Source organism: Pseudomonas sp. GW821-FHT09D08, assembly GCF_059416305.1.
Genome location: NZ_JBWKOX010000012.1, coordinates 1 through 57671, shown reverse-complemented (window position 1 = coordinate 57671; position 57671 = coordinate 1). Strand labels below are relative to the sequence as shown.

Sequence of the window (57671 nt, the reverse complement as noted above, 5' to 3'; positions counted from 1 at the left end):
GCTGTTCGGCGCTGGCCCATTCGGTGGCGTCGCTGAGGATCAGCACCAGCAATTCAGGCGTGCCGTGGGAATCGCTGATGACCAGGCTGCGAAGGCGGTGAACCCAGGTTTTTTCTTCATCGGCGGTGGGCATGACCTCCACTACCACATCACTGAATTCATCGCCTGCCGCCACGCGGGCGAGGGGGTAATTCTCCAGGGGCAAGGGATGATTATTGCGATAGCGCAGGCTAAACCGTTCGGCGTATTCCTGGGTATTGGCACCCAGTGCCGTGACGTCCTCCACACCGTGCATGGCCAGCGCGGCTTCATTGGCCCAGAGAATGGTCTGGTCGACTTCGGCCAGGATGATCCCGTCGGACAGCCCGGAGATGATCTGCTGCAGTTGGCGGCGATTGGTTTCTTTGGCGAGGACATCCTGGGTCATGGTTTCTCCGGGTTTTAGACGCATGAAAGTACGACAGCCCGGTGTCAGGATAGTGCAGGGTAATTGCGCGGCGTGGGGTGCGAATGCACCAGATGGCCTGGTGCCTTTGCGCGAGGATGAGCGGGTGTCTGGCTCGCCAGACTGAGACGGTCAATCACTGTAAAAGGATCGTGGTGGCCTGCACGGTGTACTGCTCAAGCGGGCGACGCGCTGAAACAATGGTTCGAGCGTGTGAAAGCCTCTGGTGAACCTGCGTTGAAGGCGGAGGATAGAGACGCGGTGGTCAACATCGTTGCCGCCCGTACCTGCAATAGCAAAGAGGAAGCGACCCACATCGTCGACAATTACGCCAGGCTTATAAGCAGGCCATCCAAAAGGTCGATGAGCTGAAGCAACAGTCCACCAGGCGCATGACCGAAAGCACGGTCGACAAAAGATCGGGGCACAAAAACTCACACTAGTGCGCTGGCATAAGGGTTTTGGACACCGTCATCATTACGTCACACAAGCCCGCTTGACGGTAGAGCGGGCTTTTTTATTGGTGTGTCTCGTGTGTACAAAAAACGCATTGCCATTTGGCGGTGTGTAATATACACACCTAAGGGTGAGGCAATGAGAAGTCGAGAGGTGATTGACCTGCTGGTTGCGGATGGTTGGTTTGAGGTGGCGGTGAAGGGCAGTCATCATCAGTTCAAGCACCCCGTGAAGCGGGGAAGAGTCACCGTCCCTCATCCCAAGTCAGAGATTGCCAAGGGCACTCTGCACAGTATTCTCAAATCAGCCGGTCTCAAATAATTGCCTGCTGGATGAATTGGGCGAGCTCCCACGGGCTCGTTCAGAGGAGGAACAATGAAATTCCCAGTGGTAGTACACAAAGATGCTGATTCGGATTACAGCGTGACCGTCCCTGATGTGCCGGGGTGTTTCTCGGCGGGCGGGTCTTTTTCCGAAGCGCTGGACAATGTACGTGAGGCATTGGCTCTCCACCTCGAAGGCCTGGTTGCCGATCAGGAACAGCTTCCTCAGGCGCTGGAGGTTGATGCCCATTTGGGTAATCCGGATTTTGCCGGTGGTGTCTGGGCGATAGTCGACTTTGACCTCACGCCTTATCTGGGGAAATCAGTGCGGTTCAATGCCTCTCTGCCGGAACACCTCTTGCAGCGGATTGACGAGCGTGTGCAAAAGGATCATCGCTATGCATCGCGGTCAGGTTTTTTGGCGACGGCAGCGCTGCGTGAGCTCTCTGCGTAAGTAAGCACAAGCGAGCACTCTGTATCGGCTTATGGCGTGTTCAAGTCGGGCCGACGCTATATCTACGGGATTTTTGTGGGGGGGGCAGTACTAAAGCAACGGGGCTGCTGCGCAGCCCAACGGAAGCAAGCTCCCTCGCTTGAGCGACGCAATCGCTTGGGATTCTCTCGGAAACGTCCTGCAAGTTAAAGGGAAATGTCAGGGCTGCGACTGTTCCTGCACTTGTCAAACCCCACCGATTCTGGGAAAACCCCAGCCTTTACACCTTCAACGAGAACCACCATGAGCCCCGACGAACTCCAGATCACCGACACTCGCCCAGGCACCGGTAAAGCCGTGGTCAAGGGCGCACTGATCACCACCCAGTACACCGGCACCCTGGAAGACGGTACGGTCTTCGATTCGTCCTGGGAGCGGGGCAAGCCGTTCCAGTGTGTGATCGGCACCGGGCGGGTGATCAAGGGCTGGGACCAGGGGTTGATGGGCATGCAGGTCGGCGGGGTGCGCAGGTTGTTTGTGCCGGCGCACCTGGCCTATGGCGAACGGTCGATGGGCGCGCATATCAAGCCCAACAGCAATCTGCGCTTTGAGATTGAGTTGTTGGAAGTGCTGACGCGGGACGATTAATTTCGCAAAAACCTGGCCCACCACCTCGTACGCAGCTGCCACCTCACATTCAAGCATCGGCGGCTTCAGGCTGGGGGTTCCTGAACCCTCCCTGAAGAATCTTCTTATTCACCATATGGAAACTTTCCTACGGTTTACTCTCCTTAAATCGGGGCGTAAGCTTCGCGCGTTTTCATCAATAGCGGAGACCCTCAGTGGGTACTTGTTCGAGTGACAGTTGTCGGCCGGTCTCGGTAACCGGCACATACTTGGCAAGATAACGCGCATTTTTTTCGATGCCGTTGTCTCGCCACCTAGCGAGAAGCGGCATCCCGACAGCGGCCAGTCCTGGCCCCTGTGCGATCCCTCTCATCGACGCTGACCAGCACCCGATTAGCCTCGGGATGCTACGGACGCGCCTGCCTTTTTCGGCGGGCGGGCTGGGCTGACTGTGCCTACGAAGCGGGCGCGGTGGGGCAGGCAGTACCTGCACGAAGGTTTTTTCCTCGCGCAGGAGTAACACACCATGAACCTCACTCTGTTGAAAGAGTTCTTCGCCGGCTTCCTGCGGACCCGGCATATCGCCCGGCATTTCCGTCGCCTGGCGATGCTCGAAACCGTCACCGATGCCAGCGTCAGCCGCGAAGTGCCGCCCACCCTGGCGCAAACCCTGGTGGTCGCGGCCAATAGCAGTGCCGTGCAATTGCTCGGTACGTTGGGCAGCCATACCGAGGGCTTGAGCAGCCTGGAAGCCGATGCCCTGCGCGTGCAATACGGCCTCAATGAAGTCGAGCACGAGCAGCCGCTGCCGTGGTGGGTGCACCTGTGGCATTGCTACAAGAACCCGTTCAACCTGCTGCTGACCTTGCTGGCGGTGATCTCCTGGCTGACCGAAGACATGAAGGCCGCCACGGTGATTTTCTCCATGGTGGTGCTCTCGACCCTGCTGCGCTTCTGGCAGGAGGCCAAGTCCAACAAGGCCGCCGATGCCTTGAAAGCCATGGTGAGCAACACCGCCACGGTGCTGCGCCGCGATGATCCCAAACGCGTCGAATTGCCCATCAAGCAGTTGGTGCCGGGCGACCTGATCGTGCTCTCTGCCGGGGACATGATCCCCGCCGACTGCCGCGTGCTCAGCGCCAAGGACCTGTTCGTCAGCCAGGCGGCGATGACCGGTGAATCGATGCCGGTGGAGAAGTTCGCCCAGCAGCACGACACCAACACCCGCAACCCGCTGGACCTGGAGAACATCCTGTTCATGGGCACCAATGTGGTGTCCGGCGCCGCGACGGCGGTGATTCTGACCACCGGCAACAGCACCTATTTCGGTGCGCTGGCCCAACGCGTGACGGCCACCGACCGTGCGACCACCTCGTTCCAGCACGGCGTCAACAAGGTCAGCTGGCTGTTGATCCGCTTTATGTTCGTGATGGCACCGCTGGTGTTGTTCATCAACGGTTTCACCAAGGGCGACTGGACCGAAGCGCTGCTGTTCGCGCTGTCGATCGCCGTGGGCCTGACCCCGGAAATGCTGCCGATGATTGTCACGTCCACCCTGGCCAAGGGCGCGGTGTTCCTGTCGCGCAAGAAGGTCATCGTCAAGCGCCTGGATGCGATCCAGAACTTTGGCGCGATGGATGTGCTGTGCACCGACAAGACCGGCACCCTGACCCAGGACCGGATTTTCCTGGCGCGTCATGTGGATGTGTGGGGCGAAGAGTCCGACGATGTGCTGGAGATGGCTTACCTCAACAGCTACTACCAGACCGGCCTGAAAAACCTGCTGGACGTGGCGGTGCTGGAGCATGTGGAGGTGCATCGCGAACTGAAGGTCGGCACCGCGTTCCAGAAGGTGGATGAAATCCCGTTCGACTTCAACCGCCGCCGCATGTCGGTGGTGGTGGCCGAGCAGGGCCGGCCGCATCTGCTGATCTGCAAAGGTGCGGTGGAGGAGATCCTCTCGGTGTGCAACAGCGTGCGTCATGGTGATGTCAACGAAGCGCTGACCGACGAGCTGCTGGCGCGCATTCGCCAGGTCACTGCCGCGTTCAACGAAGAAGGCCTGCGGGTGGTGGCCGTGGCTGCGCAACCGATGGCCCCGGGGCGCGACACTTACAGCCTGGCGGATGAAAACAACCTCACGCTGATCGGCTACGTCGCGTTCCTCGACCCGCCCAAGGAAAGCACTGCGCCCGCTCTCAAGGCGCTGAAAGCCCATGGTGTGGCGGTCAAAGTGCTGACCGGCGACAACGAGCTGGTCACCGCTAAAATCTGCCGTGAAGTGGGTCTGGAGCAACAGGGCCTTTTGATGGGCAACGACATCGAGGACATGACCGACGCCCAGTTGGCCAAGGCCGTGGAAACCACCAATGTGTTCGCCCGCCTGACGCCCAGCCACAAGGAACGCATCGTGCGCCTGCTCAAGGCCAACGGGCATGTGGTGGGCTTTATGGGGGACGGCATCAATGACGCGCCGGCGCTGCGGACGGCGGATATCGGGATTTCGGTGGACAGCGCGGTGGATATCGCCAAGGAAGCCGCCGACATCATCCTGCTGGAAAAGAGCCTGATGATCCTGGAGGAGGGCGTGCTGGAGGGCCGGCGCACCTTCGCCAATATGCTCAAGTACATCAAGATGACCGCCAGTTCCAACTTCGGCAACGTGTTCTCGGTGCTGGTGGCCAGTGCGTTTATCCCGTTCCTGCCGATGCTGCCGATGCACCTGCTGGTGCAAAACCTGCTGTATGACATCTCGCAGATCGCGATCCCGTTCGATCACGTCGACGAGGAAATGCTCGCCAAACCACAACGCTGGCAGCCAGGGGATGTGGGGCGCTTCATGCTGTTTTTCGGGCCGATCAGTTCGATTTTCGACATCACCACGTTCGCACTCATGTGGTATGTCTTCGATGCCAACACCCCTGACCACCAGACGCTGTTCCAGTCCGGCTGGTTCGTGGTGGGGCTGCTGACCCAGACGCTGATCGTGCACATGATCCGCACCCCGAAAATCCCGTTCCTGCAAAGCCGCGCGGCGATGCCGTTGATGGTGATGACCGCTGTGATCATGGCCGTGGGGATCTTCCTGCCGATGGGGCCGCTGGCGCATTACTTCAAATTGCAGGCGCTGCCGTCGCTGTACTTTGTGTTCCTGCCGGTGATCCTGCTGGCGTACATGGCGCTGACCCAGGCGGTGAAGGGCTACTACATCCGTAAGTTTGGCTGGCAATGAACAGGGACGGTTTCCCATGCAAGCAATCGACAACATCAACCTCAACTCCCTGATCGATACCCTGGTCAGCCTCACCGCTGCCTTTATCCTCGGTGGCCTGATCGGCTTCGAGCGCCAGTACCGCCAACGCACGGCGGGCCTGCGCACCAACGTACTGGTGGCGGTGGGCGCGGCGATTTTCGTTGACATGGCCAACCGCCTCGGCGGTGCGGAAGGCGCCGTGCGGGTGGTGGCGTATGTGGTATCGGGCATCGGCTTTCTGGGGGCCGGTGTGATCATGCGTGAAGAAGGCAATGTGCGCGGTCTCAACACCGCCGCCACGCTCTGGGCGTCGGCGGCGGTGGGGGCGTGCGCCGGTGCCGACCTGGTCCTCGAGGCGCTGTTGGGCACGCTGTTCGTGCTGGCGGCCAATACGCTGCTGCGGCCCATCGTCAATAACATCAACCGCCAACCGCTGGATGTGGTGTCGGCGGAGGTCACCAACATCCTCTATGTGATTGCCCGGCGTACCCAGCAAACCGCGGTATTGGCGTTGCTGGAAGCTGAACTGGCGCGCTGTAACTACCCGGCCAGCGATGTCGATGTACGACCGTTCGGCGCCGAGGAGGTTGAAATCGAAGCCACACTGGCGGTGACCTCGGTAGACGGTGACGAGTTGGACGCCCTGGTGGCGCGAATTTCCCGGTCGACCCTGGTGGTACAGGCGTTCTGGAGCCCCAGCACCACCGAGTAGCTTCTGGAGGACTCTGAGGAAAAGTCCTACATTTAGTCGAGATTATCCCTTCATTTGAAAAAGCACGCGGTTGCTAAGGTTGCGCGCTTGCGCCTGTTCAGGAATTAAGGCGTGGCTTCACATGTTTACTGTGTTTTTCAAAAGGAGGGGCCTGTACTGCCTGAGGTGTTTGACCGAGTAATCAGTGCCGCTTGTCGGAACTGTTACTTTTCACAGGTAGTGGGGTCTCGCGTGATATGTAAGCGTACTGATCTTCCCAGGGGAGTCTTATGAGCAACAAAGCTTTAATCGTGGATGATCACCCTTTTATACGCGCCACCGTGAAGTATCTGTTGAAGCAGGAAGGCTTCGATACCATCTACGAAGCGGGGAACGGCGCTGACGCCATGCAGATTGCTCGTGAAGAACGTCCGGACCTGGTCATTCTCGACCTGGCGATGCCCAAGCTCGGTGGGTTGGAGGTGATCAGCCGGATCAAGGCACTGGAGTTGCCCTGCAGGATCCTGGTGCTGACCTCGTATCTGGCGGTGTTTTTTTCCACTCGCTGCATGCGCGCCGGGGCGATGGGGTTTGTCGCCAAGACCGGTGAGCTGGATGAGCTGCAAAAGGCGATCAGGGCGATCAGGTCCGGCTACAGTTGCTTCCCCAGCCTGCCCACCAGTTCGGTGCGTCGCGACGACCTGCAATCGACCGAGCAGGAGTTGGTGGAGGCGCTATCCGATCGCGAATTGACCGTCCTGCAAAAGCTGGCGCTGGGCCTGGGCAACAAGGATATTGCCGACGACATGCTGTTGAGCCACAAGACTATCAGTACCTACAAGACGCGGCTCAAGGAGAAGTTGCGTATGTCGTCGGTGGTGCATCTGTCCAAGTTCGCCCAGCGCAATCATCTGATCTGAAATGGTCACCTCCCGGCGTGTGAAACGCGCGGCCATCCTGCTGATGGGGCTGTTGCCGTGGGCGGTGATGGCTCTGGAGGAACCGCACGATCTGAAACTTCTGGGCCACTCCACCCTTGAAAACTCTTCCCTGGTGTTGGACGAAGCCGACTGGCGCTGGTTGCGTGAGCGCCGCACACTCACGATGGGGGTGTCGGCGCCCGACTACGCGCCCTTTGACCTGAGTAACAACCAGGAGCTTGAAGGCATCACGGCCGATTTTGCGGCACTGGTTGCCCAGGCGCTGAATATCACCATCGACGTGAAGCGCTACGACACCCGCGATGAGGTGATCGACGCGCTCAAGACGGGCGCAGTGGATTTCGTGGGGTCGGCCAACGGGTTCGAGGCGGCCGACCCGGAGTTGGTGCTGTCCCGATCCTACGCCAACGACCAACCCGCATTGGTGACGCGTGCGGGAGAAAACCAGGCGCTGAAGGCTGACCTTTCAGGCAAGCGCCTGGCGATGCTCTACCACTATATGCAGCCTGAGGCCGTCCAGGCCTTTTACCCCGATGCGCAATTGCTCTTGTTTGCCTCGACCTTCGAAGCGCTTGGTGCCGTTGCGTTCGGCCAGGCGGATGTGTACCTGGGTGACGCCATCAGCACCCGCTATCTGATCAACAAGAACTACCTTAATAACGTGCGTATGGCGGATTTTTCCGCATTGGAGGTCAACCCTTTCGGGTTTGCATTCGCCAAGGACAATACCCGCCTGTTGGGCATCATCAACACCGCGCTGGCTGCCGTTACGGCCAGCGAGCATATGGAAATCCTGCGCCGTTGGAGTGCCGGTGGCAGCGGATTCCTGGAGGCGGAGCAACTGCGCTTGAGCGCAAGTGAACAGCGCTGGCTGGAGAAGCATCCGCGGGTGAAAGTGGCGGTGCTCGACAAGTTCGTGCCGTTGTCTTTTTTCAACGAACAAGCGCAATTCGAAGGGTTGAGCGCCGAGGTGCTGTCGCGCATCAGTTTGCGCACAGGTTTGAAGTTTGATGTGGAGCGGGGCAGTTCGCTGCCCCGGCAAATTGAACAGGCCAGTACCGGTCGCGTGGACATGCTGGCGGTCGTCACGCCGAGTGTCGAACGGTCTGAAAAGATCCGTTTTACCCGACCTTATCTGTCCAGTCCCTATGTCTTGGTGGTGCGCACCGACGACGAGCATCTGGTTACCCTGGAGGATATGACCGGCAAGCGCCTGGCGGTTCTTCGCGGCAACAGCCTGGCCGCGCAAATCAGCCGGGACTACCCAGGCATCGGGTTTGTCGACGTGGAGAACCCGGAGCAGGCCATGGAATTGGTGGTCAACGGCAGTGTCGATGCGACCGCGGTTTCACTGATGAGCGCGCGCTACATGATCGCCCGTAATTACCGCAAGCGGCTACGCATCACCAGCACTATCGGGAGCGAGCCTGCGCGCGTGACCTTTGGGGTCAACCGCAGCCAACTGGAGCTGTACTCGATCCTCGACAAGGCGTTGTTGAGCATTACGCCAGAAGAAATGGACGAGCTGACCAACCATTGGCGCAGCGAGATCATCATCGAAGACAACTACTGGACACGTCACCGCAACATCATCCTCCAGGGGTTTGGCTTGGCCGCACTGCTGCTGCTGGTCACCCTGGGATGGGTGTTCTACCTGCGCAGCCTGATTCGCAAGCGCGCCCAGGCCGAGCGTGCGTTGAGCGACCAGATGCGGTTCATGAGTGTGTTGATCGACGGCACGCCGCACCCGATCTATGTGCGCGATCGCCTGGGCCGCCTGATGGCCTGCAATAACGCCTACCTGGATGTGTTCGGCTTCAAGTTGGAAGACGTCATCGGTAAGACCGTGGTGGAAACCGACACGGGTAACGCGCCCCAGGCCCAGTCGTTCCATGCCGATTATTTGCGTTTGATGGAGTTGGGCGAGCCGCAGGTTCATGACCGTGTGCTCAAGGTGCCCGGCGGCGAGGTGTTGACCATCTACCAATGGATGCTCCCGTACCGTGACAGCAATGGCAGCGTCGTGGGCATGATCGCCGGCTGGGTGGATGTCAGCGAGCGCCAGCGCTTGCTGGGGCAGTTGCAGGTGGCCAAGGAGGAGGCCGACACCGCAAACCGTGCCAAGACCACTTTCCTGGCGACCATGAGCCATGAGATTCGCACGCCCATGAATGCGGTGATCGGCATGATCGAACTGGCTCTGAAGAACGCCGAGCAGGGCGTGGCTGACCGTGATGCGTTGGAGGTTGCGTCGGTGGCGTCCCGGAGCATGCTGGAGTTGATCGGCGATATTCTCGACATTGCGCGAATCGAATCCGGCCACCTGTCCCTGAGCCTGGAGCCGGCCAATCTGTACGAACTGCTGGCCTCAGTGGCGCGGGTGTTCGAGGGGCTGGCGCGGGACAAGGGCCTGGTGCTGCAGGTCGAGCTCGACCCGTTGATCGACCGGCCCGTGCTGGTTGACCCGCTGCGCTTCAAGCAGGTGGTGTCCAATGTCTTGGGTAACGCGATCAAGTTCACCGCCTTCGGCCAGGTGCGCCTGGGCGCCCAGGGTGCACCGGTGTTGGCCGACGACCAGTTGCACCTGCGGTTGTGGGTGGAGGACACGGGTATTGGCATCAGTGCCGAAGATCAGCAGCGTTTGTTCAACCCCTTTATCCAGGGCAGCAACAACGAACAGCCGGCGCGAAGCGGATCGGGCCTGGGGTTGGTGATCAGTCGTAACCTGTGCGAGATGATGGGCGGTCAATTGCACTTGAGCAGTGTGCTGGGCAAGGGCACGCGGGTGGATGTGACGTTGACGTTGGCGCTGACCTCGGCCGTGCCAGCCAATGTACCGGTCCCCCACGTTCCGCCAGTGCGCGGGTTGAATATCCTGGTGGTGGATGACTACCCGGCCAACCGCTTGCTGCTGGCTCGACAGCTGAGTTTCCTGGGGCATCGCATCACCTTGGCCGAGGACGGCGCCCAAGGGTTGTCACTGTGGCAGGCCGGACATTTTGACGGCGTGATCACCGATTGCAATATGCCCTTCAAGGACGGTTACGCATTGGCGCGTGATATTCGCGCACAGGAACGCCGGCGTGGGCTGGCGCCGTGCCTGATTCTCGGGTTCACCGCCAATGCCTTGTCGCAGGAAGCCGAACGCTGCCGGCAAGCAGGCATGGACGGTTGCCTGTTCAAGCCGACCGGGCTTGAGGACTTGCGCCTGGCCTTGGCATCACGGACCGCTGGCGTGCTAACGGATGAAGTGGAAGTGGCGTTTGATTTAAGTTCACTGATCATGCTGACGCAGGGTGATAAGGATGCTCTCAACGAGCTGCTGATGCCGTTGCTCAAGAGCCTCGAGGAAGACCGTGCGCTGTTGCCGTCCCTGAAATCGCCGGCTGATTTCGCCAAGCTCCATGACTTGGCTCACCGCGTTAAAGGGGGCGCGCGCATGGTCAAGGCTCAGGTGTTGATCACGTGCTGCGAGACATTGGAAAGCGTGTGTGAGCGGCACGACAGCGATGCATCGGACGCTGCGGTAGAAGCGGTAGCTTCGGCCATCGAACAGTTGCATCACAGCCTGGGCCGGTATGGCAATCAGGCTTGACTGCGGGAGCTGGCCATTCGGTTGATTTGGGAGAACTCCTACGCGAAGGGGGAACATGCCTGATTTTGTCTTCGGGATATGTCTGGAAAATGGGCCTCGCTCACTGACGAGCGCTGCCTGCCCAGGGGTTTGCCATGCCGAACAAAGCACTGACCATCCTGATTGCCGATGAACAGCACCTGCAACGGTTGTACATCGAAAAAATGCTCAATCAGTTGGGGTACCACCGGATCGTGCCGGTACAGACCTTCGAGGAAGTCCAGATACTCACGGCTATCCCGGCCGAACCTTTCGACGTGCTGATCATCAATGCGGGGCTGACGGCCCAGGCCTGTGGGCCGCAGCCCCAGGTGCGCCATGTATTGGTCTACGATCACCTGGATGTGGGCGCGCATCCCGGTGTAACGCCGGCGGTGCTGGTGCGGCTGCCCGGCGTGCCGGACAACGTCAATCTCGAACACTTCATGGACATCATCGACCCACCCGAGGCCACGGCCGGCCTGCGGGTATTACCATGGCTGCGCGAGTTATCCCGCACACCGGTGGCCGGGGCTTAGTCCCACTTCGGCGCGATGCCCTTGGGGCTGGTCAAGCGCTGGCCCCGTTCCAGCCCGGCAATGTGCGCCATGTCAGCAGCGCTCAAGGTCAGTTGCAGGGCCTTGAGGTTGCTTTGAAGGTTGGCACGCTTGGTTGAGGACGGGATGACCGCATAGCCCAATTGCATGGCCCAGGCCAAGGTCACTTGCGCCGGGGTGGCCTGATGGCGCTCGGCGATCTGCTGGATCACCGGATCCTTGAGTACTTCACCGTAGGCCAGGGTCATGTATGAGGTGATCTGGATACCGTTGGCGGTGGCGAAATCCACAACCTGCCGGTTTTGCAGATAAGGGTGCAATTCGATCTGGTTGGTGGCGATGTGCTCGGCACCCACGGCTGCGATGGCCTGCTTCATCAGGGCGATGGTGAAGTTGGAAACACCGATCTGGCGTGTCAGGCCCAGGCGTTTGGCTTCCAGCAACTGCTCCATGAATTCGGTGACGGGCACCTGGTCTTCCGGCGATGGCCAGTGGATCAGGGTCAGGTCCAGATAATCGGTCTCGAGCTTGCGCAGGCTTTCCTTGAGGCTTGGGATCAGTTGGCCTTCAGCAAGATTGGCAATCCAGATCTTGCTGGTGATAAACAGCTCGTCCCGCGGGATGCCGCTGGCGGCGATGGCCCGGCCAACGTCTGCTTCATTTTCGTAGATCTGTGCGGTGTCGATGACACGGTAGCCCAGTTCCAGGCCGGTGCTGACGGAATCGATCACCACCTGGCCTTGCAGGCGAAAGGTGCCGAGGCCGAAGGCAGGGACTTTTGGCGTGAGGGTAGACATCGGTAACTCCAATAGGGCCGTAGGCAATGGCGTTGAGTATCCCCTCGTCGTTGCTTCGGAAACACCGTCGACGCCGAAAAGGACTCTTGCCTGCACGTCACGAATGGCCTGTGGGCCGCAGGTTCTCATGAGGCGCTGTACCTGCGGCAGCAGCGCCTCGATCGATCAGCCTTAAGCGCGCAGGCGCTCGGCAGCCGCACGCAGCAACTGCTCGGTGGCGGCCCAGCCCAGGCAACCATCGGTCACCGACACCCCGTATTTCATCGACGGGCTCAAGGGTTGGCAGCCTTCGAACAAATGGCTTTCGAGCATCATGCCGATCAGCGAGGTATCGCCCTGCAAGCGCTGCTCCAGCACATCGTTGAACACGGCCGGTTGGCGCAGCGGGTCCTTGTTGCTGTTGGCATGGCTGCAGTCGACCATGATCCGCGGGGTGACCTTGGACTTGGCCAGGTCGTGTCTTACCCGCGCCACGCTCTGTACATCGTAGTTCGGCCCGTGATGCCCGCCGCGCAGCACCAGGTGGGTGTCGGGGTTGCCCGGGGTCTGGATGATCGCCGGATGGCCTTGGCTGTCGACGCCGAAGTGGCGGTGCGGGTGGGACGCCGAGCGCATGGCGTCACAGGCAATCGCGACGCCGCCATCGGTGCCGTTCTTGAAGCCCACGGGCATGCCCAGGCCGCTGGCCATCTCGCGATGGATCTGCGACTCGGTGGTACGCGCGCCAATCGCCACCCAACTGAGCAGGTCATCGAAGTAACCGGCGGCCATGGGTTGCAGCAACTCGGTGGCGACCGGCAGGCCCAGGCGCAGCATTTCGCGCATCAGCTCGCGGGACAGGGTCAGGCCGGCGGCCATGTCATCGCTGCCATCCAGGCGAGGGTCGTAGGCCAGGCCTTTCCAGCCGATCGTCGTGCGGGGTTTTTCGACGTAGGCGCGGATCACCAGCAGCATCTGGTCGCCGACGTCGAGGGCCAGTTTCTTCAGGTTGCGGGCGTATTCCATGGCCGATGCCGGGTCATGGATCGAGCACGGACCGACAATGACCAGCAAGCGTGAATCTTCGCCATTGAGGATAGCGCGCACGGCTTGGCGATGGGCGTGGATCTGTTCGTTGAGGAACGGGCTGAGGGGCAACTGGTGCTTGAGCTCAAGTGAGCTGGGCAGGCGCTGGGTCAGGGCTTCATTGGCACTGTTCAAGGCAGAGAGGGGCAGAGCGGCGACGGAGGAGTTCATATTCAAGGTTTCCTGGGCAAGCGGCGGGCTATTCCCACGCGCTCGGCCTACTGGGGTGTTCGACAATTCGCCGTATCGGCGATGTGTGTTGGTTTGCCACCGATAGGTGACCGATCGGAGGCGGCAGGCTGTCCCGAGCGGAGCTGGCTAAATCGCCAGGCAGTGCAGAGGTCGTAGCGGTAATAGGTGGCGTAGTTCATGTCGTGATTCCCTTAAGTGTTCTTGATCAAGTTGAAAGGTTTATGGAGGCCTGAAAAAACAAAACCCCCGGTCGGGGAGCCGACCGGGGGTTAGATTTCTCTGGTAGGCGACCCCTTGGTAAGTGGGCGCCGATTTCAGGTATCAGGCGCGCCAGTGGCTAAACCAATACCCAAAATAAAAGCTGACCAGTGCGCTCGAACCGTTCACGCGGGTAGCCGACACCGAGCGCTGGGCGCTGGCAGCAGGGCAAACCTGAGTGTGGGTGAGTTGCAACATGGTGTGTCTCCAAATCTATGGGGGGAGCTTACTCGAGGCACGCAGGCAGATTCAATCAGTAATTTCTATTGCGGTGGGGGACTTACGGCTATGGGGGGAGTGCCGATATGCTGTTTGCTCTTTGATACTGATTGCTTGGACGCGACCATGACTGCCTTCACCCTTGCTGTTGCTCAATCCATTTCCATCGCGGGCGATGTCCCGGCCAATATTGAACGGCACCTCGCATTTATGCGCACGGCGGCGGAACAGGGTGTGCAATTACTGGTGTTCCCCGAGTTGTCGTTGACGGGGTATGAGCCGTCGCTGGCCGCTGAATTGGCGATCGCACCAGAGGACAAGGTGCTGGCCCCCCTGCGCGAGATGGCGTGTGAGCTGCAACTGACGGCGGTGGTGGGAATGCCGATCCGACTGACGCCAGAGGCGGGCGTGCTGATCGGTGCGTTGGTGCTGGGAGCGGATGGCTCCCTGGCGGTCTACACCAAGCAGCATCTGCATGCCGGCGAAGAGGCTGTGTTTGTCCCAGGGCAGGGCGGTGCGGTCCTTGAGCGAGGGAATGAGCGGATTGCGCTGGCGGTGTGCGCAGATCTTTCCCAGGCCAGCCATCCCCGTGCCGCGGCGCGAGCGGGCGCCACGGTGTATGCCGCCGGGGTGTTGATCAGTGAGGGCGGCTACGCCACGGACAGTGCGCTGCTCCAAGGCTATGCCGCTGAACATGGCCTGCTGGTGTTGATGGCCAATCATGGCGGCCCGTCGGGTGGCTGGGCCTGCGCCGGTCGCAGTGCGATCTGGGCCGCCAATGGCCGTTTGCTTGCTGCTGTACCCGGCGTGGGGGATGCGTTGCTGATTGCCCGTCGCGATGGCGGGGGTTGGGTCAGCCACGTGATGGCTCTCTAATGGCTTTTCACCTGCGCGCTGCAACGGACCAGGACCTGCCCTTTGCGCGGAAGTTGACCCACGAGGCCATGGCCCGCTACTACCTGCAGTACGGGTTGTGGTGGTCCAACGACGGCTTTGATACGGCCTGGGCCGATCGGGAAAACTGGCTGATTTGCCGGGACGACAGGGTCTTGGGCTTTATCAGCCTGAGTCGCGACAGCCGGGCCCTCTATATTCGCGAGTTGCATCTGCTCGAGGCGTATCGCGGGTTGGGCGCGGGTGGCTGGGTGTTGGAGCAAATGGCGCTCAAGGCGCAAGCGTTGGGACTGCTGCGTTTGACCGTATTCAAGACCAACCCGGCCAGGGGGCTCTATCAGCGCATGGGGCTCAGCATCGTAGGTGAAGAGGACTGCTTCTGGCGTATGGAGCGTGTTTGTCGCTCAAGCTAAAGCGTGCAACCACTCCTTATAAGCGCATACTGGCCTCAGGCGCCGATTTCCTGATCGTTGTTCAGGTCTCCCGTCTCAGCAAGGATGATCCCTTCTTTCATGCCCAAAAGGACCGCTACCTTGTGGGCTTCCCCGCGCCGTCCCTTTTTGCGCCCAGCGAGCACTTGATAGGTGGTTGCCGGATCTACGCCATGTTCACGGGCGAACGCTTGAACTGACTTTCCTTGATGTTCCAGCCAGGCCTTGGCTTGTGCAGCGGTACGGATTCCGGGCATAGTTCAAAACCGTTCAAGTTTGTTTAATGAAGAGATGAATGTGTCACCTCTTGGGGTGTGCCAAATAGGATCATACATCCAAATGAGTGGAATCGGTTCGCGTTTACGGCAAGAAAGGGAGCGGCTTGGCCTGTCGCAAAAAATGTTTGGTGAAATCGGAGGCGTTGAAGCCAACGCACAAGGTAAATATGAAAGTGGAGGGCGTGCGCCTAAAGCGGATTACCTGTCTCGTGTCGCCGAAAGAGGCGTGGATGTGCTTTACGTGTTGACCGGCGCAGCCACGCCGATTCAATTGGAGAATCTGAGCCAGATTGAAGAGAAAGTCCTCGGGGATTATCGCGCAATGTTCAAGGAAGACCAGGCTGCGATCCGTCGCCTGACCTCGACGTTGGCCGAGCATTCGATTGCGATGAATGGAAAACCCAAGCCCCAGCCCCAGGATTCCTGACCCTTCGCCCAGCAAAATGAGCCATCCGCCGCCCGGCGGTTGGCTGTCGCTCAATCAATCTCTCTCTATATGACGCGTGCTATTAGGTCTGTGCCTTGGTTTTTTGCTAAGGTGTTCAGCAACCTATAAGACCATTTCGCGAGGTGTCTGCTTGATTAGGGTGCTAGTAGTCGATGACCATGATCTCGTTCGTACAGGCATTACACGAATGCTGGCTGACATCGATGGCCTGCAAGTAGTCGGTCAGGCCGAGTCAGGCGAGGAATCCCTGATCAAGGCCCGGGAGTTGAAACCCGATGTGGTGTTGATGGACGTCAAGATGCCTGGCATCGGCGGTCTTGGCGCGACGACCAAATTGCTGCGCAGCCATCCGGACATCAAGGTCGTGGTGGTGACTGTGTGCGAGGAAGACCCGTTTCCGACACGCCTGCTGCAGGCTGGCGCTGCCGGTTACCTCACCAAAGGTGCGGGCCTGGCGGAAATGGTCCAGGCCATTCGCCTGGTGTTTGCCGGCCAGCGCTATATCAGTCCGCAGATCGCCCAGCAATTGGCCATCAAGTCCTTCCAGCCCACCAGCGACTCGCCGTTTGATGCGCTGTCGGAGCGGGAAATCCAGATTGCCCTGATGATCGTCGGTTGCCAGAAGGTACAGACGATCTCCGACAAGCTGTGCCTGTCGCCCAAGACCGTCAACACCTACCGATATCGCATCTTCGAGAAGCTCGCCATCAGCAGTGATGTTGAATTGACCCTGCTCGCGGTGCGCCACGGCATGGTGGACGCCAGCGCCTGACATGACCACACCGTTTGATCCGAGTGCCTTTCTCTCAACCTGCAGTGGCCGCCCTGGCGTGTACCGCATGTTCGACAGCGAGGCGCGCCTGCTTTATGTCGGCAAAGCCAAAAACCTCAAGAGCCGTCTGGCGAGCTACTTTCGCAAGACCGGTCTCGCGCCGAAAACCGCCGCCCTGGTGGCCCGTATCGCCCAGGTCGAAACCACCATCACCGCCAACGAAACCGAAGCGCTGCTGCTTGAGCAGACGCTGATCAAGGAATGGCGGCCGCCCTACAACATTCTGCTGCGTGACGATAAATCCTATCCCTATGTGTTTTTATCCGACGGCAACTTCCCACGCCTGAGCATTCACCGTGGGGCGAAGAAAGCGAAGGGCAAGTACTTCGGGCCTTATCCCAGCGCCGGGGCCATTCGTGAAAGCCTGAGCCTGCTGCAAAAAACCTTTTTTGTGCGCCAGTGCGAAGACAGCTTCTATAAGAACCGCACCCGGCCCTGTCTCCAGTACCAGATCAAGCGCTGCAAGGCGCCCTGTGTGGGGTTGGTTGAGCCGGCCGAATACGCCGAGGATGTACGCCATTCGGTGATGTTCCTCGAAGGGCGCAGCAATGCCCTCACCGATGAGCTTTCCACCGCCATGGAGCAGGCGGCCAGCACCCTGGATTTCGAACGGGCCGCCGAGCTGCGCGACCAGATTTCGCTGCTGCGCCGTGTCCAGGACCAGCAAAGCATGGAAGGCGGCACCGGCGACGTCGACGTGATCGCGGCCTTCGTCAATCCGGGCGGTGCCTGTGTGCACCTGATCAGCGTGCGCGGTGGGCGAGTGCTGGGCAGCAAGAACTTCTTTCCGCAGACCGGTATTGACGAGGAGGTCGCTGAAGTCATGGCCGCTTTCCTGGGCCAATACTACGTGAGCAGCCCCGAGCGCGACCTGCCGTCGGAGTTGATCGTCAATGTGGTGCACGAAGACTTCCCCGCGTTGATCGAAGCCATCCACGAACTGCGCGGCCGCGAGCTGGACATCAGCCACCGCGTGCGTGGCACCCGCGCACGCTGGCAGCAACTGGCGGTGACCAACGCCGAGCAAGCCCTGAGCGCGCGCCTGGCCAACCGACAGCACGTCGCCGCACGCTTTGACGCCCTGGCTGAGGTCCTTAACCTGGAGGAGCCGCCCCAGCGCCTGGAGTGCTACGACATCAGCCACTCCAGTGGCGAGGCCACGGTGGCATCCTGCGTGGTGTTCGGGCCGGAAGGGCCGATCAAGTCCGATTACCGGCGCTACAACATCGAAGGCGTCACCGCCGGCGATGACTACGCCGCCATGCATCAGGCCCTCACGCGCCGCTTCAGTAAGTTGAAGGATGGCGAGGGCAAGTTGCCGGATATCCTCCTGGTCGACGGTGGCAAGGGCCAGCTGTCCATGGCCCGCGACGTGCTCAATGAGCTGGCGGTGCCTGACCTGATCCTGTTGGGCGTGGCCAAGGGCACGACGCGCAAGGCGGGTTTCGAGACGTTGTACTTGAATGATGCCGCCCATGAGTTCACTTTGAAGGGCGACTCACCCGCGTTGCATTTGATCCAGCAGATTCGCGACGAAGCCCACCGTTTTGCCATTACCGGCCACCGCGCCCGCCGTGGCAAAACCCGGCGAACCTCAACCCTGGAAGGGGTGGCAGGGGTAGGCCCGACGCGGCGTCGCGACTTGCTTAAACATTTTGGTGGCTTGCAGGAGCTGTCCCGTGCCAGCATTGACGAGATAGCCAAAGCACCCGGTATCAGTAAAAAGCTCGCTGAGCTGATTTATGCGAATCTGCATAGCGAATAGAATGCCTTTCCACCTCGTAGCCAGTTGTGCCGATGAATATCCCTAATCTGATCACCGTTCTACGCGTCCTGCTCATCCCTATTTTCATTTTGTTGTTCTATTTGCCGTACGAATGGAGTTATCTGGCTTCCAGTTCAGTGTTTGCCTTTGCCGCCGCCACCGACTGGCTCGACGGCTACCTGGCGCGCCGCCTGGAACAAAGCACGCCTTTCGGCGCGTTCCTCGACCCCGTGGCCGACAAGCTCATGGTGGCCGTCGCGTTGGTCCTGCTGGTGCAGGAACACGGCAACCTGTGGCTGACCCTGCCGGCAGCGGTCATCATCGGCCGCGAGATCGTCGTCTCGGCCCTGCGCGAATGGATGGCCGAAATCGGCGCCCGCGCCCACGTGGCCGTGTCCAACATGGGCAAATGGAAAACCGCCGCGCAAATGCTTGCGCTGGTTATCCTGCTGGCCAATCCGTCGGACTTCTCGTTCTGGGTCCTCACGGGTTATGCGTTGCTGCTGATCGCCGCGGGCCTGACCCTGTGGTCGATGCTCCAATATCTGCGCGCCGCCTGGCCGCATCTGCGCACCACCGTTGAAAAGAAATAAAACTTTTTTGAATCAAGGGGTTGACGGGTGCTGAGGATTCTATAGAATGCGCATCACCAAGCGGGAATAGCTCAGTTGGTAGAGCACGACCTTGCCAAGGTCGGGGTCGCGAGTTCGAGTCTCGTTTCCCGCTCCAAATATTGATCCACAGATGTCCATTGGGCGCTGGGATCCGCGAAATAGACGCTTAGGCGTCTTTTTGCGTTGCTGCGGAAAACTACTGAAAGCCGGGGGAGTCCAGGGTAATCCAGTACGAGCAAGTACAGGATTAAGTACAACATTACGACAGACTCGAATTCGTATTGTTGCTGGGTCCTTTCAGGTCTTCAGACGAGCATCAGGTGCTGACTCTCTTATAGGAGCTCACCATGCCTCTTTCGGAATTCACAATCCGGCATGCCCGGACTACCGGTAAAAACTATACTCTCGGCGATTTTGATGGCCTATCTCTTTGGGTGACCAAGTCGGGCAGTAAGCTTTGGCTGTTCCGTTATTACTGGAAGCGAAGTCAACAGCGCATGTCTTTCGGCGCTTACCCTGAAATCAGTCTTAAACAGGCACGTGCTCGGCGTGACGAAGCACGACGATTGTTGGCTGATAACATCAACCCCTGTGAGCACCGCAAGCAACAGCGCCATGAGGTTGAGATTGCCGTAAAGCAAACCTTTGAAGCGGTGTACAACGAGTGGGTCGACCTACGCCGGTTGAGCCTAAAGGAAGGACGTCAAAGCACGCTCTCACAAATCCTCAGAGTCTTTAAAAAAGACATCCTGCCCACCCTCGGCGAACGCCCCATCAAGGGCATTACCCGCCACGACCTGATGGGCGTCATCAGTGTCATCGAGCAGCGAAAAGCCTTCACCATGGCCGAAAAATGCCGCACCTGGTTCAACCAGTTGTTTCGCTATGCCTTGGTGAAAGTCGAAGGGCTCGAAGTCAATCCTGCCTCCGACCTTGATGTGGTGGCGCTGCCCAAGCCGCCGGTGGCGAACAACCCTTATTTGTTGATGGAGCAACTGCCGGAACTGCTTTCGAGAATTCGCAATTATGGTGGCCAGCTACAGACAAAGCTGGGGCTTCGTCTACTGCTGTTGACCGGTGTTCGGACGGGCGAGCTGCGTTACGCCACGCCTGATCAGTTCGATCTGGAAAAGCAGCTGTGGGTGATTCCACCTGAGGTGGTTAAGCAGCTCCAGGTGAAGATGCGCAAGCGCGATAAGGCCGGTGATGAGATGCCGCCGTACATCGTTCCGCTGTCGGTGCAGGCGCTGGGAATTGTGCGCTACCTGCTCGATCAGGTTGTGCCTGCGCAACGCTTTCTGTTCTCGCATCGTAGCAACCTGCAGCTACGTATCAGTGAGAACACGTTGAACAACGCACTGCATCGAATGGGCTTAGCTGATCAGCTCACTGGTCATGGCATGCGTGCAACGATTTCCACTGCATTGCATGAGATTGGTTACCCTAAAAACTGGATAGATGCGCAGCTCTCCCATGCTGATCCTGACCAGGTCAGTGCGACCTATAACCACGCTCGGTATGTCGAGCAGCGGCGGACCATGATGCAGGATTGGGCGAATCGGTTGGAGTTGTGGGCGCAGGATAAACACGATGCTGCGAGCTCACCGCTTACGATTCGACTAGAGGGGACGGCCTCATTGCCGGAGGCGGTGGGGGCAGCCAGTGGTTCGATGGTGTATGACGTGGGAGTTACGTCGGAAAGGGTTGAGGCGAGGCATATTGAGCAGGGAGTTGCTGAGTGCCTTCAGGTGCCTCAGATGAGCGTGGAGGCACCGGTGGTTTCGGATATACAGCGGGAGCGTCTGGCAATGCTTGCGGCGTACGAAGCACCAACTAATTTGACGGTACCGGAGTTTGCTCGCTTGGCGGGTATGTCAAGGGAACAGGTGAGTCGCGAGATCAAAGCGAGCCGGTTGTTGGCTATCAGTCTAGGGAATAGGGGGTTGCGGCTTCCGGATTGGCAGCTTGATCCGTTACGGCACAAGTTGGTGCTCACGCTATTAACGCGGTCTCCGGATGTGGATGCATGGAGGATATATCGGACGCTGTGTAAACCTCATGAGCGACTAAAAGGTTTTTCGCCAATCGATGGACTCACCATGGATAATTTCGAAATTACCGCGCGGATTGTCTGCAGGGCCCTGAACTCGATCTAATGTTCCATCTTCGAGTGCTGACGGGGCTTGCCACTGATTTGATTGCGTCCGGCGAGCTCCCGTTGTCACCCGAAGGCTCGTTGACGGGAAGGCGCAAAGCGGTCGAGGTACTGCCGAAGGTCAAAGTATCCGAAAAGAACCCGGATTAGATGGCGCCGATGAGTCCGCACAGTGCTGGGATAGAGGCCACCAGCCCTTCGCCGGCGCGACTCTATTCAAGCTCGGCGGCGTTCATCTTTGGATGCCTGACCGGCAGGTAGCAAGCCTTCCACCACACCACCGCGATCCCCAGGCCCACAAGGCTCATCACAATGAACACGTATTCCCAGCCGGAGCGGTAGCACAGCCAGTCCATCAAGGGGGGAAAGAGCGCCAGCGAAGTGCACTGCGCGCTGTTGAAAATCGCGCCGGCCATGCCCTGTTCAGAGGAGGGAAACCAGGACGCGATAACCCGCGTACAGCCCGGCCCCACGGGGGATTCGGTAATGCCGAGCAAAAAGCGCAGCGCCAGCAGCGGCACTACCATTCCGATAAAGTGCACCAGGCCCATGGCGATGGTGAACACCGACCAGATGGCGATGGCCGCCGCGAGGGTCTTTTTCGAGCCGAGCCGGTCGGTGAGCCAGCCGGACGGAAGCAGGAAGATCACATAGGCCCAACGGAAGACCGAGAACAGATAGCCCATTTTCACCGAGCTGATGCCCAACTCCTTGCTCATGTCCGAGCCTGCCACCGAAATAGCTGCACGGTCGGCGCTGCTCAAGGCAAGGACGATGGTGATCACGGCTAGGATCAGGAATCGATAGCGACTTCTTTTTGTGGCCGCTGTGGCTGCCTCCGGCTTGACCAAAGGCGCCTCAGGCGGCGTATGGACAGGCACGGAGTCTTCCAACGCATAGCGCTCGTTATTGTTAATGGGTGCCTTGTCTAATTATTGTTGTTGATTGCTGAGGCATTGGCGGACATGGGCCGCCAATGCCTTTTAGTTGCGTCGAGGGGGGCGGTCAGCGTGTCCCCGCCCTGATGGATCTGCCTTGATCCTAGAGAGATATTGAGGACCGCATACAGCGCTCGCGATCCTGGCGCGCCAATGTTTCACATGGTGGGAGTCAGTCATGAATGCAGCGCGCGCCATTGGCGCGAGGAATAAAACGATGGGTGTTTCGCAGGCGAGCGGGGCGCACCTGGAGAGGATGCGCAAACTCAGTTCTAGCGGTTATCGCAGGGGGAATAGGCGATGTAATTAAACAAATACGTTCCGCACCTGGGCCCGATAAAAATCAAACGCATCTATCGCGCCTTGGATCGCCTGCTGCTCCTGCTGCGCATCCAGTTCCTGGCTGTCGAGTAGGGCGATGAACTGGCGCCAGTGTAAGCCGCGACCGCCAGGGTGGGCGGCGAGGTGGCGGGCGCCGTGGTTTTCGCTCAAGCCCAGTTGCTGGGTTTCCTTGAACAGGAACGCCGCACCCAGGTTGGAGCCTTCGCTGCAATAAAGCCAGCCCAAGGCTTCGAACGGGCCGTTCACCGCAGCGGGTGCTGGGGCTGCGGGCAGGGGTTGGCCGAGGTCCGCCAGGTCGCTGCGCACGGCGTCGAAACGCGGCAGTTCGTTCAGGCCCGGCAGGCGACGGTTGAGTTCGGCATCTTTGTACAGGCCGTCGATTGCGCCGTGGAAGATGTGCTGCAGTTGCAGGAACTGGACGTAGCGGTCGTGGCTGTCAAACGGCTTGGCCTGCATCACCAGTTCGTTGATGTTGTCGTGGTCGCGGGTGGTGGCGGCCTTGATGCGTTTGGCACGCGAGACGTGGGCTTCGAGGGTCTGAGTGGTCATGTTGTCACCTGTTTGATCAAGAGGCCGGAATCATGGCTAACCGGCAACCCCATCGACAATCAGCCAACCATTAAGAACGCTTCATACAAAGCCCTAGAATGCCGATTCACGGATTAGCACCGCCATTACCCGGCGCCAGGCACCCATCACCAGGCTCTGCGATTGTCCCTCCAGCAGCATCGTTCCGCGCAGGCTCATACTCGGGGTGGGGCTGCCCGGATCAGGACGCAGCAGGGCGCGGTACAAGGCCTTTTCCGGCAGGGGGATGCGTTCGTGATCCAGGGTGGCGGCAATCGCGCCTTGATACACCGAGGCCAGTTCCGGGGTGGACGTGAGGCGGCGAACGGCGGTCTGGCCGAGGCTTTCAAGATTCATGTCCACAGGCGGATACGCCAGGTTTTCCGGGTAAAACCGCGCGCGGCTGCCGGGGCGTAGCCGCGCCAGATCCTGCTCCTCGACGAACGCCTCGACCCGGCCGCCTTGCGCCCCCACCAATGTGCCCAGCCACTCGCCGGCGGCCAGCCATTCACCGGGTTCCAGCGGCTCGGCGAGATCGGCCAGCACGCCGTCGAACGCCGCGTATACCGTGAGGTGGCTCATCTGTTGGCGCAGCAACTGTTGACGCTCGCGGGCGGCGGCCAACTCCTGGCGCACCACCAGCAAGTTGGCGGCAGTTTCGCGGTTGAGCACCTGGAAACTGTTTTGCCATTGCAGGGTCAGGATGCGCCGGTCGAGGCTTTGCAACTCCTGGCGCAAGTCCGGCGCTTCCAGGCGAAACAACGCCTGCCCAGCCTGCACCCGTTGCCCCGGCTGTACCTCAATGCCGGCCAACCGCGACGCCACCGGCACATACAGCCCGGCCTGCTGTTCGGCGCGCAGCAGGGCGGGGGCGTGCACGCGGCTGCTCCAGGGAATGCAGCCCAGCAGCAACGTGCCGCCCAGTACCAGCAAGGTGATTACGCCATGGCGGTTCATACGGTAGTCCTTACGGCGCGCATACCACTCGCGCAGTTCGTTGAAGATGGGTAGCAGCACGAAGTATAGAATCTCGACAATGAATAACAGGATGCCCAACAGCTTGAAGGCAAAGTGATAGACCAGCAGGGCGATGCCCAAAAACAGAAAGAACCGGTAGATCCAGGTGCCAATCGAATAGACCACCAGCGTGCGTTCCAGCCCTAGCTCGAAACGCTCCGGGCGCGGCTCGTTGAACGCGAACAACCACTCGCGCAGGCGCCAGCGTGTCAGGCGAAAGGCGCGCTGTTGCAGGTTGGGCACTCCCAACAGGTCCGACAGCAAAAAGTAGCCGTCAAAGCGCATGAACGGGCTGAGGTTGATCGCCAGCGTCAGCACCCAGGTAGTTGTCGCCAGCATGAACGCCGCGCTGCGCAACATGCCGTCGGGCAGGAAACTCCACAACAGGGTGGCCCAGGCCGCCAGGCTCAGCTCGGCGAGCATGCCGGCCGCACCGATGGCCAAGCGTTGCTGGTGACTGCGCAGGCGCCAGGCGCCCGAGGTGTCGGTATACAGCACCGGCCACATCACCAGCAGCGCCACGCCCATGGTTGCCACGCGACCGCCGAAGCGCTTGCAGGTATAGGCGTGCCCCAACTCGTGCAACACCTTGGTCAGCAGCAGGGTCAGGCCGGCGAGGGCGGCGCCTTCCAGGGTGAAAAAGTGCAGGAAGGTGTGGATGAAACTGTCCCACTGCCGCGCCACCAGCGCGAGCCCCAGCAGGCCGGCGCCCACGGTCAGGCGCAAAAACGTGCGGCTGTAGAACATCTGCACCCATGGCAGGCTGCGCGCCAGGAAGCGGTCCGGACGCACCAGCGGAATCCGCACGAACAGGTAGTTCTTCAGGAGCCAGCGGCCCCAGCCGGTTTTTTGTGATTGGGCAATGCGTGCAAGTCGAGCGTTGTCTTCATCGCCCGTGCTTTGCAGCAACTGGTTGTTGTGCAAAAAAGCCTTGAGCTGTTCAACGTCGTCCTTGCCCAGCGCCAAGGTGGTGGCAGCGTTGATTGACTGGGCAATGGCTTCGGGCTCGCCCAACCCCCAGCGCCCGAGTATCTCCACCTCGGGCCAGCCCAAACGGAAGAACTGGCCGCGGGTGGGGTCTTCCAGGGTCCACGACGGCGAACCGTCACGATGCTGCGGGCCCTCATGCAATAACAGCTCCTGGCGCAGCGGCGGCAGCTTCACAGGGCCAGCCAGATACGCGCGGTCGCCAGTGGGCGGCGCAGCAGAAAGTAGATCAGGCTGGTGCGCCCGGCATACACCTTGGCTGTGCCCTTGAGGCCGACGCGCAGGCGCGGGTCGGGGCTGTCGAATTCAGCTTTGAGACGGTAGGCCATGCCGCCGTCGGGCGTCGGGCTGGCGCGGTAAGACAAGCGCTGCAAGGTGGCCGGCAACGGCGCCGAGGGGGCGGTGTTAAGAAACAGCAAGGTCTCGGCGCCCAGTTGCAGCTCGATCGCATCACCCACCGGCAACAGGATTTCCAGCTGGGTCTGCTGCGGGTCGGCCACCAGCATGATGCGCTCGCCCAGCGACACCGGGCGCCCAACCCAATCACTGGGGTCATCAAACACGGCCACACCGGCGCGGGGCGCAGTGATCAGGGTGCGCTTGAGGTTTTCCTGCAAAAACGCCACCTCACTCAGTGCTTGTTCGCGCCGGCCCTGCAAGACGGCAAGGCTGGCCTTACTGCGCTCATCGCTTAGAGCCTGCTGCTGGGCCTGGCGGAACTCCGCATCGCTGATGGACAACGCCTGGCGCGACGACTCCAGTCGGCTTTGCAGCTCGCGGGCGTCCAGTTGTACCAGCGGCTGGCCGGCGCTTACGCTTTCGTTGGGCTGCACCAGTACCCGTTCCACCACCCCTTGCATCGGTGCGCGCAATACGCTGGGGTGCAGGGCGACGATTTCCGCCGGGGCCAACACCGATTGACGAATCGGGATCAGCAGCAACGCCAGCAACAGACCCACGCCGATCAGCAGTTGGCGCCGCTTGAACGCGGGCTTGATCAAACGGCCTGTCCCCGGATTGACCAGCGCCTGCCAAGCATGCCCGGCCGCATTCAGCCACAGCTCTAGCAGGTGCTGCTGGGCGCTGGTCAACGGCTGTTCGCGTGCCAGCAACAACGCACCCAACAGCTCACCCTTGGGATTTTTGATCGGCAGCCACAGCAACACCTGGGGCAAATGCTCGGCCCAGATCGCCCCATCGGCGGCCGTGAGCGCGTGGCGGTCGATAGGGTGTATCACCCCGGCGTCCTCGGCAGCCTGCCAGTGCTTGCACAGCTGCCCCAGCCAAGTCGGGAAAGGCGCATCCCGCTCCACCACCGCCAGCCCCGACAGTGCCTGCCAGCGTTGCTCGCCCGCGTGCCAGAGCAATGCCTGGCGATAGTCCAGCAACAGCCGCGTGTCGTTCACCAACTGAAAGCCCAAGGCTTGCAGGCCCGTGGCGGAGCGCAGGCGTTGTTCCAGTTGCAGCAGGTCGGCCAGTACGTTGTTGGGGCTCATGATTGGGGGGCGAGCAGGGCATTGCCGCTCATGCCGGGAAGCAGTTGCGGGTCGTTGCTGGTGATGCGCCCGAACACTTTGATCGACTGGCTGATGGGGTCGATCACCGAGCCTAGGCGCGTGACTTCGACCGGGTACTCCTGGGCGGTTTCATCCAGGCGTACCTTGAAGGTGTGCCCTGGCTTGAGCCACACCATCCAGTGCGACGGCACGATCAACTCCACCTCGAACGAGCTGTCATCATAGATCGCCAGCAGCTCCTTGCCCTCGGCCACGTACTCGCCGGGTTGTGCCTTGCGTTCGGCCACCCGTCCGGAAAACGGCGCGTTGATCGCGCAGCGCTGCACCATCACCTGGCCCACGCCACTTTGCGCGCGGGCCATGTTGGCGTCGGCCTGGGCCTGGGACAGGTCAGACACGCTGATCGACTGCAATTTGTCCAGGCGCCGCGCCACGTCCAGCTTCTTGCTGGCGGCGGCTTCGGCGGCGATGGAGTGGTTCAGCTGGGCGCGATGCACCGCGCAGTCGAAGGTCACCAAGCGCTGGCCCTTCTTGAAGCTGGCGCCTTCCTTGACGTCCAGTTCCAACACCTTGCCCGCCAGTTCGCTGGACAACACCGTGCGCCGGCTGGCGCTGAGCTGCACGCGCAGTTGCGGTTGGGTGTCGGGCTGGGCAGTGGGCGGTTGCAACGGCGCTGGCTCCTGCGCCGCGACCGCCATGGCGGTGAATAACAGGCACAGGGGCAACGTGATACGGCGAAGGCTAAGCATGGGGGAGTGGGTCTCGGTCAATCGGGTAAGCCCCGGCCGCTGTGCAGTGGCCGGGGTGGCAGTCAACGCTTCTGGGTCACGGGAACCACCGGCGCACCTTGCAGGGAGCCGAGGCTGTTCCACATGTCCAGGGTCTGGAGCGGGGCGCTCACTGGGCGCGGCGCTGTAGGGGCGGCTGTCGCGATGGCCGCGCGGCTCTGGTTGATTCCCGGCAGGTGCGGTACGGGCGTCTTGCCTTGGGCCAGGGCGAGGCTGTTGTCCGCAATCGCCTGGCTCAGGGCCGCCACGCTGTTGTCGGCCAAGCGTGCCGGCAGCGGGTCGAGGCCGGCCGCCTGGTACACCGCACCGTAGGCGCTTTGCAATTGGGCGTAGCTGCGGTCGCGGATGCGCGTGGCCAACACCGTCTCTGTACGGGTACGCACGCGTTCGACCAGGGTCTGGGCGTCGCTTTGTACGGCGTTTTCGGTCTGGTGCAGGATGCCGCGCTGAATGCGCTGCAATTCGTTGGAGCGATCAAACAGGGTGTTGGCCTGCTGGAACTGCTGCCACGCCACGTTCACCTGGGTCAGCACCGCCATGCGCAAGGCCTGGCGACGCACATCGGCCACTGCGCTGCGGGCTTCGCCGGCACGGGTGATGGCCGGGTAGGAGAGCACGCTCATCAGGTTCCAGCTCACCTGCACACCGGCGTCGGCCCAGCGATTGTTCACGGTGTAGCTGTTGCTGTCGTAGTTGCTGCCCACGAACAGCGATGCCCCCGGCAGCAGGCGCAGCAATGCCGAGCGGGTTTCCAGCACGGCGTTGCGCGCCAGGTAGCTTTCTTCGCGCACTTCCGGGCGCTTGACCATGGCCATGGCTTCAAGGTCATCCAGGCTGTAGGCCAGGGTCGGCTGGTTCATCTGCTGATCGTTGGGCAGTACCAGGCGGTAATCGGTGGCCGGCGGCAGGTTCATCAAAGCCGCCAGGCGCGATTTGGCGCTGGCCAGTTCGCCGTCGACGGCTTCCAGTTGGCGCACCATTTCCAGCAAACCCTTTTGGAACCGCAGTGCATCTAGTGGTGCCAGCAGGCGTTGTTGTTCGGTCTGGCGCGCATTGGTCAGGGCGCTGCGGGCATCCACCAGGGCCTGTTGCACTTCGGGCTTCAAGCGCTCGGCGGTGGCCGCTTCCCAATAGGCGCTGCGCACCTGGGCAATGATGTCGGCGACGATCCGCCGGCGGCGCTCTTCAGCGGCCAGGCCCTTGTTGGCCTGGGCCTTGGCACCGAAGTAGCCGAGGCCGAAGTCGAGCACGTTGAACGACATTTGCAGGTCGGCGCTGTGGGTGCTGCGGTCTTGGCTGGTGGACGGTTCCAGCGACTGGTTGCCGGTACGGATCGACTCGCTGGACGACGCGGAAATGTTGTCGCGTCCACGCCAGCCTGCACGGGCGGCGAGCTTGGGCAGCATGTCGAGGTTCTGCACATCCAGCAGGTTGTCTTCCAGCGCCCGCTCCATCAGGCCCAGGCGTTGTTGCAGGTTGTACTTCACGGCGCGGGCTATGGCTTCTTCAAGGCTGATTGGCCGGGTCACCGGTTCCTGGCCGTTGAACATTTTCGCGCGGTCGGCGCTGGCCTGGGCGATCTGCTGGTCCAGTGTCTCGGGTTCGGGTGTCACCGCACAGGCACTCAGCGCGAGTGCGGCCAGGCCGATAGCGAGACGTAACGGCAGGCGTTGGGCGAGCGGTTGCTGCTTGATCACATGTATTCCCCTGAAAAAGTGCGGTGCAGGCCGCCATCTTGGTGTGGCGTGAGGCAGCGGTGGCAAAGATAAGAACTATTCGCAACATCGGCCATGTCGGGTTCATTAAGAATGCTTAATGAACCCGCACGGATCAGGCCGCGTTTTTGTCGTCGCCGCCAAACAGCGCACGCAGCAACGCCTGGCTGCGTGCCAACAGGCCGCTTTGGCCGCTGGCTTGCAGGTGCGCACTCAGCGTGGCCTGGTGGGTGTCGGCCGCAGGTGCTGCCTCGGCGCTGGCGGGGGAGGCGTCTTCAACGTGCAACTCCACTGGAATCTGCACGCTGTTGCCCTGGTTGTCCCGGGTTTCCAGGTGCAGCTTCAAGCGCGGCAGGTCGGCCAGGTGGCGGCTTTCCACCTGGATGCGACCGGTGCGGCTGTCGAAGCGAATCCACGCCGGTAGTGGCTTGCCATCGGCCTGGCGCAAGGTCGCGCTGCTATGGCTGGCAATGCTGTCGGGCAGTTGGAAACGCGTGAGCAGGCTGCCGCGCTCCACCGGGCGCAGGGCGCCAAGCGGGCTGAGGGTAGGGGGCGTTTCCAATCCTGCCGGATCGTGGTCGTTGAGACCGCTGACGCTGCCCAGGCCCAGCCAGGTTGGCAGTGGCGCAGCCTCCAGAGGCAGGCTCGCAAACCCCGGTTGCACGCCACGGCCCACATCGGCTGCGGGTTGCCCGCGCATCGGCGCTGGGGCGATCCAGCCACCATGCTGGCCGGGAACGACCGGCGTCACCGTGTTCTGCGGCTCGGCATTCACCACCGGCGCCGTTGCCTGCTTGACCTCCAACACCAACGTGCGCGACACACTGGCGCCAGCCGGGTCGCTGGCCACCAGGGTCAGGGTCAGCGTACCTGTGGACGCCAGCGTGCCCGACAGCGTGCGGCTGGCCGGATCAAAGCGCAGGCCCTCGGGCAATCCATCCATGCGCAAGGTCAGTACATCGCCGTCCGGGTCGCTGAACAGGTCGGTGGGCAGCACCACTTGGTAGGGCTTGCCGGCCTCGGCACTCGGTGGCACATAGGCGTCGGGGCTGACTTGCGGTGGCAGGTTGGCGTCGGGGTTGAACACCTGCAACGTGACCTGTTGTGCCTGGCTGTTGTTCTCGCCGTCGTTGAGCACCACGCTCAGCACCAAGGCGCCGTTGGCGGTGGCGGTCGCGCTGTTGCTGTAAGTGATTTGATGCAAGATCGCCAGGGCCTGGGCGCTGCTCACGCCTGCGCTGAACGTAACGGTCAGGGTGCCGCCGTTATCGACAAAGCTCGCCAGCACGCTGCTGCCTTGCAGCAGCTGCCCATCTACCAGGCGCAGGCCATTGCCCTCGACAAAGCCGAAGTGATCATCGGCCACAGCGCCCCCGTTGCGGCTGACGCTGATGCTCGCGCCTTGGTAATTGTTCGCCGCGTCCAGTTCCGCATCCGACAGCACCAGGTGCTCGGTAAAGGTCACCGGCGCCGCGCCAATTTCGTAGGGCGTCGGCGCCATGGCTTCGGCATGCAGCACGGCGATGCCGCTGCCCAACACCACGACGCCGCCGTCTGCCGAGAGCCCGATTACCGAGGCGTTGACCAGTGCCGGCGCCTCACTGGCCGCCACGCTGTTGATCAACGTCAGGCCCTGATTAGCGGTGCTGTAGCGTTGCACGCTGCCGTCGGCGCCGGTGATGTAGAGCAGTTCGCCGTTGGCAGAAAGCTGGATATCGTTCACCGTGGCCAGGCCGTTGGCCAAAATACCCAGGTCGGTAAAGCTGCCGTCGGCCGGGTTGAAGCGCAGCATCTGGATCGAGTTGGCGCCAGCCACGTAGAGCAGTTGCCCATCGTTTGACACGGCCAGGTGCTTGGGGTTGGCCATGGACACGGTGTTGCCCGTGCTGTCGGCCTGGGTGTCGCGCACGTAACCGGCCACGCTCAGGTTGCCATCGGCATCGCGCTTGTAAGCGATCAGCGTATTGGCAAAGTCGCTTGCGCTCGGGTCGGTGACCACGAACACATAGTCACCTGCCGTCACTAGTGCCACCGGCTGATGCTGATAAGGCGCCGACCAGGCATCGTTGCCCAGGTTGTTCAGGTAGCTCAATTGGCCGTTGCTGCGGCTGAAGATCGTCACGCCGCTGTCGGTCAACAGGTATAGGTTTTTGCCGTCCGCCGACTCCTGCACGCTGATGGGGTTGAACAGTGAATAGTTGTTGCTGTCGTCGCTGCTCAGGCTTTGCTTGAGGCTCAGTTCGCCGCTGGTGGTGTCGCGTTGCAACACCACCAAGGTGTCGCCGCCCAGCGCATATACTTGGCTGCCATCGGCCGACACCAGCAGTTGCTGCACCGACTCCAGGCCGCTGTTGGTCAGGGTTTTCACATAGCTCACGCTGCCGGTGGCCGGGTCGCGGGCGAGCAGGGCGATGGCGCCGCTGCCGTCGCTCACGTACACACTGCGCCCGTCCGGCGACAGGCTCACTTCGGTCAGGTTGCCAAGGCCCGGTATTTGGCTCAGGTTCTGCACAATCGCCAGGTCGCCCTGGGACAGCAGCGGGTCTTTGCCCACCACCGGCACATCGTTGATCGCGGTGATGTTAAGCGTCAGCGCCAGCACGCTGGAACTGAGGCTGCGGTCGCTCAGCGTCACGCTCAGGCTGACGCTGGCTGCGGGTGTGTGGCTGTCGCTGGCATAGGTGATCTGGCGCAGGGCGTTCTGCACATCGGCGGTGGTGGGAATCGTGCCGGCGTCGTCATTGAAGCGAATGCTCAATACGCCATTGGCAGTGCTCAGCTCGCCGATGGTCACGCCGTCCTTTTGCAGCGCGGTGCCGCTGAGGGTCAGGCCGTTGCCAGCACTGAAACCGAGCTTGTCCAGGCTGGTGGCGCTGCCGAGGGTCACACTGAGGGTGGCGCCGTTGTAGTTACCCAGGCCGTTGTTGAAACGGTCCATCTGGGTGTCGTGCACCACGGCGTTGGGCGCGATGGCCACTGCATCGCCGCGTTCGGTGTAGGTAACGCTGCCGCTGTTGTCCAGGCTTGGTGCCGTGTTGGTTTCGGTGGGGCCAGCCAGGCTCACCTTGACGCTCTCGGCCAGGGTGGTGCGGGTTTCGCCGGCGCTGTTGCTGTACTCGTTGATGCTCAGGCCGATGGTGCGGGTGCCGCCCAGGTCGGTACCGCTGTTGTTGAAGCCAATGCTGTCGATCAGCGCGGCGGTGTCGCTGGCCGAGCGCATCAGGTACAGGGTCACCGTGGTGACATTGCCGCTGATGCTGATGCTGTAGGACAGCCCGCTTGGGGTCTGCCGCGTGCCGCTGGTGGCGGTGTCGAGGTCGATTTTTTCCCCGGCCACCCGCAGCAGGTCGTGGGCGTTGGCGGCGTCGAGGGTCAGCACCACATGCCAGATCGGCTGGTCAGCCTCGATGGTGTCGATGACGGTGTCCTTGAACAGGCTGACGAATTCATCGTCCTCGTGCAGCGTCGGGTCCAGCACGGTGCTGTCGAGGGTTGCCGGGTCGTTGATGCCGATCAGGTTGACCTTCACCTGCGCGGATGCGGTATTGCCGTCGCCGTCATCCAGCACAATCGCCAGGCTTGGTGTGCTGCCGTTGGCCGTAGGGTCCTGGCTGCTATTGCGGTAGGCAATTTGGCGCAGCACGTTTTGTGCGTCCGCTGCTGTCGTGCTGGCGATAAAGGTCACGCTCAGTACGCCGCCCGCATCGCTGAATTGGGCGATGGTCACGCCGTCCTTGAGGATTTGCCCGTTCACCAGGCTTAAGCCGTTGCCGTCGATGAAGGTGTAGGTGTCGGCACTGTTGGCGCCGCCGTCGCGGCTGATGGTCAGGCTGGCGTTGTTGTAGTTGTCGGCCGCATCCAACTGGGCGTCGGAGAGGTGGCCGCTGGGCAGCAGCACCACGGCGCTGTCGCCTTCGGTGTAAGTGACGTCGGGCAGGCCGACATTGAGGGTCATCAGGGTTTCGCTCCAGCTCACCGAGCCGCTGATGTACAGCTGCTTGCCGTCAGGGCTGAGGCTCAAGCTGGTGAGGTCGGAAAAGCTGATGTTCCACGGGTTGTCCCAACTGCCAAAGCTCAGGCGTTGGGTAAGGTTGCCGCTGCTGTCGCGGCTGAACACCTGGATCTGGCTACCAATCACAAACACCGCGCTGCCATCGGCGGACACCTGAATATCCGTGACGCCCGTCACGTCCACGCTGCTGACCAGGCTCAAGCGGCCGTCTGCGCCGATGGCCAGCACTTGCAGGGTTTGCTGGGTGTCGTCGTTGAGCGCATACAGGCTCTTGCCATCGGCGGACAGGCTCAGGGCCTTGATGAAATAGCTGCTGTCGGCGCTGCTGCCGGCCAGGCTGTTGATCAGGCTCAGGCTGCCGTCGCTGTTGATCGCCAGGCCGGTGGCGATGCTGTTGTCGCCGTTGGCGCCGATAAACAGGAAGCGCCCGTCGGCCGACACCAGCATCTGGGCCACGCCTTGCAGGCCGTCCATGCCCGCGACGCCATCGGTGTAGGTGCCGAGCAGGCTCAGTTGGCCGTTGCTGGCTTGCTGGTACACCCGCACCTGATCGGCGCCGCCGACGAATACCAGGCTGCCTTGGCTGGCGACGCTGGTGATGGTCTGGCTGTCGCCGCCCGCGAGGGTCGTGGCCAGGGTCAGTTGGCCGCTGCTGCTGTCGCGGTTGAACACCACCAGGCTGTTGGCGTCATTGCCGACCACATACAGGCTGGCTCCGTCGCTGCTCAGTTGCACCTTCAATGCCCCGGCGAGGCCCGCGATGGACGCATCCGACAGGCTTTGCACGTAGGTCAGGCTGCCATTGGCCGCGCGGCTGAACACGCTGGCCGACGAGCCGCCTTCAGACGCAATGCTCACCACGTACACAAACTTGCCATCGCTGGACACCACGCTGTCCCGCGCCCCGGCCAGCACGCTTTCGGCAGTGGTGCCGGCGTACTCGAGGGAGCCGGAATCACCGCCGATGCTCGGCAGTTCGGCCGGGTCCACGGGTGGTGCTTCGGCGTGCATCAGCACCAGCGCGGTGCTCACGCTTTTGCTGCCATCACTGAAACTCACCACCAGGTCAACCCGCGCCGGCTGGCTCGCGGCGCTGTTGGCGTAGGTCAACTGGTGCAGCACCTGGTTGACCTGGGTCTTGTCCACGGCGGCAGTGAAGGTAACTTTGAGCGTACCGCCGCTGTTGCTCACGTCCGCGATAGCCTGGCCGTCGAGCATGATCTTGCCGCCCACCAGGCTCAGGCCGTTGCCGGCGCTGAAACCAAACACGTCATCGGCCGACGCGCCGCCGCTGCGTACCACGCTGATGCTGGCGCCCAGGTAGCTGCCCTGTGCGTCCATATCGACGTCGCCGTAACCCAGGCTGGCGGTGAAGATGGTGGGTTTTTGTGTGATGTAGGTGCTGTTGGCTTTTGCGCTCAGCACGTCCAGCCCGGCGATGAACGTCGAGGTGCCGGTGTAGATATTCAGCCCGTCGCTGCTCACCGCCAGGTGGTTGTAGTTCTTGTTGCCCTTGAGGTTTTCCACGAAGGTCAGCTTGCCGGTCTGGCTGTCGCGGCTGAACACCAGCAGCGACTGGCCGCCGTAGGTGCTCACGTACAGCGCCGAGCCATCGGCGGACAGGGCCATTTCCCGCAGGGCCAGGGAGTTGGCGAGGGGGTAGGCGTCCACCGAGCCCACGTAACTCAGGCTGCCATCGGCCTGGCGCTGGAAGATCGAGACAAACGCATAGCTGCCAGAGGTCACGTAGACAAACTTGTCGTCCGGCGAGATCACCACGTCTTGCAGGTTTTGCATATAACGCGTGTCGGACGGTTGGTTGGCCGCGTCGGCACTCGCGGCGATGCTGGCCTGGGTTACCACACCGACATAGGTGAGCACCCCGGTGGCGGTATCGCGCTTGAGCACGGTGAGCATGGAGCTGCTGGCGTTGCTGATGTACACCGAGGTGCCATCGGCCGACACCACGAGGCCGGTTGGCGCATTCAACCCCAGTGCGGCGCTGCCCCCCAGGTACGAGCCGATAAACGTCAACGCGCCAGTGGTGGTGTCGCGGCTGAACATCGCCACCCCACTTTTGCCAGTGGCCGCGTCATGGGCGTTGACGCCGTTGATGGTGTACAGCGACTTGCCATCGGCCGACAGCACGATCTCGCTGATCGCCGCGTCAAGGCCGCTGCTGCCCTGGGCAACCACGGACACAAACGTCAGCAAGCCCGTAGCGGAATCGCGCTGGAACAGCAGCAGGTTGGCGCCCGCGCTGTTGTAGCCCGCCACGTACACCGAACCGCCATCGGCCGATACGGTCAGGCTGCTCATGGTGTTCAGGCCATCGACTTCAATGGCGGCCGTGGCCGGGTTGTCGGTGGTGCCTTGGGTGAAGCTTTGCGCCAGGGTCAGGGCGCCGGTCAGCGGGTCGCGGCTGTACACGCGCAAGTAGCTGGTGCCGCTGCTGTTGCTGCCGCTGGTGCCGAGCACCAGCAGGGTCTTGCCATCGGCTGACAGGGTCACGCCGCTGACGTAGTCGCTGTAACCGCTGAGGCTGCCATTGAAGTAATACAGGCGCGAATTGACGCTCAGGTCGAGCTCCGCCTGGGGGGCATTGTTCAGCGCAATCGCCAGGGTGCTGCTGATGCCGACGTCGCGGCTGTCCACGCCGCCATTGGCGGTGCCGCCGTTGTCGCGCAAGGTGGCGAGGGTAAAGGTGCGGCTGCCGCTCACGGCCACGCTGCTGTCATTCACATAGGCCATGCCGTTGACCAGGCTTTGCACGGCGTTGCTGCTGATGCCGCTGTCGCGGCTGATGCGCAGGGTGGCGCTGTCGCCGCTGCGCACATAGCTGTAGCTGTAGCCGCTGGTGGTGGTGCCGTTGGCCGAGGTGGCCAAGTCGATGCGGGTGCCGTCGACCACCAGGTATTCGTTGGCGGCGTTCAACACACCCGTCACCGTCACATCCAGGGACAGCAAGGCCTGCCCGACTTCGCCGGTGTTGACTGCCGTGTCGCTGAACAGCGCGGTCTGCGCCTTGGCGGTGTCGTAGGGCACCGGAGTGATGACGCTGGTGTTCAGGGTCGGCGCGCTGTTGTTACCGGCCAGCAGGGCCAGGGTCAGCACCTGGCTGGTCAGTTCACCGTCGTTGGCCACCAGGCTCAGGCTGATCACGCTGCCATCGGCAACGGTGCTGTTACGGAAGGTCACCTGGTGCAGCACGGCGTTGGCTTCGGCGGTGGTCAGTTGGCTGCTGAAGGTCACGGTGAGTACGCCGTTGGTTTGGCTGAAGGTACCGATTAGCTCACCGTTGCGCAGCAGCTTGTCGCCGGAGAGGGTCAGCCCGTTGCCACTGGCCAGGCCGAAACTGTCGCTGCCATCCGCCGTGCCGCTGCGTTGCAGGGTGAAGCTGGCGCCCAGGTAGTTGCCCTGACCGGCGTTGAGGCGATCAAGGTTGCTGTCGGCTAGGTTCACGCCGCTGGCCACGGTGGTATCGCTGCCAGTGAGGTAGGTTTGCATATCGCTGAAGCGGTTCAAGTTAGTGCCGCCGACCACCACTGAGGTGCCATCGGGCGATGCACTCACCGTGGTCGCCCCCGGCACATCCGCCAGCGTGCCGGCCAGGGTCAGGCTACCGTCCGCGCCGATGCGGTACACGCTCAGGGTGCCGGCGCTGGAGGTGGCAAAGAGGCGGCTGCCATCGCCCGACAGCGCCAGGCTGCCGACCCCGGCGAGGCTGTCGCTGTCCACCCGCACCAACTCCTTGCCAGCGCTGCTGTCGCGCAATTGGAAGGTCTGGATCAGGCCGCGGCTGGCGTCGCTCAGGTAGATGAACTGGCCGTCTGCCGAGGCGGTGAGGGCGGTGGCAGTGCTGCTGCTGATGCCCATGTCCAGCGTGCCGAGGGACAGTTTGGTCAGTTTGCCGTCGCTGCCCCGCACCAGGGTCACCAGGCTGGTGTTGGACACCACGAATACGTATTCACCGGTGCTGTAGACGGTACGGCTGCGCCCCCCGCCGAGGCTGCCTTCATCGAGGGTTTGCAGGCTGCTCAGCGCGCCCGTTGTCGTGTCGCGATTGAACACCTGCATCCCGCCGTACTGGGTGGTCAGGTACAGCTGTTGGCTATCCGACGACAACGCAATGTTGATCGCGCTGCCCACCGAGTTGCTGCGGGCATAGGTCAGTTGGCCATCGCTGCCCACATCCAGGGTGATCAGGTTGCTGCCCGACAACACATACAGCGACTTGCCGTCCGCGCTCAGGCTCATGTCGCTGACGCTGCTCAAGTTGGCCACGCCCTTGAGCACCTGCTCGCTGCTCAGGTTGCCATGCTCGTCCACCGCAAACGTCACCAGCGTGCCGGTGGTGCCTGCGGCATACAGATGCTTGCCGTCGCTGGAATAGGCGATTTCCTGGCTGCTGCCCAGGTCTTTGAGGGTAGTGGCCTGGGCCAGGTCCGGCACGCCGGCGTCTGCCAGCACCGGGGCGCGGTTGGTGTCGTTGACCAGGCTGATGCTGGAGCTGATGGCCAGGGCGGTGGTGTCGCTGCCGCCATCGTCGGTGCCGCCGGTGTCCTTGATGCTGGTCAGGGTGATGGTGCGCGTGCCGCTGTCGACGCTGGTGTCCAGGGCCTTGTAGCGGATGCCATCCACCAGGGTTTGCAGGTCGGCGGCGGTGTCGGCCGCGGTGGTCGAGGAATACAGGCTGATGGTGAGGGTGGTCTGGCCGGCGCTGGTGGTGACGGCGTACGCGTAGCCGTTGTTCTGGGTCACGCCGCTCAGTTCAGTGGTGAGCGCGATGGTCTGGCCGTCGATGACCAGGGCCTCCTTGCTGTTGCTGCTGTCTACCGTGATTTGCAGGCTGTCGAAGCTCTGGTCGGTCTCCACCGTGGAGGCGCTGGCATGGGTGAACACCGCCACGCCGCTGGTGTCGTTCTGGCCCACGGTGTAGGTGGCATCGCTGGCGTCGGCGCTCAACGTGGGCGCCTGGTTTTGCGCCTCGGCCTGGGCCGATGTATCCACTGCCGTGGCGACTGCCGCCGCATCAAACATCATCCGTGGTTCAAGGGCCAGCGCCAGGGCGTGCTGGCGTGGGGAGCGGGGCAGGGTGGGCGCAGTCATGGCGGGATCCTTGGCAGAAAGAGGGGCGGTGGGCATTACTCGATCAGCCGCGCATAGCGCTCGTGCTTGATCTTGTCGGCGATGTTTTTAAGCAGGGTGTCGATCTGGTCTTCACCTTCTGCGAAGTCCTCGGCGTCGGCGAACACCATGTTCTTGGCACCGTTGGTGCACACGCGGATGCCAGGGCCGGCAACCCGGTCGAACAGCTGGCGGCCGAAGTCCTGCGGGTCGCCGGGGCGCACGCCGATGAAGTAGAACTTGAGGTTGCGCTGGCGGAAGCTGTCGCACAGGCGCATAAAGCGGCGCCCGGCCACATCGGTGGAACTGGTGGTGTTGCTCTCGCCGTCCAGGGCCTGGCCGACTTCGGCGTTGTAGCTGTCGATGTCGAACCAGTTGCCGGTGGTGTTGGCCAGCATCACGATGATCTTCACGTTGTCGGCATTGCCGTCTTCGTTGAAGTCCAGGGGCAACTCGTTGTCGCCCCAGCCGTTGATGCCGCGCATGTTCGGTGACAGCGCCGAGCCGGCCCAACCCATGGCGATGGCGTAGTTGGTGTTGAAGCGGGTGCTGATCAGGTCCAGGCGCTTTTCGATTTCCTCAAAATCCTGGGTCAGCGGCAGCAGCGCAGCGTTTGGGCAGCCCTTGTCGGCCACCATCCAACGTGTGTCGACCACGCCATCGGCCTGGCCAAAGTCCGGGTTGGGGCCGCGCCAGGAAATCGCCGGGGCACCGGGGCTGCCGTTTTCCGGCAGGTCGTGGCGGTAGTGGATTTTGAATTGGCCGTTGGGCGGCTGATCCCAGTAGTAGTTCTGGCCCAGCCCCAGGCCGCGATAGACGCACAGCAGGTTGGCGCGCCGGTCCGGAATGCGCCGGTCGGCCAGGCTGCTGTAGCCGCTGCGAAACAGGCTGCGCAACTCCACCGGATTGAGCGCGCCGGGGGCTGCCCAGCGCTGGAGACGTTGCGGGTCCTTGGCGTCGTAGACGTTCACCGACTGGCTGTAGGGAATCAGCGACAGCCAGACCTTGTTGTCGCTGTCGGCATCGCTGTCTTCCCCCAGCAGGTTGCCGGCAAAGGACTTGCCCAGGCGGCGCAACGCGGCGAGGTTGGAGGAGGTTTCGCTGAGGGTGGTGGGCAGGATCAGCGCCACTTCGGTGGGCCGCGATACCACTTCCACGGTGGAATGCACCTGCTGCAAGCGCCGCTCGCCACCCAGCAGGATCGGCTCGGCATGCAGGCTGACGGCCACACGCAAGGTCACCGGTGCATCGCCGCCGCCACCGCTGGTGACTTTGAGCGAGTCGTACTCCAGTTGCTCAAACAGTTCGCTGTCCATGCCCAGGTTGTTTTGCACGTAGCCCCAGGCGATTTTCTTCAGCTCGGCGGCGCTGGTGCGGCTGTCCATCAAGCGCTGGTTGCCGATGGCGATGGCGGCGGAGTCGGTGGCACGTTTGACCTGAGCGGCATTGTTGGTCATGCGCGACAGGTCGATGGCGTACGCGGTGGCGAGCAAGGCGCCGCCGATGGCCAAGACCATGAACGGTGCGACGCCGCCGTGCTGTTCGCGGCACAGGCGCTTGAGGGCGTTTTTCATGTGGGCTTGACCGCAGGCATGACGTCGCAGGGCAGGTGCAGGCCTTCGTAGGCCAGGCCTGCGTTGACCAACAACAGCAACAACCATTGTGAGGGGAACCGGGAAAGCAGGCGTGTCATCGGGGGCTCATCGTTGCTTGTGCAAGTGGCGGCAAAGATAAGAACTATTCCCAACATCGGGCAATCGCCGGTTCATTAAGAATGCTTAATACGCCCGTCAGCTGGCGTCTTCGTCGTCCAGGCCGGCTTCGCGGGACAGCTGCTTGTCCAGCTCCGGTTCGTCATAGAGCATGCGGCTGAAGGCCAGGGCCTGGATGTCCTTGTCCATCAGCAAACCGCTGCCCAGCATCAGGGTGTTGGTGTTGCGGCACAGCTGCACCACGATCAGCGCGCGCTTGCTGGTGGTGGTCTTGCTGTTGGCGTCATCACCCGCCGGCTGTTCTTCCGGCAGGCCGCCGACGTAGTGGGTGCCTTGGCTGTAGCTGGGACAAATACCGGTGACGGCACCTCGTTGCAGGGGCTTCCAGGTCATGTTGCGGTCCAGGGATACCTTGCTGATCACCAACTGGTAGTCACCCAGGACTTTGGGCGACGCTGCCTGGCGCAACAGCGCATCGAGGCCGTCGCTGTCCAGCGTCGGTTGGGCGGCCAGCACCGAGGCGATGTTGTGCGCCGACTGCTCCATGTAGGCCCGTGCCTGATGCACGTTGTACAGGTCGGCGCTGACCAGCGCCGTGCCGATCAGCAAGGGCAGCATCAGGATGCCCTCCATCATTGCAGTGCCGCGTTGGCGGCGGGGCAGGTGACGCATCAGGTGTCGTCCTCGCTGGGGTCCTCGCTGGGCAGGTTGCCGAGCAGGTGGCGGTATTGGTATTGGAAGCCGCTGCCCAGGCCGAACAGGCTTGGCAGTGGCGTGATGAAGGTCTGGCTCAAGTCCACGGTGATACTCAGGATCGGCGGCGACTTGAAGTTCTGCGCCTGCTCCTTGGCCTCCTCGGCAGTGGCGCTTTGGCGGTCCTGGCCGAACTGGTGCAGGTTGTCGAAGGGCAGCACATCGACCTCCAGGTTGTTCTCGCCGAGAAAGCCGTAGGAGTAGCTCAACATGCGCGTTTCGATGTCGGCCTGCAGGGCATCGGCGCTCTTGAGGTAGAAGCTTTCTTCGGCGCGAAAATCCTGTACCGCATGCTCCAGCGCGATACTGCCGACGCCGATTACCATGGCGATACGCGCCAGTTCGAACAGGATCATCACCGCAAATAACAGCACCGGCAGGATGAACGCGGTTTCGGTGGCGGTGACCGCGTCCTGGTTGCGCCACAGGCGCTTGAGCTTACGGCCCATCAACGTTGCTCGGTCAGTGCCAGGGGGCGCTGGCTGGCAGCGAGCAGTTCACTGGCCAGCGGCGCGCCGTTGGCGATGCGTTCGCGGGTGGCCTGGAAGTCGCGCAGGATGGGTTCGGCGTAGCTGGGGTCGATACTTTGCTGCAGCACCCGGCGCGCGGTGTCGTCGTGGCCGTCGAGCACGTAGGCCAGGGCCAGATTGAGCTTAAGCGCGGCATCACGGCTTTCCCGGGGCTGGTTGAGCAGGCCGATGGCCTTGGCGCGGTCGCCGCTGGCCAGCCAGTTGAGGGCCAGGTTATTGGTGGCCGCGACGTTGGCCGGGTCGATGGCCAGGGCCTTTTCGAACGCGTCGCGTGCGGCCTGGTTTTGCCCCTGGATGTTCAGGGCCACGCCCAGGCCGTTGAGGTTTTGCGGGTTGTCGGGTTCCACGTCGAGGGCGCATTGGAAGTCCTTGGCCGCCAGCGCCGCGCCGCCCATGGCCAGGCGTGAACGGGCCAAACCGCTGCACACTGCCAAGCGCTGGTCGGCAGGCATGGCTTGCAGGTTGCCGCCCAGTTCCTGGCGCGCACGGTCGTACAGGGCAAAGGCCTCGCGTGGCGGACGTACCTGGGCGGCGACGCTGGCGTATTCGATCAGGTACACGCCCTTGAGTTGTTGGCGCTGGTCCATGCGCTCGTAGATTTCATAGGCCCCAGGCAGGCGGCCGTTGTCCCGCAGCACGCGGGCCAGGCGCAGCGCTTCCTTGGCCTCCTTGCTGTCGAGGCCGGCGACGGCGGTGGTATCACGGTACAGCGACGGCAGGCTGCTGCAGCCACTGAGGCTCAACAGGCTGAGCAACAGCACAAAAGGCAAGGCACGGGACATGGTAGTGGGGCTCCGGAAAGTCATTGTCAACTGCCCAGCAGGCGGATGATGCGCACCATCGCCGGGGCGCCCATCATGGCGATGATCGGCGGCAGGATCAGGGTCATCAGCGGCACGCTGAGTTGCGCTGGCAACTTGCCAGCCTTTTCTTCAAGGTTGAGGATCAGGGTTTTGCGGCTTTCATCGGCAATTGTGCGCAACGCCTGGGACAACGGCGTGCCGTAGCGCTCGGCCTGGATCAGTGTGGCGACCATCACTTCCACACTGCGCACGCCGGTGCGTTCGGCGAGGTTGAGCAGGGCCTTGGGGCGATCGCTGAGGATCTGCAGTTCGGCCTGGGTGTAGCGCAGTTCGTCGGCCATTTCCACGGCCGACAGGCTCATCTCGCGGGACACCACCTGCAGCACCCGGCCCAGCGGCAGGCCGGCTTCGGCGCAGATCACCATCAAGTCCAAGGCGTCCGGCAGACTGCGATCAAGGCGCCCGCCACGTTGGCCGGCGCGAACCTTGAGCCAGAGCTCCGGCAACGTGGTGCCGACAAACAGCGCGATCAGGCCACCGGCGATACCGTTCAGGCTCATGCGCGAGCCGGGTTCCAGCACGCCGAATAACACCGTGCACAGCAGCGCCAGGCCCAGCGTGTATTTGCCACCCATCAACAGGCCTAGGGCTTCGCGGCTGCGAAAGCCGGCCATGCCCAGCAGGCGGCGCAGGTGTGCGCGGTCACTGGCGGTGCCAGCGAGTTTGTCACCCACCCGGGCGAGCGGCAGCAACAGCGCACGCAGGCGTGGTGACAGTTGCAGGCCCTGGCCGCGCAGGATGTTGTCGTCCACGTTGGGCAGTGCCGTATCCGCAGGCTTTTGTCCCAGGCGCGCTGCCAGGTTGTCGGGCCGCTGCTGGCGGTACGCGCCAAGCAGCGTGAGGCCCATGCCGCACAGCAGCACGCCGAGCGCGCTTTGGGCGAGGGGATCGTCAAGTAGGTTCATAGCACGCGGCGCACCATCATGTGGGTGATCAACAGGCCCAGGGTCACGCTGCCGAACGCGTAGAACAGCACGCTGTTGCCGGTGGGGTCGTTGAGCAGGAAGTGAAAGTCCTTGGGCGAATTGACGTACATGTAGCCCAGGGACAGCGGCACCAGTGCGCCGACAATCTTGGCCGAGGCACGGGCTTCGGAGGTCTTGGCCTGGATCTTCAATTGCAGTTCGTGGCGCTCGCGCAGCGTGGCGGACAGTCGGTCAAGGGTTTCACCCAAACGCCCACCGGCCTCCTGGTTGATGATCAGGATCACCGCGAAAAACCGGTACTCGTTCAGCGGCACGCGCAAGGTGGAATCCTGCATCACCTGGCGCAACGGCACGCCCAGGCGTAGCCAGTTGTCGATCAGGGCAAATTCCACCGCCAGGGGGCCGGGGATATTTTCCGCGACCAGGGTGAAGGCGTTGCTGATCGGCACCCCGGCGCGGGCGGTGCGGGTGATTGCGTCAATGGCCTGGGGCAGGCTCAGGCGCAATTCCTTGAGGTGCTTGGCCAGTGCATTGCGGTACAGCACGTTGCTGAACCCCAAAAACGCGAGCACGCCGAACAGGCTGCCGAACAGCAGCGGCATCGGCGTTTCGCGGCCCAGCAGCACGGCGATCATCAGGCTGCACAGACTCAGCAGGATGATGCGCATGCGCAAACTCTTGTGCCAGCCCAGCACGCGCAGGTTGAGCCACACCCGTGCGATGACCGGGCCAAGCAGTGGCAGGGTTTCCAGGGGCGGATGTTCCAGTTCGCGCAGCACGTTCTCGGCCTCGGCCAATGCCCCGGAAGGCCTGGCTGCCGGGGCTTCGTGGCTATCGAACAAGACCTTGAGGCGTTCCAGGCGCAGGCGGTTGGCCTCGTCGCTACGACGTCCGCGGTTAAGGCTGCGCGCCGCCAGGAATACCAGCAGCACCAGCACAAATACCAGCACGGTAAACAGGTCGAGGAGGGCGTCCATCAACATTGCCCTTCGAACAAATGGGCGTGGCTGCTATAGAACTGCGGGCGCTGGCCGCTGGCGACAAATTCGCCGATCAGGTGGCCCTTGGCATCAACGCTGGTGGTCTTGAAGCCGAACAGCTCCTGGGTCTGGATCACGTCGTTTTCCATGCCGCAGATTTCCGTGATAGACACCACGCGCCGCGCGCCGTCGCGCATGCGTTCGATCTGCACGATCAGGTTGACCGCACTGGCGATCTGGCGGCGGATCGCTTCCAGCGGCAGTTGCATGCTCGCCATCATCACCATGTTTTCCATGCGCATGATCGCGTCGCGCGGGGTATTGGAGTGCACGGTGCACAGCGAACCATCGTGGCCGGTGTTCATCGCCTGGAGCATGTCGAAGCTTTCACCGCCGCGCACTTCGCCGAGGATGATGCGGTCGGGGCGCATCCGCAGGGCGTTGCGCACCAGGTCGCGCTGGTCGACCTTGCCGGTGCCTTCGGCGCTGACCGGGCGGGTTTCCAGGCGCACCACGTGAATCTGTTGCAGTTGCAGTTCGGCGGCATCTTCGATGGTGATGATGCGGTCGGCGTCACTGATTTTCTGCGACAGGGCGTTGAGCAACGTGGTCTTGCCCGCGCCCGTGCCGCCCGAGACGATGATATTGAGCTTGGCCAGCATCGCCCGTTGCAGCACCTCGGCCATCTGCGTCGACATCGCGCCGCGCTCGGCGAGGATTTCCAGGGACATGTTGCGGCGCATGAATTTACGAATGGAGATGGTGGTGCCGTCGATGGCCAGCGGGTAAGTAATCACGTTGACCCGGCTGCCATCGGCCAGGCGTGCATCCACCATCGGGTGGCTTTCGTCGATGCGCCGGCCGACGGCGGCGGCGATGCGCTGGGCCGTGTTGAACACATGCTCTTCGTCGATAAAGGTGATGGACGACAGTTCCAGCTTGCCGAAGCGCTCGACAAACACCTGGCCGGCACCGTTGACCAGGATGTCGTTGACCGAGTCGTCAGCGAGCAACGGTTGGATTGGACCGATGCCCACCATTTCGTTGAGCATCTCTTCGCCGATGCTTTCTTCTTCCTGGCGCGACAGCTGCAAGCGATTGTCATCACAGATGCGGCGGATCACCGTTTCGATCTGTACCCGTAGTTTGTCGCGGCCCAGGCTCGCGGCCTTGAGCGGGTCGATCTGATCGTAGAGCTGGCTGCGAATCAGCTTGCGATGGGCGAGGGCGGTGAGGTCCACGGCTTTGCTGGTGGCGCTGCGTTGCACACTGGTGGCGCGTACTTCCTGAGGGGCAGGGGCGGCGGCAGGCGCGGGTGTTGCGCGCGCCTGGGGTTTCTTCGGTTGACGGATGAGCATGCTCGGTTCTCCTTGGCTCAGGCCGCTGTGCGTGGGCGCCCAAGGGCGTGCTTCAAGCGGGTGATGATGCTCAATGGGGTGCCCGAGCGTTTGGCCGGTTGGCGGCCGCAGGCGAGGTCGGCGAGGTCTAGCAGGGCGTTTTCGAACGCCGGTACGCCGGCAAGGCTCAGCGGTCCGCGCAACAGGCTTTGGCTCAGCACATTGCCGACATGGGGCAGTACCAGGTCGATGCGCCGGCCCACGAAGGCTTCGAATTGCGCCCGATCAATCAGGCCCGCACCGGCATTGCGTGTCGGGTTGACCACCAGCAGCAGGTGCTGGCCGCTGCTCTCGTCGCCGATTTCGCGCAGCAGGCGCAGGGTGTGGCGGGCGTCCTGTACGGTGAGGTCGGTGAGGATAATCCGCGTCTGCGCGTTGGCCAGTACCTCCAGGGCCCCCGAGGGCCGCCCGGCGGGCAGGTCCCAGATCACCTGGTTGAACATATGGCAAAGGTTGCCGCCCAGGTTCATCAAGTGCTCGGCATCCAGCGTCGGAGCGGAATGCAGGTTGGCTTCCTGGGCGAGCAAAAACAGGCGTTCGTTGATCTGGCCCATGGACCGCTGCAAAAAGCGTGTGTCGATTTCTTCACTGGCCAATACGGCCGTCAGTCCGGCTTCGCCCTCGTAGCCCAGCAGCAATGCCTGGTCGCCGTTGGCACGGTCGAAGTCTACCACTGCGCAGTGGGTATGACGGTGCTCCGAGAGCAAGCGCGCCAGGCCGCTGACTACGGTGCTGGTGCCCGCACCCCCACTCGCGGCGGTGACCGCGATGGTGCGGCCGGTGCGCGCGGGCAGGTGCTGCTCGTTGCCGGCAGCGCGGGTGAGAGTGTCGGCCAACTGGTCCAGCGGCACTGGTTTGATCAGGTAATCGAACAGGCCGTGGTGCAGCAACGTGCGGTACAGGTTGACGTCCTGGCGGCTGCCCAGGGCGATGATCTGGCACGCCGGATCGCAGCTCTGGCTAAGTTCGTTGATCGCGTGCAGCGGCAGGGCTTCGTCGTCCAGGTCGACCAGTAACAGGGCTGGCACCGGATGGGCGCGGGTCCATTCGATGGCTGCGGCAATGCCACCGTTGCGTGCATATTCAGCCGCGTAGCCGAGGCGTACCAGGTTTTCGCCGTAGAGCCGCGCCTGCTCGGCATTGGCGGCAAACAGCAGCAGATCCGGCAGGCTGCCCGGGGTGTTCGAGTCGTTCATGATGTGGCTCCCGGGTCAGTTCTTGCTGAAGTCGATGTCGAGCAGCTCACGCGGCTCATCGTCGTAATAGCGGGTGATGCTGTTGACCGCCGTGTTGCCGTCGCCGCTATCGAGGGCCTGGGCACGCACCAGGTCACGCGGGTCGGAGACCATGCGCGCAATGTTGGCGCGGTTGGCGCAGCCCAGTTGGCCGGTGGCCTGGAAGGGCTTGACGGTCCAATTCTGGCCATCGGCCACAGCGCAGTCGGGGACTGTCACTACCATGGCTTCGGAAACCACTTGCAGGTCTTCGTCGCTGGCGTTGGCGCTGCGCAGTTGTACCGGGGCGATGATGACCTGCTGGGCGGGCGTACCCAGCTCACGCAGCACCGACGCCAGGCGCTTGCTCACCGTTTCACCGGCGGGGGTGAAGGGGCGCAGGGTCAGGGTCTGGTTATGCAGGCGGCCCTGGCTGCGCAGCAAGGTGTTGAGGTTGGCCAGGGAGTCGGGGGTGAGGCTGCCGCTGCCATTGATGTGCAGCGCCGCCATCAATGCCGAGGGTTTCACACTCGGCGCCTTGGCCTGGTTGTAGGGCTGGAAGCGGTTCTCGCGCATCTGGTTGATCTGGTGGTCACAGCCGCCCAGCAGCAGGGCCAGGGCCAGCAGGGGCAACAAGGGTTTGATTGCAGGCATGGACATCTCTCCGTGACTCAGTACAGGTAGCCGGCGGACGCCTGGCTCGGCAGTTGGGTGTCGAGGGCGCGAATGCCGCGTCCGGGTGTCTGCAAATCGCCAGGGCTGGTGGGCTCGACCACGTAGGCGGTGGCGATGATCACCAGCTCGGTGTCTTGCTGGTCGCTTTTCTCGGTTTCGAACAAGCGGCCCAAGCCGGGGATATTTTTGAGCCCCGGTACGCCAGTGACGCTCTGGTTGATGTTGCTGCGCAGCATGCCGGCGAGGGCGAAGCTTTGGCCGCTGGCCAGTTCCACCGTAGTGTCGGCGCGACGGACCTTGAAGGCCGGGATCACGTTGCCTTCCAGGGTCACGGCACCTTCGTCCGACAGGTCGCTGACTTCCGGCGCCACGTGCAGGCTGATGCGGTTGGGCGAGAGCAGGGTGGGGGTCATGCGCATGATCACGCCGTACTGCTTGTATTCGATGCTCACGTTGTTGTTGGTGATGATCACGATCGGCACTTCACCCCCGGCGGCAAAACCTGCGGTCTCCCCTGACATGGCGGTGAGGTTCGGCTCGGCGAGCACCGTGGCCAGGCCGTCTTCGGACAAGGCGGTGAGCAAGCCGGCAACGCTGGTGGAGCCCCGGGTGTGGGAGCCGCCCGCCACCGCGTTGGTGGCCGTGCGCAGTGGGGTGATACCACTGTTGGTGGCGGTAAACAGGCTGCTGGCGTTGCTGAAGAAATAGTTGTTGTTCTTGAGTGTGGCTTCCCAGTTCATGCCTAGCTGGCTGCTGAGGCTGCGGGACACTTCGACGATCCGCACGCTGATATTGACCTGGGCCGACAGCTCCACTTTCAACTGGTTGATGACCCGTGGCGGTGGTGCATCACCGCCGCCTCCAGCAGGACCGCCACCACCGCCGCCGCCACCCCCTTGGCCGCCGTTTTTGTCATCGCTGGAACCCAGGTATGCCTGTACGCTGCTGATCACTTGCTTGGCTTGTTGCGGGGTGCGGACCTGGCCGCGCACGATCAAGCCATTGCCCGACGAGGGGCCGAACTCGACGCGGGCGCCGGGGATCTCGTTGCTGATCTGCTCGCTCAAGGCTGCCAGGTCGTGGCGGGCCACCAGGCGGATTGCAGCGATCACATCGTCGTTGTGGTCCAGGGCATACAGGGTGGTGGTGCCGGCACCTTCGGCGAACAGGAACACGCTGCTGCTGGACGGCATCTGGAAACTCGCGACCTTGGGGTCGGCCACCAGCACCTTGGCGGCGGCGCGGGGCAGTTGCAGCAGGCGGCCTTGTTTGACCAGCAGTTGGATGTCCTGGGTTTCCTTGACCTCGGTAAGCTTGGCCGGCAGGTGCGGACGCGGCGCTGGCGGGGTGTAGAAGTCCTGCTCGGCCTGGGTGACTTGGGCGTCTTCGGGGGGGGCGGGGTGCACCGGACCGATGATCTGGTCTTCGGGGTAGTCCTGGGCAGCTTCTTCGGCCAGGGCGATGTGGGGCCAGGTCGAGCTGATGCTCAGCGCGCACGCCAGCGTCAACGCCGGAGTCTTCGAGGCGAACTTCATGGTGTCGGGTTCCGAGTAGGCGAGTACGGCCAGCGTCGCGGCTGGCTATGAATAGGGGTGGTGGGGGCTTAGTTGGCCTTGACCATTTCGAACTGAGCGCCGCGAAACGCCTGGATCGGCGGGTTGAAACCGTCGTATATCTGGGTGGCCTGGCGCAACGTGGTCGCACCCTGGCTGCCTAGTTGCGGGCCGTCTCCCGAGGTTTCTGCGATGCCGCGCAGGGCCAGTTGCAGGGTGCCAATTTCCCGCGCCAGTGCCAGGCGTTCGGCCTGTGACGGAGGCACCTCAAGGGTCACGGTTTCGTAGAACTCGGTGTCGCGGCGTTGCTTCTTGCGTAAGGCCAGGTCGGCTGGGCTTTCGCGCAGGCTGATGTCGCTGCGGGCCACGTTGTTAAGGGCCAGCACGCGTACGTTACGCAACAGGGTTTGTGAGGCCAGTTTCGGCATGCCATCGGAGGCGCCGCTGGATTTATCGCCTCCGGCGGCCAGGCTCAAAATCACATCGACTCGATCACCCGCCGATACCAAGCCGGAGCTGCTGGCCACGGCATTGGTCGGTACGGCAATCGCGCGCATCCCCGGCTTGAGCACCGCAGCCACGAAACCCGGTTCGCCAGCGCGCACCACTAGGTTATTGATCAGCGGCTGACCCTTGGCGATGGGTTGGCGCACGGTGGCGCCGAGGACCACGTCGACTGTGTCCTGATCACGCACGAAGTACTGCAATGGCGAATACTTTTGGTCGACAGCTTGCCATTCGACGCTGGCGGTGTCGATGAATTCGCCCGGTTTGATGTCGCGGGACATCACCAGGATTGCTTGCTTGGGTTCTGGCTCCACGACCGGCTCCGCAACCCGTTGCGCCACCACCGGTTGCGGCGGGGTGGCGAGCAAGGCCCGGGCGAGCAAGGCAGCGCCGCCGGCCACGACCAGGGCGCCGGCCAGTAGAAGAATGGATGGGTTTTTCATGGGGTCAGCCCGAGGTCAGGATTGAATGGGAAACAGCAGGGTGTAGAACGCGCCGCTGGCGATGGCCAGGCCGTAGGGGATGCCTTGGGGGCGATCTGCCGTCAGCACCGTGGGCACCGGAATGTTCAGTTGCGGGTAACGCTGGCCGAGCTTCAGCCAACCCTGGGCGCAGGCGTTTTCCACCAGGTTCAGCAGTGGCAACGCCAGGGCCAGCATGCCGCCAGCCAGTGCGGTGATTATCAGGAAAGCCATCAGATCGTCGCAGTCGATCCACAGGCACATCACGGCCATCAGCTTGACGTCCCCCGCACCGACTCGACCCAGGCTGAACAGGCCGTAGCCGACCAACAGCACTGCGCCAGCGCCGGTCAGGGAACCGGTGATTTCATGCAGGATCTCGCTGCGGCTGAGCACTGCCCACGGTCCCTGGCCCAGTGCTGCCATCAGCGGCAATGCGACCCACAGGGCCAGCAGGGTGAGGATCAAGGTGTTGTGGATGCGCCGGTACAGCAAGTCGGTGCAGATCACCCAGCACAAGGCCGGGATCAGTACCAGGATGGCAAGCGTGGATGGCATGACTCTCTCCGTCGCCTGCGCTTACTTGCTGCTGCCAGGGTTGCTGGTGTTGGTGATCTGGTCGGCAATCGAGGCGAAACGCTCTTTGAGTGCGGTGACGAACACGCCTTCGGAGCCGAAGATCACGCCGATTGCAGCGGCCATGGCGGCGGCGAGGATGCCGTATTCGATTGCGGTCACACCACTTTCGTCAGCGAGAAAAGCTTTAAGGCGGTTGGCCATGGTGAGGCTCCTGAAGGGCTTGAGAACAGAGGGGCGCCGGGAGAAAAGTGCCCCCGGCGAGGTGGCGATATTAAGATTTATTCTCAATTGGCAAGCAACAGCCGAATTATTAAGAATGCTTAAGGAACGCCGTGTTTCAGGCCGCGGGGTGTTGTTTGAGCTGGATCACCGCGCGCAGCCCCGGGCGGTTGTCTTCCAGGATCAGGTCGCCGCCATGTAGCTCGGCGATGGCGCGGATCATGGTCAGACCCAGGCCATTGCCAGGTGTACCGCCGCTGGTGTCCAGGCGCTGGAAGCGCTCCACCGCTGTGGTGCGCAGGGGCGCCGCAATGCCAGGACCGAGGTCGGCTACGCACAGGAACGAGTAGTCCTTGTTCTGGTACGCCTTGAGGGTAATTGGCAGGCCTGCAGGTGCGTACTTGAGGGCGTTGTCAATCATGTTGGCCATGGCCTGGAACAGCAGCGCCTTGTCGCCGTAGAGCCAGCAGTCGGCGGGTGCCTGGATGTGCAGCGGGCAGCAGCGCTCCTCGGCCAGTGGCAGGTAGTACTCGACCACATCCGCCAGCAGCGTGTGGGCGGGGAAGGTTTCGAACTGATAGGCCAGGCGACCGGTCTCCACTTCGGCCACGCGCATCACGGCGCGGAACAGGTTCTGGATGCGCTCGCTGTCTTGCACCGCTTGCAGCAACTCGGTGCGGGCCTGACCGTCGACCATGTCCACTGCGCTGAGCAGGCGACTTTGCAGGCGCGTCAACGGTGTGCGCAGTTCATGGGCGATGTGGGTGGTGATGTTCTTCACCTCGTCCATCAGCTTGTTAATGCGCAGTAGGCCCTGGTTGATTTCGATGCCTAACCGGTCGAACTCATCACCGTGCAACGCATGGGGCACGCGCACGCTGTGGTCGCCACCGGCGTAGCGCGCCAGTGCATCGCGGATGCTGTTGATGCGGTACAGATTACGCATGCTGAACGGCAGGCTGATCAGCACGATGGACAACAGGATCACTAATAGGCCTGCGCCAGCGATCAGCGGGATCATGCGTGTGCGTTCGAGCATGGGCCGCAGGTCGTAGCCGCTGAAGTATTGGCCGCCACCGGGCAGGGGCATCAGCAGACCGAGGATGTCGGCTTCACGGCCCTTGGCGGTGAGCAGGGTGCCATGGCGCCAGTTGGTGTTGCACGGCTCGGGGCAGTCCATTTGCGGTAGCAGGCGCGCGTCGCCGAACAACGCGTTGCCGGCTGCGTCGAAGACGATGGAATGACGGTCCTTACGCACTTCCAGGGCTAGGCCGTTTTGCAGGTTTCTGGCGGCTTCGCGGGCATCGCTCAGGCGCCCGTGGTACTGCTGGGTTCGCACGTCGGTGAGGATCATGTCGCGCACGTGGCTGCGCATGACCACCGCCAGTAGCTGGTTGCTGAGGATGATCGAGGCGAGGGCGACCAGCAGGCAGATAAAGGCAATTGTGGTGGCTTGGCGGAAGTTACTGGTGTTGAGCAGCAGTTTGAGGTTGCGGTTAACCAAATACATAGCCGATTGCCCGCACGGTACGAATCATTGCGCGCTCGAAACCCTTGTCGAGTTTATTGCGCAGCTTGGACAGGTGCACATCGATGAGGTTGGTCTGCGGGTCGAAGTGATAACCCCAGACTTTTTCTAGCAGCATGCCGCGTGTGACGGTCTGGCCCACATGCTCGGCCAAAACCTGGAGCAGCTTGAACTCCTTGTCGGTCAGGTCGATGCGCTTGCCAGCGCGGGTGACTTCGCGGCGCGCCATGTCGATCTGCATGTCTTCGACCTGGATGCGGTCCTCCTGGGCGGTCTGGTTGTGACGGCGGGCGAGCAGTTCCAGGCGCAGCAGCAGTTCGGTGAAGTCAAAGGGCTTGCCCAGGTAATCATCAGCACCGGCGCGCAAGCCTTCGACGCGGTCGCTGGACTGATCGTTAGCCGACAGGATCAGGATTGGCGGGCGCACCACACCGTGCAGGCGGTTGAGCACTTCGATGCCGTCTATGCGCGGCAACATGCGGTCGAGAATGACCACGTCGAACGCTTCACCTTTTAGGATCTGCAGCGCACCCTCGCCATTATCCACCAAGCGGCAGCTATGGCCGCAAGCATGGAGTTTGCTGCCGAGCCAGTGACTGACTGAGCTGTCATCTTCGACCACCAGAACACGCATGAAGAACTCCTTTCTAGTGTGGGGTAGAGGCAGGGGTCTTGTACCAAGCGCCGGTGAAAACACTCAGTTAAGAATTGTTAAATTAGAATAGTGAGAATCATTATCATTTGTAGCGAGCGTGGAGTAAATGCCAAAGATGATTTTTTTGCGGTGTGGCCGCAAGCTAAGGCTTTGGACCGAGTTTTTGGGGCAGGGCGTCAAGTTGGAGGCGGGTGCTGCGTTAGCGTCGGTTGTTGGGTACGCCATAAGTCTCACGTTGTGAGAATCGAACACGATCTAACTGTGTAGGTGCGTCGTGTATTTCTCAAATCGTGATACACCTAGGCCAAAATGCGCGGCAGAGGTTGATGGATCGGACAAAAGGCACTGCAATACTCGACAAAACCTTCGAAATCCTTGATGCCATCGGCCTTTCCACCGAGTTGTCTGGACAACCAGCAACTGACGGCGTCGATCATCCGCGTGTCCAGCTACGACCTGGCGATCAAGGCGGCTATCGCCGGCCAACTCCGCACCCGGCAGCTATGCAAGGTTTGCGACGAGACGTTGAAGACCGGGCTCGGTGAATACATCACCTATCGAGCAGCCCGTGAGCTGACGCCAACGGCGCAGACGTTGTGGGACTGGGTAGTCGCTACTTCAGCGTAACAACTTGTGCGCTACTGGTAGCAGGCATAGGTCGAGAAGTGTCACGCCTTGGCGCAGTTTACATGCGCCTGACGCATGCAGTGCACAAGGATAATGCGCTTTTGCCAATCCCTTACCGCAGGTAGTTTGGACCTGTACACGGACTTTGACGTCCATCCCTTCCAACAAGAATAACGTCCGAGGGAAAACCATGACAGCGCACCATCTTTGCGACCAGGCCGCACCCGAACACAGCAAACAATCAGGCTGACTCCGTTTCCTCCACGGATACCCCATTCGCACCTAAAACAATGAAAAAAGCTCGCAGCGTTGCCAAAACGCCTCGAGCGGCTGGAGGTAAACATGTCCATACCGTCGAACAGCATCAGCGGCACCTTGTCGCCCAATGCATCGTCTGTGGTCGCCAGTTCTGGAGCCTGGACCACGCTTTTCATTCTCACCGCAGTGTATGCGATCAATATTGCCGACCGCTATGTCCTGTCCACTCTGATCGAACCGATCAAAAACGAGTTCCAACTCAGCGACGCCTCGGTCGGCTTTCTTACCGGTGTGTCGCTGGCGATCTTCTATGTAGCCGCTGGCCTTCCATTCGGCGCGCTGGCAGACAGGACTAACCGCAAGCGCATGATCGGCGCGGCAGTGGCAATTTGGTCGGCCATGACCGTGTTCTGTGGCCTGAGCAGCAGCTTCTGGCAACTCTTGCTGGCCCGTATCGGAGTTGGCATCGGAGAGGCGGGCGGTACCCCCCCCCCTAGCCACTCGATCATCGCCGACAAGTTTCGACCTAAACAGCGCGCCTTTGCCCTGTCGGTTTACGGTATCGGCGCTAGTGTCGGTGCCTGGTTCGGTGCGTCAGGCGCGGGTTACTTGAATGACGCCTTTGGCTGGCGCACCACGTTGCTGGTCTTCGGGCTGTGCGGACTGCCGTTCGCCCTGTTGGTGTGGCTGTGCATCCGCGAGCCGAAGAGGGTGCACGATGAGGGCATCAGCCCTGACATCCACAGCGACAACATCAGCTTCAAGGAGACATTCCATTACACACTTCAGAGTCGGGCGCTGTTTCACCTGATCGCAGGGGCCACTGTCATCACCTTCTGGGGGGGCATTCTCTGGTGGGCGACGTCCTTTCTGGTGCGTACCTATTCGATGTCGGTAGGTGCGGCGGACGCCATGCTTGGGCCGATCCATGGCATTGCCGGTACCGCGATGATGGTGGTCACCGTGCTGGTAATGCTCCTGTTGCGAAGCAAGCCCCTGTACCAGCAATCGAGCTTCGTGGCCTGGACAACGCTGCTCGGTACGCTGTTCTCCATCGCCCTGTTCGCCACAAGCAATCTGGAGATCGCGCACGTCCTGCTCTGGCTCTTCATACCAATCACCTACATCTACATCGGCCCTTCAATCGGTCTGCTGCAGAACCTTTATCCCGCAGGCATGCGCGCCAAAGGTTCGGCAATCCTGCTGTTTACCGCGAATATTGCCAACCTCGCGATCGCGCCACAGTTGGTTGGCCTGCTGTCTGACTTCGTCGCACCACGCATCGACAATCCGGCCGAATCGCTGCGCTACGTGCTGTTGGGCTGCGCCTTCACCGGTATTTGGGCGGCCTATCACTATTGGGCTTGCGCCCGGCAAATGAAAAGGAAATCGCTATGATCCAGCCACTCGGTGTCAACGAAGCGCAGTTGCGCTACAGCCAGCGACCGCTCTCCGGTAGTGCTCGGGTCGAAATGGGCTGGTCAATCGCACAGGACGATGACGGGGCATTGCTCGCCGGATTTGCGAAATGGGACGGGGGTGAGTCGCCTTACAAGACGCTGGACTACGACGAAGTGATGATCGTGCTGGAGGGGGCGTTTGGCTTCCAGCTGGAGTCCGGTGAACGTTTTGAAGGAGGGCCCGAAACCACCTTACGGATTCCCAAAAACACGGTGGTGAAATATTTCGGCTCGAAGGCGAAAGTCTTCTTTGTCATCACACCACCAGGGAAGTGACGGCTCATGGATGCATTGCAGATGGACATAAAACTCAAACCTCATGATGACCGAACCAATGGCTGGTCGGCAATTCTTCCATCGCGGCATCCGCATCCGACCTTGCGGGAGCAGGTGGACGCCGACTGGCTGATCATCGGCGCCGGCTATGCAGGACTCGCCGCTGCCCGCCGGTTGGCGCACAATCGACCGAACGACAGGATCGTGGTGCTCGAGGCTGGCGAGGCGGGGGACAATGCGTCCGGACGCAATTCCGGATTCGCTATCGATGTGCCGCACAACGTCGGCAGCTCCGTTGCAGAACTGGAAAAGGCGGGCAATTACAAGCGCCTGATGAAGGCGGGTATCGCCAGCCTCAATGAGATCGTCAAGGCGCGCAACATACAGTGCGACTGGAGCGTAAAGGGCAAGTATCACTGCGCTGCCGCGCCTCAGCTGGCCGAGACCTTGCTCAGGCATCATGCGCACGAACTGCAGTCGCTCGGTGAGCCTTACGAATGGCTGGAACAGGCGGCGCTTGCCAAACGCCTGGGGACTTCATTTTTCCATGCCGGGATTTACACGCCGGGCTGCATCCTGCTCAACCCTTCGGCGTTGACCCGTGGGCTTGCGGATTCCCTGCCAGAAAATGTCTCGGTATTCGAGAACAGTGCAGTGACCCGCCTGGACTTCGGCACGAAGATTTACGCCAGCACCGAGCAGGGTTCGGTCAGCGCACGCCAGCTGATCCTCGCCAACAATGGCAGTGCCTCGCCGTTACCCGGTTTCGAACGGCAAATGTTCAACGTCGCCTCCTATGGCACGCTGCCCCGGCCCTTGACGCCGGAGCAGCGCGCGCGAATAGGCGACGTCGAGGAGTGGGCCGTGACCCCTGCGAACGCGGTCAGCGGCGCAACCATGCGCTATACCCGAGATCACCGCATCCTGATTCGCCAGCAGTTCGATTTTACCCCGACCATGCAGGTCAATGAGAGCACTCGCTCACGGGTGCGCGAACAGCACAAGACGGTATTCTTGGCTCGATTCCCTGAACTCAGGGATGTGGCAATGGAACACTTCTGGATGGGATTTTCAGCATCACTCGCAACGGAGCGCCGCGATGGGGCAAGATTGACCAGAACGTCTACGCGGCGGTGGGGTGCAATGGCGTCGGTATTGCCAAGCAGACCATTGCTGGCGAGACGCTGGCGGACCTCGTCTGCGGCGTGGAGAACGATCTGATCGCCGATATGCTGGAGCTTGGTGAACCGCAGAAATTGCCGCCCAGGCCATTTCTCGACATTGGCGTGAAAGGCTATCTGGCTAAGGAACGCTGGGTCGGGAGGCAAGAGTTGGAGCAGTTCTGACGGCACAAGTGCTGTGCGCGAAGAGGCAGAATCTCAGCATTCGTTCAGTCAGTGAGATAGCTCTCTTCCATGTCAGGATGCGTCTCAAAGCTTTCCGTTCCAAGGTAGATCAGGCCTACTTCCTGAATCGCCCCGGATTCTCTAGACACCTTGCAAGCTCATTGCGTAACGCTTTTCAAACTCTACCGGTGACAGTTGATTGTTGAAACCATGCCGGCGTTTTGCGTTGTAGAACATCTCGATGTAATCGAACACATCACTACGAGCATCTTCGCGCGTGGAATAGATTTTCCGCTTGATCCGTTCCCGCTTTAGAAGCTGGAAAAAGCTCTCGGCCACGGCGTTGTCATGACAGTTGCCTCGGCGACTCATGCTGGCAACCAAATTGTTCGCTTTCAAAAAACTGCGCCAATCGGAGCTGCTGTACTGGCTGCCCTGGTCGGAGTGAACCATCACCTCCTGTTTCGGTTTTCGCCTCCAAACCGCCATCAATAACGCATCAATGGCCAAATCACTGGTCATCTGCGATTTCATTGACCAGCCGACGACCTGACGAGAAAACAGATCCAGCACGACCGCCAAATACAGCCAGCCTTCATACGTGCGAATGTAGGTGATGTCGGTGACCCAAACTTTGTTGGGTTCTACGACATCGAACTGGCGCTTCAGCAAATTGGGTGAGGCGACCGCTGGCTTACCGCCGTACTTGCCAGGGCGGCGTCGATACCCTGTCTGAGAGCGCAGACCTTCAAGACGCATCAGCCTCGCCACACGATGCCGACCACAATCCTCACCGACCTCGCGCAGATCGTCATGAATTTTGCGATAGCCATAAACACCGCCGCTCTCCAGCCA

Annotated in this window: 49 protein-coding genes, 1 tRNA gene and 1 pseudogene (1 of these 51 running past the window's edge); 22 read left to right on the top strand and 29 right to left on the bottom strand. The window is 61.8% G+C overall.

The genetic code is table 11. The features are described from left to right. Positions 1 to 427 carry the beginning of a PAS domain S-box protein gene (locus AC07OP_RS20025; protein WP_495102270.1) on the bottom strand. The gene continues 1070 nt to the left of window position 1, outside the view, so 427 of the gene's 1497 nt are visible here — the first part of the coding sequence; it begins with the start codon at positions 425 to 427; the stop codon falls past the left edge of the window. A gap of 195 nt (positions 428 to 622) precedes the next feature. On the opposite strand from AC07OP_RS20025, the pseudogene AC07OP_RS20020 reads away from it, so the two are divergent. The 9 genes and pseudogenes from AC07OP_RS20020 to AC07OP_RS19980 all read left to right on the top strand — a co-directional run. After that, positions 623 to 849 (top strand): annotated as a pseudogene (locus AC07OP_RS20020) (hypothetical protein); the annotation flags it as partial. A 190-nt stretch (positions 850 to 1039) separates the two neighbouring features. Then, positions 1040 to 1222: a type II toxin-antitoxin system HicA family toxin gene (locus AC07OP_RS20015; protein ID WP_115487910.1), complete on the top strand. Its 183-nt coding sequence runs from the start codon at positions 1040 to 1042 to the stop codon at positions 1220 to 1222. 54 nt (positions 1223 to 1276) lie between these two features. Next, positions 1277 to 1678: a type II toxin-antitoxin system HicB family antitoxin gene (locus AC07OP_RS20010; protein WP_065947540.1), complete on the top strand. Its 402-nt coding sequence runs from the start codon at positions 1277 to 1279 to the stop codon at positions 1676 to 1678. A gap of 282 nt (positions 1679 to 1960) precedes the next feature. Beyond that, entirely contained in the window at positions 1961 to 2305 is a 345-nt protein-coding gene (locus AC07OP_RS20005; protein ID WP_065926228.1) for an FKBP-type peptidyl-prolyl cis-trans isomerase, read from the top strand. Positions 2306 to 2810: 505 nt separating this feature from the next. Beyond that, on the top strand, positions 2811 to 5516 hold the full coding sequence (gene mgtA / locus AC07OP_RS20000; RefSeq protein ID WP_495102269.1) for a magnesium-translocating P-type ATPase: 2706 nt from the start codon (positions 2811 to 2813) through the stop codon (positions 5514 to 5516). Positions 5517 to 5532: 16 nt separating this feature from the next. Continuing rightward, complete coding sequence (locus AC07OP_RS19995; protein WP_065942150.1) at positions 5533 to 6249, top strand: MgtC/SapB family protein; 717 nt, start codon at positions 5533 to 5535, stop codon at positions 6247 to 6249. Positions 6250 to 6518: 269 nt separating this feature from the next. Continuing rightward, positions 6519 to 7148, top strand: coding sequence for a response regulator transcription factor (locus AC07OP_RS19990; protein ID WP_115487913.1), 630 nt, complete (start codon positions 6519 to 6521; stop codon positions 7146 to 7148). Between the two features lies 1 nt (position 7149). After that, positions 7150 to 10764, top strand: coding sequence for a transporter substrate-binding domain-containing protein (locus tag AC07OP_RS19985; RefSeq protein WP_495102268.1), 3615 nt, complete (start codon positions 7150 to 7152; stop codon positions 10762 to 10764). Positions 10765 to 10898: 134 nt separating this feature from the next. Further along, positions 10899 to 11321, top strand: a complete 423-nt coding sequence (locus AC07OP_RS19980) for a chemotaxis protein CheY (protein WP_495102267.1) — start codon at positions 10899 to 10901, stop codon at positions 11319 to 11321. Here the strand turns inward: AC07OP_RS19980 and dkgB are convergent. From dkgB to AC07OP_RS19965, 3 genes are all read right to left on the bottom strand, one after another. Beyond that, positions 11318 to 12136, bottom strand: a complete 819-nt coding sequence (dkgB, locus tag AC07OP_RS19975; RefSeq protein WP_495102266.1) for a 2,5-didehydrogluconate reductase DkgB — start codon at positions 12134 to 12136, stop codon at positions 11318 to 11320. The two genes, AC07OP_RS19980 and dkgB, sit on opposite strands and share 4 nt — an antisense overlap. A gap of 171 nt (positions 12137 to 12307) precedes the next feature. After that, on the bottom strand, positions 12308 to 13372 hold the full coding sequence (locus tag AC07OP_RS19970; RefSeq protein WP_495102265.1) for a 3-deoxy-7-phosphoheptulonate synthase: 1065 nt from the start codon (positions 13370 to 13372) through the stop codon (positions 12308 to 12310). A gap of 342 nt (positions 13373 to 13714) precedes the next feature. After that, positions 13715 to 13849 (bottom strand): hypothetical protein, encoded by a 135-nt coding sequence (locus AC07OP_RS19965; RefSeq protein WP_256585361.1) that lies wholly within the window; start codon positions 13847 to 13849, stop codon positions 13715 to 13717. 147 nt (positions 13850 to 13996) lie between these two features. On the opposite strand from AC07OP_RS19965, the gene AC07OP_RS19960 reads away from it, so the two are divergent. Both AC07OP_RS19960 and AC07OP_RS19955 read left to right on the top strand, forming a co-directional pair. Then, positions 13997 to 14746, top strand: a complete 750-nt coding sequence (locus AC07OP_RS19960; RefSeq protein WP_495102264.1) for a carbon-nitrogen hydrolase family protein — start codon at positions 13997 to 13999, stop codon at positions 14744 to 14746. After that, positions 14746 to 15177, top strand: a complete 432-nt coding sequence (locus AC07OP_RS19955) for a GNAT family N-acetyltransferase (RefSeq protein ID WP_495102263.1) — start codon at positions 14746 to 14748, stop codon at positions 15175 to 15177. Before AC07OP_RS19960 ends, AC07OP_RS19955 begins: the two co-directional genes overlap by 1 nt. A 35-nt stretch (positions 15178 to 15212) precedes the next feature. Here the strand turns inward: AC07OP_RS19955 and AC07OP_RS19950 are convergent, their stop codons facing one another. Then, on the bottom strand, positions 15213 to 15452 hold the full coding sequence (locus AC07OP_RS19950; protein WP_495102262.1) for a DNA-binding protein: 240 nt from the start codon (positions 15450 to 15452) through the stop codon (positions 15213 to 15215). Positions 15453 to 15534: 82 nt separating this feature from the next. Here AC07OP_RS19950 and AC07OP_RS19945 point away from each other — a divergent pair, with 82 nt between their 5' ends. The 6 genes from AC07OP_RS19945 to AC07OP_RS19920 all read left to right on the top strand — a co-directional run bounded on the left by AC07OP_RS19945 (position 15535) and on the right by AC07OP_RS19920 (position 21288). Further along, the gene (locus tag AC07OP_RS19945; protein WP_495102261.1) at positions 15535 to 15900 is read left to right on the top strand and encodes a helix-turn-helix domain-containing protein; all 366 of its coding nucleotides are present in this window, start codon (positions 15535 to 15537) and stop codon (positions 15898 to 15900) included. Positions 15901 to 16051: 151 nt separating this feature from the next. After that, positions 16052 to 16693 (top strand): response regulator transcription factor GacA, encoded by a 642-nt coding sequence (gacA, locus tag AC07OP_RS19940; protein WP_003190387.1) that lies wholly within the window; start codon positions 16052 to 16054, stop codon positions 16691 to 16693. A gap of 1 nt (position 16694) precedes the next feature. Then, complete coding sequence (gene uvrC / locus AC07OP_RS19935) at positions 16695 to 18518, top strand: excinuclease ABC subunit UvrC (protein WP_027603206.1); 1824 nt, start codon at positions 16695 to 16697, stop codon at positions 18516 to 18518. Between the two features lie 32 nt (positions 18519 to 18550). Further along, entirely contained in the window at positions 18551 to 19111 is a 561-nt protein-coding gene (gene pgsA / locus AC07OP_RS19930) for a CDP-diacylglycerol--glycerol-3-phosphate 3-phosphatidyltransferase (protein WP_027603207.1), read from the top strand. A gap of 60 nt (positions 19112 to 19171) precedes the next feature. Then, a tRNA-Gly gene (locus tag AC07OP_RS19925) sits at positions 19172 to 19247 on the top strand. Positions 19248 to 19479: 232 nt separating this feature from the next. Next, positions 19480 to 21288 (top strand): tyrosine-type recombinase/integrase, encoded by a 1809-nt coding sequence (locus AC07OP_RS19920; protein ID WP_495102260.1) that lies wholly within the window; start codon positions 19480 to 19482, stop codon positions 21286 to 21288. Positions 21289 to 21499: 211 nt separating this feature from the next. On the opposite strand, the gene AC07OP_RS19915 is transcribed toward AC07OP_RS19920, so the two are convergent. From AC07OP_RS19915 to AC07OP_RS19805, 23 genes are all read right to left on the bottom strand, one after another. Next, entirely contained in the window at positions 21500 to 22072 is a 573-nt protein-coding gene (locus AC07OP_RS19915; RefSeq protein ID WP_495102259.1) for an MFS transporter, read from the bottom strand. A 459-nt stretch (positions 22073 to 22531) separates the two neighbouring features. Further along, a complete protein-coding gene (locus AC07OP_RS19910) occupies positions 22532 to 23116 on the bottom strand; it encodes a biliverdin-producing heme oxygenase (RefSeq protein ID WP_495102258.1) in 585 nt (194 codons plus the stop codon). Positions 23117 to 23209: 93 nt separating this feature from the next. Continuing rightward, a complete protein-coding gene (locus AC07OP_RS19905) occupies positions 23210 to 25315 on the bottom strand; it encodes a hypothetical protein (protein ID WP_495102257.1) in 2106 nt (701 codons plus the stop codon). Continuing rightward, a complete protein-coding gene (locus tag AC07OP_RS19900) occupies positions 25312 to 26634 on the bottom strand; it encodes an efflux RND transporter periplasmic adaptor subunit (RefSeq protein ID WP_495102256.1) in 1323 nt (440 codons plus the stop codon). Before AC07OP_RS19900 ends, AC07OP_RS19905 begins: the two co-directional genes overlap by 4 nt. Beyond that, complete coding sequence (locus AC07OP_RS19895) at positions 26631 to 27404, bottom strand: efflux RND transporter periplasmic adaptor subunit (RefSeq protein WP_495102255.1); 774 nt, start codon at positions 27402 to 27404, stop codon at positions 26631 to 26633. The genes AC07OP_RS19900 and AC07OP_RS19895 overlap by 4 nt, the downstream gene beginning before the upstream one ends. A 62-nt stretch (positions 27405 to 27466) precedes the next feature. Then, positions 27467 to 29140 carry a TolC family protein gene (locus AC07OP_RS19890; RefSeq protein WP_495102254.1) on the bottom strand — a complete coding sequence of 558 codons (1674 nt, stop codon included), beginning with the start codon at positions 29138 to 29140 and terminating at the stop codon, positions 27467 to 27469. Positions 29141 to 29273: 133 nt separating this feature from the next. After that, positions 29274 to 38279 (bottom strand): beta-propeller fold lactonase family protein, encoded by a 9006-nt coding sequence (locus AC07OP_RS19885; RefSeq protein WP_495102253.1) that lies wholly within the window; start codon positions 38277 to 38279, stop codon positions 29274 to 29276. Between the two features lie 35 nt (positions 38280 to 38314). Further along, a complete protein-coding gene (locus AC07OP_RS19880) occupies positions 38315 to 39871 on the bottom strand; it encodes a TadE/TadG family type IV pilus assembly protein (protein WP_495102252.1) in 1557 nt (518 codons plus the stop codon). Then, a complete protein-coding gene (locus tag AC07OP_RS19875; RefSeq protein ID WP_495102251.1) occupies positions 39868 to 39990 on the bottom strand; it encodes a hypothetical protein in 123 nt (40 codons plus the stop codon). The genes AC07OP_RS19880 and AC07OP_RS19875 overlap by 4 nt, the downstream gene beginning before the upstream one ends. 97 nt (positions 39991 to 40087) lie before the next feature. Next, on the bottom strand, positions 40088 to 40681 hold the full coding sequence (locus tag AC07OP_RS19870) for a TadE/TadG family type IV pilus assembly protein (RefSeq protein ID WP_495102250.1): 594 nt from the start codon (positions 40679 to 40681) through the stop codon (positions 40088 to 40090). After that, positions 40681 to 41211, bottom strand: a complete 531-nt coding sequence (locus AC07OP_RS19865) for a TadE/TadG family type IV pilus assembly protein (RefSeq protein WP_495102249.1) — start codon at positions 41209 to 41211, stop codon at positions 40681 to 40683. Before AC07OP_RS19865 ends, AC07OP_RS19870 begins: the two co-directional genes overlap by 1 nt. Next, entirely contained in the window at positions 41211 to 42074 is an 864-nt protein-coding gene (locus AC07OP_RS19860; protein ID WP_495102248.1) for a tetratricopeptide repeat protein, read from the bottom strand. Before AC07OP_RS19860 ends, AC07OP_RS19865 begins: the two co-directional genes overlap by 1 nt. Positions 42075 to 42100: 26 nt before the next feature. Beyond that, positions 42101 to 43060 carry a type II secretion system F family protein gene (locus tag AC07OP_RS19855; RefSeq protein ID WP_495102247.1) on the bottom strand — a complete coding sequence of 320 codons (960 nt, stop codon included), beginning with the start codon at positions 43058 to 43060 and terminating at the stop codon, positions 42101 to 42103. Continuing rightward, positions 43057 to 44058: a type II secretion system F family protein gene (locus AC07OP_RS19850; RefSeq protein WP_495102246.1), complete on the bottom strand. Its 1002-nt coding sequence runs from the start codon at positions 44056 to 44058 to the stop codon at positions 43057 to 43059. Before AC07OP_RS19850 ends, AC07OP_RS19855 begins: the two co-directional genes overlap by 4 nt. After that, entirely contained in the window at positions 44058 to 45419 is a 1362-nt protein-coding gene (locus AC07OP_RS19845; protein WP_495102245.1) for a TadA family conjugal transfer-associated ATPase, read from the bottom strand. The genes AC07OP_RS19850 and AC07OP_RS19845 overlap by 1 nt, the downstream gene beginning before the upstream one ends. Positions 45420 to 45436: 17 nt before the next feature. After that, a complete protein-coding gene (locus AC07OP_RS19840; RefSeq protein ID WP_495102244.1) occupies positions 45437 to 46654 on the bottom strand; it encodes a CpaE/TadZ family protein in 1218 nt (405 codons plus the stop codon). Between the two features lie 15 nt (positions 46655 to 46669). Next, positions 46670 to 47326 (bottom strand): CpaD family pilus assembly lipoprotein, encoded by a 657-nt coding sequence (locus tag AC07OP_RS19835; RefSeq protein WP_495102243.1) that lies wholly within the window; start codon positions 47324 to 47326, stop codon positions 46670 to 46672. 17 nt (positions 47327 to 47343) lie between these two features. Further along, on the bottom strand, positions 47344 to 48882 hold the full coding sequence (locus AC07OP_RS19830) for a type II and III secretion system protein family protein (protein ID WP_495102242.1): 1539 nt from the start codon (positions 48880 to 48882) through the stop codon (positions 47344 to 47346). 68 nt (positions 48883 to 48950) lie between these two features. After that, complete coding sequence (cpaB, locus tag AC07OP_RS19825) at positions 48951 to 49850, bottom strand: Flp pilus assembly protein CpaB (RefSeq protein WP_495102241.1); 900 nt, start codon at positions 49848 to 49850, stop codon at positions 48951 to 48953. 15 nt (positions 49851 to 49865) lie between these two features. Continuing rightward, entirely contained in the window at positions 49866 to 50426 is a 561-nt protein-coding gene (locus AC07OP_RS19820) for an A24 family peptidase (RefSeq protein WP_495102240.1), read from the bottom strand. Between the two features lie 21 nt (positions 50427 to 50447). Next, positions 50448 to 50648 carry a Flp family type IVb pilin gene (locus tag AC07OP_RS19815; RefSeq protein WP_495102239.1) on the bottom strand — a complete coding sequence of 67 codons (201 nt, stop codon included), beginning with the start codon at positions 50646 to 50648 and terminating at the stop codon, positions 50448 to 50450. Positions 50649 to 50784: 136 nt separating this feature from the next. Continuing rightward, positions 50785 to 52176: a sensor histidine kinase gene (locus AC07OP_RS19810; protein ID WP_495102238.1), complete on the bottom strand. Its 1392-nt coding sequence runs from the start codon at positions 52174 to 52176 to the stop codon at positions 50785 to 50787. Beyond that, positions 52163 to 52828, bottom strand: coding sequence for a response regulator transcription factor (locus tag AC07OP_RS19805; RefSeq protein ID WP_495102237.1), 666 nt, complete (start codon positions 52826 to 52828; stop codon positions 52163 to 52165). The genes AC07OP_RS19810 and AC07OP_RS19805 overlap by 14 nt, the downstream gene beginning before the upstream one ends. 399 nt (positions 52829 to 53227) lie before the next feature. Here AC07OP_RS19805 and AC07OP_RS19800 point away from each other — a divergent pair, with 399 nt between their 5' ends. The 5 genes from AC07OP_RS19800 (at position 53228) to AC07OP_RS19780 (ending at position 56816) form a co-directional block, all read left to right on the top strand. Then, positions 53228 to 53476, top strand: a complete 249-nt coding sequence (locus AC07OP_RS19800; RefSeq protein WP_495102236.1) for a hypothetical protein — start codon at positions 53228 to 53230, stop codon at positions 53474 to 53476. A gap of 342 nt (positions 53477 to 53818) precedes the next feature. After that, positions 53819 to 55132 (top strand): spinster family MFS transporter, encoded by a 1314-nt coding sequence (locus tag AC07OP_RS19795; RefSeq protein ID WP_495102235.1) that lies wholly within the window; start codon positions 53819 to 53821, stop codon positions 55130 to 55132. Next, positions 55129 to 55470, top strand: a complete 342-nt coding sequence (locus tag AC07OP_RS19790; RefSeq protein WP_495102234.1) for a hypothetical protein — start codon at positions 55129 to 55131, stop codon at positions 55468 to 55470. Before AC07OP_RS19795 ends, AC07OP_RS19790 begins: the two co-directional genes overlap by 4 nt. Positions 55471 to 55476: 6 nt before the next feature. Further along, on the top strand, positions 55477 to 56691 hold the full coding sequence (locus tag AC07OP_RS19785; protein ID WP_495102233.1) for an NAD(P)/FAD-dependent oxidoreductase: 1215 nt from the start codon (positions 55477 to 55479) through the stop codon (positions 56689 to 56691). Continuing rightward, positions 56676 to 56816, top strand: a complete 141-nt coding sequence (locus AC07OP_RS19780; protein ID WP_495102232.1) for a hypothetical protein — start codon at positions 56676 to 56678, stop codon at positions 56814 to 56816. The genes AC07OP_RS19785 and AC07OP_RS19780 overlap by 16 nt, the downstream gene beginning before the upstream one ends. Before the next feature lie 141 nt (positions 56817 to 56957). Here AC07OP_RS19780 and AC07OP_RS19775 read toward each other — a convergent pair. Then, positions 56958 to 57671, bottom strand: a 714-nt coding sequence (locus AC07OP_RS19775) for an IS3 family transposase (protein WP_495109917.1), incomplete at its 5' end; no start/stop codon positions are given.

Excerpts from the sequence above, each read along its gene's own strand:
- AC07OP_RS19985 (WP_495102268.1), top strand. The coding sequence starts at position 7,150 with ATGGTCACCTCCCGGCGTGTGAAACGCGCGGCCATCCTGCTGATGGGG.
- AC07OP_RS19980 (WP_495102267.1), top strand. The coding sequence starts at position 10,899 with ATGCCGAACAAAGCACTGACCATCCTGATTGCCGATGAACAGCACCTG.
- AC07OP_RS19995 (WP_065942150.1), top strand. The coding sequence starts at position 5,533 with ATGCAAGCAATCGACAACATCAACCTCAACTCCCTGATCGATACCCTG.
- AC07OP_RS19880 (WP_495102252.1), bottom strand. The coding sequence starts at position 39,871 with ATGAAAAACGCCCTCAAGCGCCTGTGCCGCGAACAGCACGGCGGCGTC.
- AC07OP_RS19820 (WP_495102240.1), bottom strand. The coding sequence starts at position 50,426 with ATGCCATCCACGCTTGCCATCCTGGTACTGATCCCGGCCTTGTGCTGG.
- AC07OP_RS20005 (WP_065926228.1), top strand. The coding sequence starts at position 1,961 with ATGAGCCCCGACGAACTCCAGATCACCGACACTCGCCCAGGCACCGGT.
- AC07OP_RS19800 (WP_495102236.1), top strand. The coding sequence starts at position 53,228 with ATGCCATCGGCCTTTCCACCGAGTTGTCTGGACAACCAGCAACTGACG.
- AC07OP_RS19885 (WP_495102253.1), bottom strand. The coding sequence starts at position 38,279 with ATGACTGCGCCCACCCTGCCCCGCTCCCCACGCCAGCACGCCCTGGCG.
- AC07OP_RS19790 (WP_495102234.1), top strand. The coding sequence starts at position 55,129 with ATGATCCAGCCACTCGGTGTCAACGAAGCGCAGTTGCGCTACAGCCAG.
- pgsA (WP_027603207.1), top strand. The coding sequence starts at position 18,551 with ATGAATATCCCTAATCTGATCACCGTTCTACGCGTCCTGCTCATCCCT.
- dkgB (WP_495102266.1), bottom strand. The coding sequence starts at position 12,136 with ATGTCTACCCTCACGCCAAAAGTCCCTGCCTTCGGCCTCGGCACCTTT.
- AC07OP_RS19855 (WP_495102247.1), bottom strand. The coding sequence starts at position 43,060 with ATGAACCTACTTGACGATCCCCTCGCCCAAAGCGCGCTCGGCGTGCTG.
- AC07OP_RS20015 (WP_115487910.1), top strand. The coding sequence starts at position 1,040 with ATGAGAAGTCGAGAGGTGATTGACCTGCTGGTTGCGGATGGTTGGTTT.
- AC07OP_RS19945 (WP_495102261.1), top strand. The coding sequence starts at position 15,535 with ATGAGTGGAATCGGTTCGCGTTTACGGCAAGAAAGGGAGCGGCTTGGC.
- AC07OP_RS19910 (WP_495102258.1), bottom strand. The coding sequence starts at position 23,116 with ATGACCACTCAGACCCTCGAAGCCCACGTCTCGCGTGCCAAACGCATC.
- AC07OP_RS19835 (WP_495102243.1), bottom strand. The coding sequence starts at position 47,326 with ATGCCTGCAATCAAACCCTTGTTGCCCCTGCTGGCCCTGGCCCTGCTG.
- AC07OP_RS19920 (WP_495102260.1), top strand. The coding sequence starts at position 19,480 with ATGCCTCTTTCGGAATTCACAATCCGGCATGCCCGGACTACCGGTAAA.
- mgtA (WP_495102269.1), top strand. The coding sequence starts at position 2,811 with ATGAACCTCACTCTGTTGAAAGAGTTCTTCGCCGGCTTCCTGCGGACC.
- AC07OP_RS19795 (WP_495102235.1), top strand. The coding sequence starts at position 53,819 with ATGTCCATACCGTCGAACAGCATCAGCGGCACCTTGTCGCCCAATGCA.
- AC07OP_RS19875 (WP_495102251.1), bottom strand. The coding sequence starts at position 39,990 with ATGACACGCCTGCTTTCCCGGTTCCCCTCACAATGGTTGTTGCTGTTG.
- AC07OP_RS20010 (WP_065947540.1), top strand. The coding sequence starts at position 1,277 with ATGAAATTCCCAGTGGTAGTACACAAAGATGCTGATTCGGATTACAGC.
- cpaB (WP_495102241.1), bottom strand. The coding sequence starts at position 49,850 with ATGAAAAACCCATCCATTCTTCTACTGGCCGGCGCCCTGGTCGTGGCC.
- AC07OP_RS19785 (WP_495102233.1), top strand. The coding sequence starts at position 55,477 with ATGGATGCATTGCAGATGGACATAAAACTCAAACCTCATGATGACCGA.
- AC07OP_RS19965 (WP_256585361.1), bottom strand. The coding sequence starts at position 13,849 with ATGTTGCAACTCACCCACACTCAGGTTTGCCCTGCTGCCAGCGCCCAG.
- AC07OP_RS19870 (WP_495102250.1), bottom strand. The coding sequence starts at position 40,681 with ATGCGTCACCTGCCCCGCCGCCAACGCGGCACTGCAATGATGGAGGGC.
- AC07OP_RS19840 (WP_495102244.1), bottom strand. The coding sequence starts at position 46,654 with ATGAACGACTCGAACACCCCGGGCAGCCTGCCGGATCTGCTGCTGTTT.
- AC07OP_RS19960 (WP_495102264.1), top strand. The coding sequence starts at position 13,997 with ATGACTGCCTTCACCCTTGCTGTTGCTCAATCCATTTCCATCGCGGGC.
- AC07OP_RS19990 (WP_115487913.1), top strand. The coding sequence starts at position 6,519 with ATGAGCAACAAAGCTTTAATCGTGGATGATCACCCTTTTATACGCGCC.
- AC07OP_RS19845 (WP_495102245.1), bottom strand. The coding sequence starts at position 45,419 with ATGCTCATCCGTCAACCGAAGAAACCCCAGGCGCGCGCAACACCCGCG.
- AC07OP_RS19815 (WP_495102239.1), bottom strand. The coding sequence starts at position 50,648 with ATGGCCAACCGCCTTAAAGCTTTTCTCGCTGACGAAAGTGGTGTGACC.
- AC07OP_RS19950 (WP_495102262.1), bottom strand. The coding sequence starts at position 15,452 with ATGCCCGGAATCCGTACCGCTGCACAAGCCAAGGCCTGGCTGGAACAT.
- AC07OP_RS19850 (WP_495102246.1), bottom strand. The coding sequence starts at position 44,058 with ATGGACGCCCTCCTCGACCTGTTTACCGTGCTGGTATTTGTGCTGGTG.
- uvrC (WP_027603206.1), top strand. The coding sequence starts at position 16,695 with ATGACCACACCGTTTGATCCGAGTGCCTTTCTCTCAACCTGCAGTGGC.
- AC07OP_RS19955 (WP_495102263.1), top strand. The coding sequence starts at position 14,746 with ATGGCTTTTCACCTGCGCGCTGCAACGGACCAGGACCTGCCCTTTGCG.
- AC07OP_RS19900 (WP_495102256.1), bottom strand. The coding sequence starts at position 26,634 with ATGAGCCCCAACAACGTACTGGCCGACCTGCTGCAACTGGAACAACGC.
- AC07OP_RS19970 (WP_495102265.1), bottom strand. The coding sequence starts at position 13,372 with ATGAACTCCTCCGTCGCCGCTCTGCCCCTCTCTGCCTTGAACAGTGCC.
- AC07OP_RS19805 (WP_495102237.1), bottom strand. The coding sequence starts at position 52,828 with ATGCGTGTTCTGGTGGTCGAAGATGACAGCTCAGTCAGTCACTGGCTC.
- AC07OP_RS19830 (WP_495102242.1), bottom strand. The coding sequence starts at position 48,882 with ATGAAGTTCGCCTCGAAGACTCCGGCGTTGACGCTGGCGTGCGCGCTG.
- AC07OP_RS19895 (WP_495102255.1), bottom strand. The coding sequence starts at position 27,404 with ATGCTTAGCCTTCGCCGTATCACGTTGCCCCTGTGCCTGTTATTCACC.
- AC07OP_RS19865 (WP_495102249.1), bottom strand. The coding sequence starts at position 41,211 with ATGGGCCGTAAGCTCAAGCGCCTGTGGCGCAACCAGGACGCGGTCACC.
- AC07OP_RS19810 (WP_495102238.1), bottom strand. The coding sequence starts at position 52,176 with ATGTATTTGGTTAACCGCAACCTCAAACTGCTGCTCAACACCAGTAAC.
- AC07OP_RS19860 (WP_495102248.1), bottom strand. The coding sequence starts at position 42,074 with ATGTCCCGTGCCTTGCCTTTTGTGCTGTTGCTCAGCCTGTTGAGCCTC.